This window comes from Paenibacillus abyssi (assembly GCF_014640295.1).
Lineage (GTDB): Bacteria > Bacillota > Bacilli > Paenibacillales > Paenibacillaceae > Paenibacillus_D > Paenibacillus_D abyssi.
Window position 1 is genome coordinate 57,672 of the sequence record NZ_BMGR01000017.1, and the last position, 57,671, is coordinate 115,342.

General features: G+C 47.8%; 57 protein-coding genes (2 of these 57 cut by a window edge). 11 read left to right on the forward strand and 46 right to left on the reverse strand.

The annotated features are described in order from the left end of the window. The 9 genes from tsaB to IEW11_RS21355 form a co-directional block, all read right to left on the reverse strand. A protein-coding gene (tsaB, locus tag IEW11_RS21315) for a tRNA (adenosine(37)-N6)-threonylcarbamoyltransferase complex dimerization subunit type 1 TsaB (protein WP_188533100.1) crosses the window boundary here: on the reverse strand, positions 1–602 show its 5' portion. Its footprint begins 226 nt before the window's first position; only the first 602 of its 828 coding nucleotides appear in the window; the start codon lies at positions 600–602; the stop codon falls past the left edge of the window. Continuing rightward, the gene (gene tsaE / locus IEW11_RS21320) at positions 592–1,092 is read right to left on the reverse strand and encodes a tRNA (adenosine(37)-N6)-threonylcarbamoyltransferase complex ATPase subunit type 1 TsaE (RefSeq protein WP_188533101.1); all 501 of its coding nucleotides are present in this window, start codon (positions 1,090–1,092) and stop codon (positions 592–594) included. Before tsaE ends, tsaB begins: the two co-directional genes overlap by 11 nt. A 12-nt stretch (positions 1,093–1,104) precedes the next feature. Next, positions 1,105–2,214, reverse strand: coding sequence for a thiamine-phosphate kinase (gene thiL / locus IEW11_RS21325; RefSeq protein ID WP_188533102.1), 1,110 nt, complete (start codon positions 2,212–2,214; stop codon positions 1,105–1,107). Then, on the reverse strand, positions 2,201–2,377 hold the full coding sequence (locus IEW11_RS21330; RefSeq protein ID WP_188533103.1) for a hypothetical protein: 177 nt from the start codon (positions 2,375–2,377) through the stop codon (positions 2,201–2,203). The genes thiL and IEW11_RS21330 overlap by 14 nt, the downstream gene beginning before the upstream one ends. After that, positions 2,377–3,246 carry a YitT family protein gene (locus IEW11_RS21335; RefSeq protein ID WP_188533104.1) on the reverse strand — a complete coding sequence of 290 codons (870 nt, stop codon included), beginning with the start codon at positions 3,244–3,246 and terminating at the stop codon, positions 2,377–2,379. The genes IEW11_RS21330 and IEW11_RS21335 overlap by 1 nt, the downstream gene beginning before the upstream one ends. 275 nt (positions 3,247–3,521) lie before the next feature. Further along, positions 3,522–5,882: a YcdB/YcdC domain-containing protein gene (locus IEW11_RS21340; protein ID WP_188533105.1), complete on the reverse strand. Its 2,361-nt coding sequence runs from the start codon at positions 5,880–5,882 to the stop codon at positions 3,522–3,524. A gap of 299 nt (positions 5,883–6,181) precedes the next feature. Then, entirely contained in the window at positions 6,182–6,337 is a 156-nt protein-coding gene (locus IEW11_RS21345) for a hypothetical protein (protein WP_188533106.1), read from the reverse strand. A gap of 216 nt (positions 6,338–6,553) precedes the next feature. Next, positions 6,554–6,733: an H-type small acid-soluble spore protein gene (locus tag IEW11_RS21350; protein ID WP_188533107.1), complete on the reverse strand. Its 180-nt coding sequence runs from the start codon at positions 6,731–6,733 to the stop codon at positions 6,554–6,556. Positions 6,734–6,861: 128 nt separating this feature from the next. Beyond that, entirely contained in the window at positions 6,862–7,362 is a 501-nt protein-coding gene (locus IEW11_RS21355; protein ID WP_188533168.1) for a hypothetical protein, read from the reverse strand. Between the two features lie 129 nt (positions 7,363–7,491). Between IEW11_RS21355 and ku the strand changes: the two genes are divergently transcribed. Genes ku through ligD form a run of 3 tightly spaced genes read left to right on the forward strand, consistent with a single transcriptional unit; the run spans position 7,492 to position 10,197 of the window. After that, positions 7,492–8,340 carry a non-homologous end joining protein Ku gene (gene ku / locus IEW11_RS21360; protein ID WP_188533108.1) on the forward strand — a complete coding sequence of 283 codons (849 nt, stop codon included), beginning with the start codon at positions 7,492–7,494 and terminating at the stop codon, positions 8,338–8,340. 28 nt (positions 8,341–8,368) lie between these two features. Beyond that, positions 8,369–9,289, forward strand: coding sequence for an ATP-dependent DNA ligase (locus IEW11_RS21365; protein ID WP_229725545.1), 921 nt, complete (start codon positions 8,369–8,371; stop codon positions 9,287–9,289). 17 nt (positions 9,290–9,306) lie between these two features. Further along, a complete protein-coding gene (gene ligD / locus IEW11_RS21370; protein ID WP_188533110.1) occupies positions 9,307–10,197 on the forward strand; it encodes a non-homologous end-joining DNA ligase in 891 nt (296 codons plus the stop codon). 120 nt (positions 10,198–10,317) lie between these two features. Here ligD and cls read toward each other — a convergent pair whose 3' ends face one another. Next, positions 10,318–11,745 (reverse strand): cardiolipin synthase, encoded by a 1,428-nt coding sequence (cls, locus tag IEW11_RS21375; protein ID WP_188533111.1) that lies wholly within the window; start codon positions 11,743–11,745, stop codon positions 10,318–10,320. A gap of 222 nt (positions 11,746–11,967) precedes the next feature. Between cls and IEW11_RS21380 the strand changes: the two genes are divergently transcribed. Continuing rightward, positions 11,968–12,912: a M23 family metallopeptidase gene (locus tag IEW11_RS21380; RefSeq protein ID WP_188533112.1), complete on the forward strand. Its 945-nt coding sequence runs from the start codon at positions 11,968–11,970 to the stop codon at positions 12,910–12,912. Between the two features lie 4 nt (positions 12,913–12,916). Then, positions 12,917–13,342 (forward strand): bactofilin family protein, encoded by a 426-nt coding sequence (locus IEW11_RS21385; RefSeq protein ID WP_188533113.1) that lies wholly within the window; start codon positions 12,917–12,919, stop codon positions 13,340–13,342. 106 nt (positions 13,343–13,448) lie between these two features. Here the strand turns inward: IEW11_RS21385 and IEW11_RS21390 are convergent, their stop codons facing one another. The 29 genes from IEW11_RS21390 to IEW11_RS21530 form a co-directional block, all read right to left on the reverse strand. Continuing rightward, a complete protein-coding gene (locus IEW11_RS21390; RefSeq protein ID WP_188533114.1) occupies positions 13,449–14,231 on the reverse strand; it encodes an ABC transporter permease in 783 nt (260 codons plus the stop codon). Further along, positions 14,224–15,180: an ABC transporter ATP-binding protein gene (locus tag IEW11_RS21395; protein WP_229725539.1), complete on the reverse strand. Its 957-nt coding sequence runs from the start codon at positions 15,178–15,180 to the stop codon at positions 14,224–14,226. Before IEW11_RS21395 ends, IEW11_RS21390 begins: the two co-directional genes overlap by 8 nt. Positions 15,181–15,695: 515 nt before the next feature. Next, a complete protein-coding gene (locus IEW11_RS21400) occupies positions 15,696–15,971 on the reverse strand; it encodes a hypothetical protein (RefSeq protein WP_188533115.1) in 276 nt (91 codons plus the stop codon). Between the two features lie 209 nt (positions 15,972–16,180). After that, complete coding sequence (locus tag IEW11_RS21405; protein ID WP_188533116.1) at positions 16,181–16,885, reverse strand: signal peptidase I; 705 nt, start codon at positions 16,883–16,885, stop codon at positions 16,181–16,183. Positions 16,886–16,973: 88 nt separating this feature from the next. Beyond that, the gene (locus IEW11_RS21410) at positions 16,974–17,588 is read right to left on the reverse strand and encodes a hypothetical protein (protein WP_229725541.1); all 615 of its coding nucleotides are present in this window, start codon (positions 17,586–17,588) and stop codon (positions 16,974–16,976) included. A gap of 27 nt (positions 17,589–17,615) precedes the next feature. Continuing rightward, the gene (locus IEW11_RS21415; protein ID WP_188533118.1) at positions 17,616–18,164 is read right to left on the reverse strand and encodes a hypothetical protein; all 549 of its coding nucleotides are present in this window, start codon (positions 18,162–18,164) and stop codon (positions 17,616–17,618) included. Positions 18,165–18,456: 292 nt separating this feature from the next. Further along, entirely contained in the window at positions 18,457–18,948 is a 492-nt protein-coding gene (locus tag IEW11_RS21420; RefSeq protein WP_188533119.1) for a hypothetical protein, read from the reverse strand. Between the two features lie 112 nt (positions 18,949–19,060). Next, the gene (locus tag IEW11_RS21425) at positions 19,061–19,681 is read right to left on the reverse strand and encodes a hypothetical protein (protein ID WP_188533120.1); all 621 of its coding nucleotides are present in this window, start codon (positions 19,679–19,681) and stop codon (positions 19,061–19,063) included. A gap of 154 nt (positions 19,682–19,835) precedes the next feature. After that, complete coding sequence (locus IEW11_RS21430; protein WP_188533121.1) at positions 19,836–20,849, reverse strand: hypothetical protein; 1,014 nt, start codon at positions 20,847–20,849, stop codon at positions 19,836–19,838. Next, a complete protein-coding gene (locus IEW11_RS21435) occupies positions 20,846–21,361 on the reverse strand; it encodes a VanZ family protein (RefSeq protein ID WP_188533122.1) in 516 nt (171 codons plus the stop codon). Before IEW11_RS21435 ends, IEW11_RS21430 begins: the two co-directional genes overlap by 4 nt. 79 nt (positions 21,362–21,440) lie before the next feature. After that, positions 21,441–23,543, reverse strand: a complete 2,103-nt coding sequence (locus IEW11_RS21440; RefSeq protein WP_188533123.1) for an S-layer homology domain-containing protein — start codon at positions 23,541–23,543, stop codon at positions 21,441–21,443. Positions 23,544–23,676: 133 nt separating this feature from the next. Continuing rightward, positions 23,677–25,014 (reverse strand): UDP-glucose dehydrogenase family protein, encoded by a 1,338-nt coding sequence (locus IEW11_RS21445; RefSeq protein WP_188533124.1) that lies wholly within the window; start codon positions 25,012–25,014, stop codon positions 23,677–23,679. A gap of 6 nt (positions 25,015–25,020) precedes the next feature. Next, the gene (locus tag IEW11_RS21450) at positions 25,021–26,175 is read right to left on the reverse strand and encodes a glycosyltransferase (protein WP_188533125.1); all 1,155 of its coding nucleotides are present in this window, start codon (positions 26,173–26,175) and stop codon (positions 25,021–25,023) included. Beyond that, complete coding sequence (locus IEW11_RS21455; RefSeq protein ID WP_188533126.1) at positions 26,160–27,530, reverse strand: sugar phosphate nucleotidyltransferase; 1,371 nt, start codon at positions 27,528–27,530, stop codon at positions 26,160–26,162. The genes IEW11_RS21450 and IEW11_RS21455 overlap by 16 nt, the downstream gene beginning before the upstream one ends. 26 nt (positions 27,531–27,556) lie before the next feature. Further along, positions 27,557–28,792 carry a glycosyltransferase family 4 protein gene (locus tag IEW11_RS21460; RefSeq protein ID WP_188533127.1) on the reverse strand — a complete coding sequence of 412 codons (1,236 nt, stop codon included), beginning with the start codon at positions 28,790–28,792 and terminating at the stop codon, positions 27,557–27,559. Then, the gene (locus tag IEW11_RS21465) at positions 28,789–29,355 is read right to left on the reverse strand and encodes a WcaF family extracellular polysaccharide biosynthesis acetyltransferase (RefSeq protein WP_188533128.1); all 567 of its coding nucleotides are present in this window, start codon (positions 29,353–29,355) and stop codon (positions 28,789–28,791) included. The genes IEW11_RS21460 and IEW11_RS21465 overlap by 4 nt, the downstream gene beginning before the upstream one ends. A 13-nt stretch (positions 29,356–29,368) precedes the next feature. Then, entirely contained in the window at positions 29,369–30,007 is a 639-nt protein-coding gene (locus IEW11_RS21470) for a CatB-related O-acetyltransferase (RefSeq protein ID WP_188533129.1), read from the reverse strand. Then, positions 30,004–30,945 carry a sugar transferase gene (locus IEW11_RS21475; protein ID WP_188533130.1) on the reverse strand — a complete coding sequence of 314 codons (942 nt, stop codon included), beginning with the start codon at positions 30,943–30,945 and terminating at the stop codon, positions 30,004–30,006. Before IEW11_RS21475 ends, IEW11_RS21470 begins: the two co-directional genes overlap by 4 nt. A gap of 120 nt (positions 30,946–31,065) precedes the next feature. Further along, complete coding sequence (locus IEW11_RS21480; RefSeq protein ID WP_188533131.1) at positions 31,066–32,013, reverse strand: hypothetical protein; 948 nt, start codon at positions 32,011–32,013, stop codon at positions 31,066–31,068. Positions 32,014–32,082: 69 nt separating this feature from the next. Further along, positions 32,083–33,513 carry an oligosaccharide flippase family protein gene (locus IEW11_RS21485; RefSeq protein ID WP_188533132.1) on the reverse strand — a complete coding sequence of 477 codons (1,431 nt, stop codon included), beginning with the start codon at positions 33,511–33,513 and terminating at the stop codon, positions 32,083–32,085. Beyond that, positions 33,500–34,774 (reverse strand): O-antigen ligase family protein, encoded by a 1,275-nt coding sequence (locus IEW11_RS21490; protein ID WP_188533133.1) that lies wholly within the window; start codon positions 34,772–34,774, stop codon positions 33,500–33,502. The genes IEW11_RS21485 and IEW11_RS21490 overlap by 14 nt, the downstream gene beginning before the upstream one ends. A gap of 148 nt (positions 34,775–34,922) precedes the next feature. Beyond that, positions 34,923–35,918 carry a GDP-mannose 4,6-dehydratase gene (gene gmd, locus IEW11_RS21495; protein ID WP_188533134.1) on the reverse strand — a complete coding sequence of 332 codons (996 nt, stop codon included), beginning with the start codon at positions 35,916–35,918 and terminating at the stop codon, positions 34,923–34,925. A 24-nt stretch (positions 35,919–35,942) separates the two neighbouring features. Next, entirely contained in the window at positions 35,943–36,881 is a 939-nt protein-coding gene (locus IEW11_RS21500) for a GDP-L-fucose synthase family protein (protein ID WP_188533135.1), read from the reverse strand. A 22-nt stretch (positions 36,882–36,903) separates the two neighbouring features. Next, on the reverse strand, positions 36,904–37,599 hold the full coding sequence (locus IEW11_RS21505; protein ID WP_373289362.1) for a sugar transferase: 696 nt from the start codon (positions 37,597–37,599) through the stop codon (positions 36,904–36,906). Positions 37,600–37,609: 10 nt separating this feature from the next. Beyond that, positions 37,610–38,497, reverse strand: coding sequence for a UTP--glucose-1-phosphate uridylyltransferase GalU (gene galU / locus IEW11_RS21510; protein WP_188533165.1), 888 nt, complete (start codon positions 38,495–38,497; stop codon positions 37,610–37,612). Positions 38,498–38,709: 212 nt separating this feature from the next. Beyond that, the gene (locus IEW11_RS21515) at positions 38,710–39,399 is read right to left on the reverse strand and encodes a CpsD/CapB family tyrosine-protein kinase (protein WP_188533136.1); all 690 of its coding nucleotides are present in this window, start codon (positions 39,397–39,399) and stop codon (positions 38,710–38,712) included. Beyond that, positions 39,380–40,123 carry a YveK family protein gene (locus IEW11_RS21520; protein WP_188533137.1) on the reverse strand — a complete coding sequence of 248 codons (744 nt, stop codon included), beginning with the start codon at positions 40,121–40,123 and terminating at the stop codon, positions 39,380–39,382. The genes IEW11_RS21515 and IEW11_RS21520 overlap by 20 nt, the downstream gene beginning before the upstream one ends. A gap of 34 nt (positions 40,124–40,157) precedes the next feature. Further along, a complete protein-coding gene (locus IEW11_RS21525) occupies positions 40,158–40,919 on the reverse strand; it encodes a tyrosine-protein phosphatase (RefSeq protein ID WP_188533138.1) in 762 nt (253 codons plus the stop codon). Between the two features lie 21 nt (positions 40,920–40,940). Then, on the reverse strand, positions 40,941–41,357 hold the full coding sequence (locus IEW11_RS21530; RefSeq protein ID WP_188533139.1) for a PilZ domain-containing protein: 417 nt from the start codon (positions 41,355–41,357) through the stop codon (positions 40,941–40,943). 252 nt (positions 41,358–41,609) lie between these two features. On the opposite strand from IEW11_RS21530, the gene IEW11_RS21535 reads away from it, so the two are divergent. After that, on the forward strand, positions 41,610–41,984 hold the full coding sequence (locus IEW11_RS21535; protein ID WP_188533140.1) for a helix-turn-helix domain-containing protein: 375 nt from the start codon (positions 41,610–41,612) through the stop codon (positions 41,982–41,984). Between the two features lie 468 nt (positions 41,985–42,452). On the opposite strand, the gene gltB is transcribed toward IEW11_RS21535, so the two are convergent. After that, positions 42,453–47,060, reverse strand: coding sequence for a glutamate synthase large subunit (gene gltB / locus IEW11_RS21540; RefSeq protein WP_188533141.1), 4,608 nt, complete (start codon positions 47,058–47,060; stop codon positions 42,453–42,455). 355 nt (positions 47,061–47,415) lie between these two features. Between gltB and IEW11_RS21545 the strand changes: the two genes are divergently transcribed. Then, entirely contained in the window at positions 47,416–48,738 is a 1,323-nt protein-coding gene (locus IEW11_RS21545; RefSeq protein WP_188533142.1) for an SGNH/GDSL hydrolase family protein, read from the forward strand. A gap of 167 nt (positions 48,739–48,905) precedes the next feature. Here the strand turns inward: IEW11_RS21545 and kapB are convergent, their stop codons facing one another. Next, complete coding sequence (gene kapB, locus IEW11_RS21550; protein ID WP_188533143.1) at positions 48,906–49,295, reverse strand: kinase-associated lipoprotein KapB; 390 nt, start codon at positions 49,293–49,295, stop codon at positions 48,906–48,908. Positions 49,296–49,466: 171 nt separating this feature from the next. Here kapB and IEW11_RS21555 point away from each other — a divergent pair, with 171 nt between their 5' ends. Beyond that, positions 49,467–50,582 (forward strand): MGDG synthase family glycosyltransferase, encoded by a 1,116-nt coding sequence (locus IEW11_RS21555; protein WP_188533144.1) that lies wholly within the window; start codon positions 49,467–49,469, stop codon positions 50,580–50,582. A gap of 132 nt (positions 50,583–50,714) precedes the next feature. Here the strand turns inward: IEW11_RS21555 and IEW11_RS21560 are convergent, their stop codons facing one another. After that, on the reverse strand, positions 50,715–51,617 hold the full coding sequence (locus IEW11_RS21560; protein WP_188533166.1) for a cation diffusion facilitator family transporter: 903 nt from the start codon (positions 51,615–51,617) through the stop codon (positions 50,715–50,717). A gap of 300 nt (positions 51,618–51,917) precedes the next feature. Between IEW11_RS21560 and greA the strand changes: the two genes are divergently transcribed. Further along, positions 51,918–52,397, forward strand: coding sequence for a transcription elongation factor GreA (gene greA, locus IEW11_RS21565; protein ID WP_188533145.1), 480 nt, complete (start codon positions 51,918–51,920; stop codon positions 52,395–52,397). 60 nt (positions 52,398–52,457) lie between these two features. Here greA and IEW11_RS21570 read toward each other — a convergent pair whose 3' ends face one another. Together IEW11_RS21570 and IEW11_RS21575 are read right to left on the reverse strand one after the other, a co-directional pair. Next, positions 52,458–52,928, reverse strand: coding sequence for a zinc ribbon domain-containing protein (locus IEW11_RS21570; protein ID WP_188533146.1), 471 nt, complete (start codon positions 52,926–52,928; stop codon positions 52,458–52,460). 197 nt (positions 52,929–53,125) lie between these two features. Beyond that, positions 53,126–54,751, reverse strand: a complete 1,626-nt coding sequence (locus tag IEW11_RS21575) for an ABC-F family ATP-binding cassette domain-containing protein (protein ID WP_188533147.1) — start codon at positions 54,749–54,751, stop codon at positions 53,126–53,128. A gap of 197 nt (positions 54,752–54,948) precedes the next feature. Between IEW11_RS21575 and IEW11_RS21580 the strand changes: the two genes are divergently transcribed. Together IEW11_RS21580 and IEW11_RS21585 are read left to right on the forward strand one after the other, a co-directional pair. After that, positions 54,949–55,404, forward strand: a complete 456-nt coding sequence (locus tag IEW11_RS21580) for a MarR family winged helix-turn-helix transcriptional regulator (RefSeq protein ID WP_188533148.1) — start codon at positions 54,949–54,951, stop codon at positions 55,402–55,404. A 135-nt stretch (positions 55,405–55,539) separates the two neighbouring features. After that, on the forward strand, positions 55,540–56,106 hold the full coding sequence (locus IEW11_RS21585) for an FAD-dependent oxidoreductase (RefSeq protein ID WP_188533149.1): 567 nt from the start codon (positions 55,540–55,542) through the stop codon (positions 56,104–56,106). Positions 56,107–56,157: 51 nt separating this feature from the next. On the opposite strand, the gene IEW11_RS21590 is transcribed toward IEW11_RS21585, so the two are convergent. Both IEW11_RS21590 and IEW11_RS21595 read right to left on the reverse strand, forming a co-directional pair. After that, positions 56,158–57,222 (reverse strand): Gfo/Idh/MocA family protein, encoded by a 1,065-nt coding sequence (locus IEW11_RS21590; protein ID WP_188533150.1) that lies wholly within the window; start codon positions 57,220–57,222, stop codon positions 56,158–56,160. Between the two features lie 118 nt (positions 57,223–57,340). Next, on the reverse strand, positions 57,341–57,671 hold the 3' end of the coding sequence (locus IEW11_RS21595) for an MBL fold metallo-hydrolase (RefSeq protein ID WP_188533151.1). It continues 743 nt past the right edge of the window; only the last 331 of its 1,074 coding nucleotides appear in the window; the start codon falls outside the window, past its right edge; its stop codon occupies positions 57,341–57,343.

Genomic DNA, 57,671 nt, shown 5'->3' on the forward strand with positions numbered 1-57,671 from the left:
ACGATTCGCCCGGGCATCTCTGAAGCGGCATCCGACGTGACGGCTGATCGTTCCATCAGCTCATCGACCCAATCATGCATGAGGCGAATGCCGTCCTCGGCCTGCCTTGTCCATGTGCCGTCGGCTGTGACCAGGAAGGCGGCAGTGTAGACCTGGCCCCGGCGCGCATCCATGACGGGAATAATCCACTGGGAGCCGAAGGCAGTCCCTGCCTGATCCGCTCCTTCTTCCTTGCAGAGCTTTTGCCATGCGCCGTAAGCCAGCCCTTCCAGGCTCGACACGCCGATGAGCGGTTTGTTCCATACCCATGCCAGCGTCTTCGCAGCGGTAACGGCAATTCTCATGCCGGTATACGAGCCCGGACCTTGCCCGACGGCAATCGCATCCAGCGAATCCTGCGTTACATTCGCTTGCGCAAGCAGCTCTTTCAGCTTCGGGATAATATGCACCGAATGATTCCGCTCGGCCAGCGACTGTACCTCTCCGAGCAGCTTGTCTCCCCGGATCAGCGCGGCCGCCATGGCCGCGGTTGAAGTATCGAGCGAGAGCACAAGCTTGCTGTCATCGTAAGCGAGCCCCCCGCTGCCTGGATTATGATTCATCCGTTATCGCTCCCATCTGCTCCAATTGCCGGCACCAAGCCGCGTAAGGCTGTCCGATTCCGGTCCATGTCATACGGCGTTCTTCGCCCCCGCAATGCTCAATGTAGAGCTCCAGCCGATGCGGCGGCAGCAGCGGCTCGATCAAGCTCGCCCACTCCACGATCGTAACGCCCTCTCCGAAAAAATAATCGTCTAACCCCAGCTCATCCGCCTCCGGCATCGAGACCCGATAGACATCCATATGATAAAAAGGCAGCTTAGTGCCTTCATATTCCTTGATAATCGTAAAAGTCGGGCTGTTCACCACGCCAGCTACGCCTATCGCCGCGGCGAACGCTTGCGAGAAGCGCGTTTTGCCCGCGCCCAAATCGCCGTCAAGCGCAAGCACGGTTCCCGGCTGCGAACGCTCCGCGATCCATGCGGCCAGCGCAATGGTCTCCTGCTCGCTTTTTACCGTTATTACTGTTTCGTGCCTATCCGAAGTCGACATGATTCCCACCTATTATTCAAAATGATTGTACCCCCGCTTGGGTACTGCGGTCCGCTTCTTGCCTGTTCCTTCGCTAAGCCAGACGCCCGGCTCGCCTTCCTCCACCTCGCCGATCCGGTAGAAAGGAATGCCCTGTCCGTTCAGCTCGCTCTTTGCCGCATCCGCATCATGCTTGTCCATCGTCCCGATCAGCACATAGTCCTCGCCGCCGTACAGCATCCACTCCAGCGGATCGACTCCAACACTTGCAGCATAAGAAGCAAGGCTGCCGCTGCGGGGCAGCCAGTCCTCGCGCAGCACGATCGATACGCCCGATGCTTCGGCCAGCTCCCAGGCCTCGCTCGCAGCACCGTCGCTCACATCGTTAAGCGAGCGGCATGTCCCGCGCGACAACAGCAGGCGGCCGGCCCGCACCGAAGGCTGCGGCCGCCGATGCGCGCGCACCAGCGGCGCTGCCCCGGCCGCTTCCGCCGCTTCCGCCGCTTCCGCCGCTGCCGCGGCCGGCACGTCCGGGCTCCCGCTCCGCCCGGACAACCCATGACCGCTCGCGCCGCTGTCCGCCGCGAGCAAATAATGCAGGCCCGCCGCAGACATCCCCAGCGGGCCCGTCACAAACACGGCGTCGCCCGCCCGCGCACCCGAGCGGCGCACCGCCCTGTCGGCCTCGACGGTACCCGTCACCGTCACGGCCACAACCAGATGCTGCGGCGACGATGTCGTATCGCCGCCCACCACCGCGACGCCGTACTGCTCGGCGCACGCGTACAGCCCATCATAGAACCGCGACATCCGCTGCGGTTCAAAGGACCGCGGCACGCTCACCGACACGAGCGCGTGCTGCGGGAGGCCGCCCATCGCCGCGATATCGCTCACGTTGGCGGCGAGCGCCTTATAGCCGACATCTTCCTCCGTCATTGTCGTCCAATTGAAATGCACCGTCTCCACCATCGTGTCGACGGCGAGCAGCCACTGCCATGCGCCGCTTCCGGCAGCCGCTTCCGGCAGCTCTACGACCGCCGTATCGTCGCCGATGCCGAGCACCACACCGCGCGAACGCTGCCACTGCTCAGGCTGCCGTCCCTTCGTCCACTTGTGTATGCTTGCAAATTCATCCAGCTTCAATCGCCCCCAGCCGTCCGTTCTTTGGTTTGTCCTTATTATATCGGTCCCCGCTAACTCCCGCAACCAAGCCAAAAACGGCCGTCCGCTGAGGAAGGCCGCTGTGAAATACTACATTTACGCAGACTGCTGCTCCCCGCGCCACCCATTCGAGTGATGTCCGCATCAGTGAATATCCTTCTTCTTAAAGCGGCCTCCGCGCACGTCATGGATGTTGCCGATCGCCAGAAATGCAGCCGTGTCCAGCTCCTGCACAATCGACTTGAGCTTCGCTTCCTCCAGCCGGTTAATGACACAGAAGATGACTTTTTTCGTATCGCCGGTAAAGGCGCCCTCCCCATTCAGAAACGTAACGCCCCGCCCAAGACGGTCCATGATCGCCGTTCCGATCTCCTTGGCTTCCTCGCTGATGATCCAGACCGACTTCGACTCATCGAAGCCTTCGATCGTCACGTCAATCATCTTAAAGGCGATATAATAGGTAATCAGCGAATACATCGCACGGTCCCAAGTAAAGACAAAACCCGCCGAAGTCATGATGAAGAAATTGAAGAACATAACGATTTCACCTACAGAGAACGGTGATTTTTTATTGATCAGTATAGCCACAATCTCCGTACCGTCCAACGAACCGCCAAACCGGATCACCATCCCGACGCCGATCCCCAGCAGGACCCCTCCGAATACCGTCACCAAAAAAAGATTGTTCGTGATCGGCGGCACCGGATGCAGCAGGATCGTGCCGATCGACATAATCGTAACGCCGTATAACGTCGACATGGCAAAGGTTTTTCCGATCTGCTTGTAACCGAGGAAGAGAAACGGAATATTCAGCACAAATAGAAAAATACCCAGCGGCAGCCCTGTCAGATGGGCGACAATAATCGAGATGCCGACAATACCGCCGTCAATGATCTGGTTGGGGACAAGAAAAATTTCCAGTGCGACAGACATCAATACTGCGCCCATCGTAATAAACAAAATCCGTTTCAGCAATTCCAGCTTTGTTAACCTGAGATGCTGCGCCCGCCCCATACGCTTTGAACTCCCTCCTCCAGCTATCTATTGCTATTTTACTTGAAAGGGAGAATTCCTCATAGCTCTTTCTTATGTTCCGTGCCCGGTAAGCCAAGCCGACCCGGCATTCATTGCTGCACTTCAAAGCTTTCAAGCCTATCGCCCCCTTAATCGCCCTCCTTCTACTATGCGTCTTTCTTATATGCGCCATTCCAAAATTCCCTAATCACCGGATAAAAAAGAACCGGGCATTCGCCCGGTCCTGCCAGCCATCTGTTATCAATTGTACTGCTTTATCTCATCAAAGGCGTATCCGTCTTGCCCTGCAGCGTCACAAGACGCATGATGATAACGGCCGCTTGCGCTTTCGTGACCGCCGCATCCGGCGAGAATCGTCCGTTCGACGGCGTAAGCAGGCCTAACTTCGTTACAACAGCCGCTGCGCCGATGTTATCGATCTCCTTCGCATCCTTGAGGCTGCCGATCTCAAGATCGCTGTCCATGTAACGGGCCAGTTTGCTGTAGTTGAGCATTTTTGTCAGCAGCACGGCCAGCTGCTGGCGCGTTAACGTCTGCTCCGGCCCCAGATTTTTCTCGGGAGCGCGCTCCAACCATCCATGCGCCACGAATCGCTGGACAGAAGCGGCAAATTCGCTGTCTCGGGGCACATCGGCAAATGGCGGTTCATTACCCTGGTCATAATAGCTGAGATTGCTTCCGTATAAAGCGGTGCCCATCATATTGAGCCAATCCCCTAACCGCAAGGCTTCATTGGGACCCAGCAGTCCGTCCGCATCCGGCTTCAGCACACCGTGCTCGAGCAGCGTAGTCAGCTCTTCATTTGCCCAGTGCCCTTCAATATCCGATGCAGCTATCGTCTCTTCAGCCGTTTCCGTCGGATTTCCATAGAGGGGCAGCAGCTTGCCGCTCACCGCATCCACCATCGCATAACCCCGGGTGCCCTTCACTACAGGGGCATATACAAGCTTCATATCCGGCTCTTTAAAAATATTGTCCATGTAGTAGCCGCCAATCATGACATATTGCAATTCCACGTCAAGCGCATCGGAATAGGTGCGCTCAGCTTCCTCTACGGTGACTTCAGCTTTCAGACCATCTAACTGACCGGCCAGCTTTTCGGTATTATAAACGCTGCTGTTATAGCCGTATAACTTGCCATCTCCGTCCAGTGTGATGGATGCGCTGCCATTGAGAATCGGATGATCGCCGTAGAACATTTGGAACTGGTAGCGGAATTTTGCTTCGCTGTTTTCAGCCCCTTCGATTGCGCCAGGCAGGTCGACGAGTTTTAACTCCTGTGCCGCATTCGGATACAAGGAACGGATCAGCCCCAAAGCCTTCGCTTTCGCCTGCTGCTCCGTAATCGTGGCTTCCTTTACTTCCGGCTGCGAATATCCGGGGCCATAAGCAAAAGAATGCCTATTCAAGCCTAGCAAACGTCCTGTATCGGCATCGACCTCTGCGCTGATTTGCTCGTTGAAGCCGTAAGGGCTTGAGATGTCTTTGCTCCAGTAGAAATTCCAGACTTGCACGTCCTGCTGTCTCCAATAGCTCGATAGCGAGCTGTTGCGGAGGGTATAGTCTTCAGGCAGCTCAAACTGTTTGGTTACAACTGCCACGGCCTGCTCGGACGTCAGTGTTGCGCCCTGATGCGCAGTGAACCCGGGTCCGCCGGCCGGGATGTCTTCATAGGACCGTTCCGTTGGGGCGTCCGCACCCATATAGTCCATAAATTTGCCGGTATGGCCATCCAACATGTTCATGCCAATAATGCCGGGAACGTAAGCGAGTCTCCATTTGGCCGTTGAGGAGTTATAGGGATACATCGCGTCATCAGGCACATAATGTAAGGTTAAGCCAAGGCCGCTTTTAAACTTCTCTTCCGCCTCGGCCGCTGTCAGTGACGTTCTAGGTGAAGGGTACTGGCCTTGATAGCGAGAATGGTTGTACATGGTGATATCGCCGTTGCCATCCACAGTCAAGTAGAGGGATTCCGATTGTGATTTAATACCGTTAATAAGGACGTTATATTGAAAATAATACTGCACCGGCCCAAATAATTGCTGCGGGTACATCCCGTACATGGATCCATCCGCCGGGAACAATTCCGCTTGATCGATCGAGGAGGAAGCCTTGGCAATAAAATCCTTTGCGATTTGTTCGGCCTCTTCCTTGGATACTTTCGGAGGATAATAGGATTGGTTGTCAAAGCCGGGAACACCATAAGGCTGGTGATAGGAAAGCACATCGCCCGTCATCGCGTCCACACTGGTGCTAAAACCGTAAGAGCCGTTCTCCGTTCTGAATTCCCAATGCAGATTCCACACCGCTTCTTCGCGCGGAGGAAATACGTTCGAATGGCCGAACTCTACCTGCCTGAGCTCTGCGCCATCCAGCATCGGAAATAAATCGCGCATCCGCTTTTCCGCTTCTTCTTTCGTCACTTTCGCCTGGCTTGGATCGAGCTTTCCCTGCTGTGAGCTTGAGATCGCACTTGACTCAACTGCTGCAGCACTTCCGCTGTTTGTTGCCGCGAATACGCCGGAAAGCGGCGCCTGCAGCAAACTCAAGCTAAGCGTGCCTACTACCGCCATTTTCACGGCCATCCGTGTGTTGCGCTTCTTCTTCCTCAACAACAATCCACCCTTTCAACTACTATTTTTTCCAAATTAATACACCTATAATAAAACGAATTACAGCTGGAAAGGTTTCATTTTATTGGAAAAAAGTTTATAATAAGAGAGTCGTATTATGTTGAAAGGGTGATGACCGTGGGAAAACGGGCCACAAAGAAGCCATCGATGAAGATACGTGTTCAATGGACACGCAAGCCGCACACACAGATTGTACGGAATAAGAAAGCGGAACAGCGCCGAACGTTATGCCGGAAGGGCAGAGACGACGGCGCTGTTATTCATTTACGGGACCTATATTATTTCACACTGGTTTTTACTGCGCCGCCGGCAGCTTCTTCTTCAGCATCATAATCTTTGTTGGCTGCTGCCGAAGGATCGTAAGAGCCCCCCAAGCAACCGTTCAATACCAGCATCGCAGCGATCAGCACGAACGCCAGGCGTTTTTTGAACATTGCTTAACCTCACCCCAAGCACTTTGAATGTTTTCTTGGCACTTAGGCTTCCCCGCTCCACGCCGCATAATACAGCTATGATGGGCCTGTATAGCGGGCTGTAGCCCACGATTCACTCCTCTCACGCCCGCTCGCATCATTTAGTTGGCCGCAGCTCACGATTTCTGCCGGGCATGCGCAAAGGGCCTGCGCTCCATGGCGCAGGCCCTTGCTCGATTAGCCCTCTTGCAGGCGGTCAACCGGGACCGTTTGCTTGTGGTTTGGGTTATCCTCCAGATGTACCGCAGCCATTCCGTTCGTTGTGTCCACCTTTTCAATCCAGACGGACTGGCCTTCCAGATGCACCGGGATGGTGTCCTCCGATTGAACAATTTGCTGCGCTCGCATCGCATCCATATTTCCAGGCTCCTTATCTGTTTCCTATTCCGTTTCCAATTCGGTTTCCTTTTCCATTTCTATTTCCATTTCCATTTCCATTTCTATTTCCATTTCCATTTCTATTTCCATTTCCATTTACTTATCCGTTATCTTCCTTCACCCTGCTCGTTGTCCATCGTATCGGTTGTGGACTCATCGATCAGCCCGTTGTGTATTGTTACTTGTCCGCCGCCCAGTCCTTCATTGACCATCCGGTCGATATCCATAAAATAGTCGTCGCGCCCTTCATGCACAGTATCTTCCATTAACCCGGTACCCCCGGCGGATTGCTGTTCTTGCTGCTGCTGCGATTGCAACACTTGACCAGATTGCTGCTGTACTTGTTGCTGCGATTGCAGCACTTGTCCGGATTGCTGTTCTTGCTGCTGCTGCGATTGCAACACTTGACCAGATTGCTGCTGTACTTGTTGCTGCGATTGCAGCACTTGTCCGGATTGCTGTTCTTGCTGCTGCGATTGCTCTACTTGTCCGGATTGCTGCGCTAGTTCCGTTTGGGCTTGTTCGGGTTTCGGCGTTTGCAACATGGGCCGGGCTTGCCCTGATTGCGGCGATCCGGGCGTGTGCGGTGAATGCCCATTTTCAGACATCGTTACCCCTCCTCGTATGTGGAGCAGTCCTTTCCAAGACTCCTCGCGGAAAATATACCCCTCCCGATTGTTTTTCATACATTTCGGGCAGGCTGGATAGTACACGATTAAAAAAGGAGGAACGAACACATGCATACAGTATGGAAAGGCGCCATCAGCTTCGGCCTGGTTCACGTGCCGGTCAAGATGTTCTCGGCCACAGAGGACAAGGATATCTCGATGCGGATGATTCACAAAGTCTGCGGCGGCCCGATCGCATATGTGAGGCAGTGCAAAAACTGTGAGGTCGATGTGGATTGGGATGATATCGCCAAGGGCTACGAGTATGAAAAAGGCCGATTTGTGCTTTTTGACAAGGAAGAACTGGATTCGCTGACCACGGACGCCACGAAGACGATTCAAATTGTGGATTTTGTCGATTTGAAGGAGATTGACCCGATTTATTTTCAGAAGACCTATTACCTGTCTCCCGACCAAGCCGGCGGCAACGCCTATAACCTGCTGCTCGAGGCCATGCGCAATTCCGGGCGGATCGGCATCGCCAAGATCTCCATCCGCTCCAAGAGCAGTCTCGCCGCTATCCGTGTCATCGATAATTGTCTGGCTATGGAGACGATCTTCTATCCGGATGAGATTCGTCCGATCGTGCAGGTTCCGGGCCTTCCCGAAGCCGTGAATGTGAACGAGAAAGAATTAACGATGGCGCAGATGCTCATCGAGCAGTTGTCCACACCGTTTGAGCCGGGAAAATATACCGATGACTATCGCACGCGGCTGATGGATCTGATCGGCAAAAAAATCGCCGGCGAAGAGATTCATGTGGCGCCGGAGCAGCAGCGTACCAATGTCGTCGACCTGATGGCGGCGCTGCAGGCCAGCCTCGAAGCGGTCAAGGTCACGCCTACCGAGCCTGCGCCGGCGCCAACCCCAAGCAAGCCCAAGGCCCGGGCGAAGAAGGTAAAGGAGACCGTATCGTAGCATGGAGGTAAAGCTGCCGGAGGAACCGATGGCCCCGATCTCCGATCCCCTGCTGCCCAAGGGACCGGAGTGGGGCTTCCAGATCAAATGGGACGGGGTCCGGATCCTGGCGCGCATCCGCCGGACCGGCGAGGTCGAACTGTACTCAAGGAAGCTGCTGCTCAAGAACAGCGTGTATCCCGAAATAACACGATTATTGTCAGCCAAAGCTGCAGAGCTTGGCGATTGCCTGCTGGACGGCGAGATTGTGTATTGGGATGGGGAGCGGCCTAACTTTCAAAAGGTGCTGCAGCGGGAGAGAATGCGGGGAACAGCATCTGCGGCGGGAGCAGATCAGGAAGGCCGCATCGTCTATGTGCTGTTCGACCTGCTGTCCGAGCATGGCATCGATCTTCGCCGCCTGCCCTACCAGGAGCGCCATGAACGGTTAGCGGGCAAATTCGCATCAAAGGAGCCTGAGCTGTTCGTCACCGATTTGTTCCATGACGGGGACACCCTCTGGCAATGGGTCGCGGAACGGCAGTGGGAAGGGGTGGTCAGCAAGCGCCTGTCCAGCCCCTACCGCGAAGGCAAGAAGCACCGGGACTGGCTGAAGAAGAAAACAGCGCTGATCATCGAGGTGGAGATCGTCGGCCTGAAGCTGCGTGAGGGAAAGGTCGCAAGCCTGGTGATGGCGCTCGAAGGCGCGTATTTCGGATCGGTATCGCTCGGTCTGGATGAAGCGATGAAAAGGCTGCTGCACCAGCAAGTCATCAGCTCAGCCCATTCAGGCAGCGAAGCTGCAGGGGTCTCCCCCTTCCCCGCTCTGCCGAAGGATCTGCGCGGCGAGACGATCGTCTGGCTGAAAGTCCCGCTCCCGTGCCGCGTCACCGGACTTGAGATGACTTCCGCCGGCTTGCTCCGGCATCCGAAGCTGGTCAGCTTCGGCCATTCCGGCCATACCCAATGAGAGGAGCGTTCCTTACGATGGCAACTGCAGTAAAAGGTTCAATCATCGTCGAAGGCCATGAGCTGACCGTGTCCAATCCGGAGAAGCTGCTGTGGCCGGAGATGGGCATTACGAAGCTGGTTTACCTGCAGCGGCTCGCCGCTCTGGCGCCCTGGCTGATCAAGCACTGCCAGGGACGTTATCTGACGACGATCCGGTATCCGAACGGCATCCACGGCAAATCCTTTTACCAGAAAAACTGCCCGCAGCCTCAGCCTTCCTTCGTCCGTACGGCGGCGCAAGGCGATATTCAATATGTGCATCTGGACTCGCTGCCCGCGCTGCTATGGCTCGGGAATCTGGCCTGCCTGGAATTCCACGCGTCCTTCGACCGGATCGGCGAGCCGGAGCGGCCGACCGAATGGATCCTCGACCTCGACCCCTCCCGGGAAGAGGAGCCGCGCATTATGGAGGCCGCCGGCCATGTCGGCGCCCTGCTGTCCTCGCTTGGCATCGCGGCGGTTCCGAAGACGTCGGGAGCGACCGGCGTACAGATCATTGTGCCGCTGCAGCCCGATCTGACGTTCGATGAGCTGCGCCGCCTCGGCCAATTCGTGGGCGAATACCTGGTACAGGCCCACCCCGGCCTATTTACTATCGAGCGGTTGAAGAAACATCGCGGCGACCTCATTTATGTCGATTACCTGCAGCACTATCAAGGGAAGACACTGTCCGCTCCTTACACGCCGCGGGCCAGGGCAGCCGCATCCGTATCCACGCCGCTGGAATGGGAGGAAGTAAGACGGGATGTGAAGCCTGCCGATTTTCACCTGCTCAACATTTGCGACCGGCTCGAAGCAACCGGCGATCTGATCGACCGCGTTGCACCGCAAAATCTCCGTCCCATCGTACAGTTCATCACCCGCTAAAAGCAGCTGTTCCTGTTCACTTTCCCATCCTGCGCTCCATCTCCCGCTTCAGCGGCAGAACCTCCGTCCTTCGCTCTGCCATCCGCTTGAGCTGCCGGCCCCGCCGCGCCAGCTCTCCCGCTAGAGCAGCGGGGCCAGCATGCGTGCCGCGACCTCGCTCGCTTTTTGCCAGCGCGGACGCTCCCCGAACTCGGAGAGCTTCAGCTCGTAACACCCGGCGATATCGTTCATGAACTCCGCCTCCAGCTTATCCATCGTATCTTTGTCGAACAGCAGCGCATTCAGCTCAAAATTACTGAAAAAGCTCCGCATGTCCATATTGGCTGTTCCGACCGACGCCAGCAGCTTATCCACGATCAGTACCTTGGAGTGGATGAAGCCTTTGCGGTAACGGTATACTCTGATGCCGGACGCAAGCAGATCCTCTACATAAGAAAGCGACGCGAACATCACCAGCTTGGAGTCCGATACCTCCGGAATGATGATCCGCACATCAACGCCGCTGAGCGCAGCCGTACGAAGGCCCATCAGAATACTGCTGTCCGGGATGAAGTACGGCGTCGTAATATAAATGCGGGACTTGGCCACTGCGATCGCATTGAACATACATTCCAGGATCGCATCGGCACTGCTGTCCGGTCCGCTCGATACGATCTGCACCTGTTCATCTGACCGGCAATGATGCTCCGGCAGGAAAGCCGGATCGCTAAGCCGCTCCCTTGAGGTAAACCACCAGTCCCGCATAAACACATCCTGCAGCGAATACACCGCATCCCCGGTAATCTGCAGATGCGTATCCCGCCAGTAGCCCAGCTTTTTATCCTTGCCCAAATATTCATCCCCAATGTTGATGCCCCCGACAAAACCGACCAAGCCGTCAATCACGACGATCTTCCGATGATTGCGGTAATTGATCCGTTTCTCGAAGAAGGCGTTGCGCGGCGGCAAAAAGCACTGCAGCATGACCCCCGCATCCGCCAGCTCGCCGATATAGGAGGCACTCAGATCATAGCTGCCTACCCCGTCATAGATGAGGCGAACCTGCACGCCGGCGCGCGCTTTATCGATGAGCGCCTCCTTGAACCTCCTCCCGATCTCATCATCCCTCACTGTGTAATACTCCAGGTGAATGTGATGTTTCGCTTGGCCGATCGCAGCCAGGATCGCCTCGTAGGTCTGCTCGCCGTCATTGAGAATGTCCGTCTTGTTGCAGCCTGTAATCGGAAAGTAGGGAAATTGCTGCAGCAAATGAAATAACCGCTCCTGCTGCACAAACTCCCCTCCGCCCAGCTCCGACGCCCTGTGAATCAGCTTGCTGCGCCGCAGCGCCTGCAGCCTTACCTCCTCCGCGATGATGCCCCGCTTGCGCACCGTCCGGCGCCGCTGAAACGACTTGGCGAGAAAATAGTACATGACAAAGCCGATCACCGGAAACACGAACAGGATCAGCAGCCAGGCTACAGCCTTGGAGGGGTGACGGAATTCCGCGATGAGAATCGTTGCAATCTGAAAGATAAAGATAAGGAGAGCGATGATGATCCAGATCATATGTAACTCCTTTCGTAACCTGAACGTATAGCTAGCTTTCACGTATGCCTGCGCCGCTATACCCCGATTGTACATATTTACCATGAACGGCGCCAAATGACACGCTTAATCAGACCGCAGCGGGCGGCAATCTATTTTTTTGTAGGCATGTTTTACTAACCGAAAGAATAAATAAGCTATAGAACGTTCTAATCCGAAGACCGGCCGGAAGGAGAAATCCTATTGAAACGTAGACGAAAGCATGGATGGTCGCTGCTCGTGATGCGGGGAGCGGATCATTCGGTCAAGCAGTTCCGTGTGTCCAGACGATCGGTTGTTGCCGCGCCTGCGGTGGCCGTACTTGCCGTAACCGGCTGCATCGCCGGACTTCAGATGCGCTCAGCGTCTCTCATTAATGAGCTGGAAGTTCAGCTGGCCGGGCAAGCCGCTGCTCACACCTATACCGTTGAAGCCAAGGAAAATGCCATCGTCTCGTTGCAGCAGGAACTGACGCGAATATCGCGGCAAGCGGAGGAAATGCAGACGAAGCTGAGGGAATTGAATGAGCTCGAGGACAAGCTGAAGCAGTTTATCGATACGTATGGCGAGGTTGTGGGTCCACCGGACGCCTCCGCCTCTCCGACGCCGGCTGAACGGGAGCTGCTTCGATTGGCTCAGGACGGCGGAGTCAACTTCACCCAGATGAGCTTGTTGGTTGATTCAATGGAAGATTCGATGGCGGTATCGATCCGCCAAGCGAAAGCCCGTCAGGCCGAACTGGACGCTAAACCGACGGAATGGCCGACCGTTTCGCTTAAGCTAACCTCCAGCTTCGGGTACCGCAAGGATCCATTTACCGGGAGGGCCGCCTTCCATGCCGGCGTCGATATTGCCGGGAGTACAGGCGACCCCGTCTTTTCAGCCGCGGACGGCACCGTTCTGGAGACCGGTTATGACCGAAGCAAGGGAAATTATGTCGTGATCGGACATCGCAACCAATTGAAAACATCTTACTATCATTTAGAGGCCATCGGGGTCAAAGCGAATGAATCGGTCGTCCAGGGAGAGAAGATTGGACTGCTTGGTTCAACGGGAAGAAGCACGGGACCCCATTTGCATTTTCAGATTATGCAGAGCGACGAGCCGATCAATCCACTAAAATATCTCAGGCTGGTGAAGGAGGACTGAACCGATGTTCAAGGATAAAATGAGGTCGATAACGACAGACACGCTGATCGGACAGGGCACGGTGGCGGAGGGGAAAATCATCTGCGATGCCGGCATCCGGATCGAAGGCGAATACCGGGGCGACATCGAATGCACGAGCGACGTGATCATCGGCGAATGCGGGATGGCCAGGTCGAACATTACCGCACAAGATATCACAATTGCAGGCATCGTATATGGCGACATTACGGCTCGCGGCCGGTTGACCATCACAGCCAGCGGACAGCTGCACGGCGTGCTTCACGCGCAGTCCCTCATTATTCATGAGGGCGGAACCTTCAGCGGACAATCCCAGATGGATAAACACCAGCCTGCCAAGAACCGCCCGCTTGCCGCTGACACACAGGAATCCAAGGATGAGGCCGGCAAGAAAGCCAGACAAGCCGTCTGATGTGACAAGGGGCTGTCCCACAAGGGTAATGAAAGAACCGCCCCAAAAAAATAAGGAGCTTCCCCTCAGTCATCAGCGATGACTTATGGGACAGCTCCTTTCGATGTTAGGAAGCGACGTCGCGCTTATTGAATAGATACCAGGTGATTGCGATGAAGACGACGTAGTGCCCGGCCAGAACAGACAGCGAGAAGCCGAGCGACATCCCTTCGATCATCGGTCCGCCATTGCCAAGATATTGGCTTAAGCTAAGGTTGAGAAACAGCAAATATTTAATCCATCCGTAATCTAAGAACGCCAGCAGCCCCGTGATCATATTGCCCCCGAGCAGCAAGAACAGCGATAAGCCAATCGCCAGACCGCCGCTGCGGAACACCGTTGAGATCAGGAAGGAAAGCGTCACGACAACGATCAGGCTGATGAGCTCGAACAGATGCATCAGTGTGTAATATTGCAAAGGTGCCATATCTTGTCCCATGCGGACATCGCCCTCATAACCGAATATAATCAGGTTGACGAGGAAGTTCCATGCAAATAACAAGATCATAAAGAACAGTGCAAACATAATTAACGCCAAATACTTGGAGAGCAGAATCTTCGAGCGGCTCCACGGACGGATCAGCAGCAGCTTGATCGTGCCGGATGTGAACTCCCCCGCTACACTCTCCGCGGAGATCACGACGGTAAATATCGTAATCAGCAATATCGCGACCGTCGCGCACACCTCAAACGGCATCCACATTGTGAGCGTATTGTCTGTGTTAAAGCTAAAGAATAGAATCGAGATCCCAAGCGTCAGCACGAGCAGGATGCCAAGCATAATCCAGGTGCGGGGACGACGGTAGATCTTCATGTTCTCGTTGTTCACCAGCTGCCAGAAATCAAACAATCCGCTCGCCTCCCGTCATTTCAAGGAACTGGTCTTCCAGCGACTTCGTCTGAACACGAATGCCGTAGACTTTAATCTGCGCTGCGACAAGGCGGGCATTCAGTGCGGCTACCTGTTCACGGTCCGCCTGCAGCGAGAACAAATTCCCCTCGCGTACAACCTCCATGTCTGACAGCAGCTTCATTGCCGCATCAGGGCGATCCACCTCGAAATAAACCTTCGAGGTCGCAGTTTCATTCGACGCCTGCTGTATCGGACGGACATCGATCAGCCTGCCGTTCTGAATAATCGCAACCCGGTCGCACATCAGCTCCATCTCGGAGAGCAGATGGCTCGATACGAATACCGTAATCCCCTCTTGCCTCGCCAGCTGGCGCAAGTAATCGCGCAGCTCCCGGATGCCTGCGGGATCAAGCCCGTTGGTCGGTTCATCGAGGATCAGCAGCGAAGGCTTATGCATGATCGCCTGTGCGACGCCAAGCCGCTGCCTCATCCCAAGCGAATAGGTCTTGACCTTGTCATGAATTCTCGCCTTCAGGCCCACCAGCTCTACGACCTCGTCGATCCGTTGGCGCGAGATGCCTGGAATCATCCGGGCAAAGTGAAGCAGATTCTGATAACCGGTTAGATATTTATACATTTCCGGATTTTCTACAATCGCGCCGACATGGCGAATCGCTTGCTCATATTCCGTTCGGATGTTATGTCCTCGGATAATGATCTCGCCTTCCGTCAATTTCATCAGGCCGACCATCATCCGGATCGTCGTTGTTTTACCTGCACCGTTAGGCCCAAGGAATCCAAACACTTCGCCTGTCGGTACATCCAAGGTTAAATGATCGATAATCGTACGTTTACCGATGCGTTTGGTCACGCCTTGAAGTCTCACCACCGTGTGGTCTGCCGCCATGCTGCTCCTTGTATCCGGTGAAGCCGTACTCTCCGACATTGGTCTCCCCCTAACTTTCAATTGCCTCCTATTATAGCCGAGAAAGGAAATCATTGAAAGTTGCTTTACCAAAATTTAAGGTCAGAAAACAGTGAATATTGCCCTATGTAGCCGGTTGGGACGAATGGACCGGAGGAGGATCTTGCGGCTTGGCCTGGAGAACCGAACTGCACGGCTCACAGCATCCCAGAGAATGAATAACACGGTAAAAGCCGGTCTGAAACAACAGATGTGCGTCCTCTGCTTCCTCCATTTTTCCACACCCGACACAATAATACTGATTGGACATGCGCATTGCCCATCTCTCCTTTATTATGAAATCTAGTATATTTTATGTATTAATTTCGGATAATATGTTGCATCTCTTATTTTCTATGTCTATTGTTTTTATGACAATTATCGACAAGCGAACAGCAAAATATACGGTTAGAAGCGCACGCAAAAATAAAGGCCTGATCCTAAGGGGATACCCCTTCATGGATCAGACCTTCATATATACGATTAGAAAACGATAGTTACGTCATCACGGCATATTGTTTGTTCATATTCCCGCTGTCCAGCTTTTCTCCGATTGCCTCCCCGCTTCCCGGCGAATAAGAGCCATGGCGCAATTGTTCATTGATCGGTGGGCTTGGTAAACGATCACTCTCCGCCTTTTTTTCACTACAGCTTACACAGCATCCAATAGGATGAATAACACGGAAGAAGCCTGTTCGGAATAAAAGCTTTGCTTGATTCGCCTGTTCCAACCTACCGCACCCAACACAATAATACTGATCGGACATTTGCATGATTTCACCGCTCCTTTGAGGTCAACCCACTTTACCTGCCTGCTTACTGGGAATTCGGGAACTGCTACAAATTGTATCTATAAGTTAAATTTATGACAAATATCGAATTTTGTCAAGTATTTAGGTAGTATTTAGGTAGATATTTGTCGTAAATGCGTTTTTATCTCGTTCAAAAGGCCGAATTATTCCAGATAAAACCATTTATGCTGTTATTTATCATGCTTCGCGAATTCGCCGGATTGACTGTCTTGAGATATCATCTCGATTAATTTTTCCGTTAATTGCCGCTGCTGCTGCAATTCTTTCTGTAAGCTTAACATTTGCTCCGTGTGTCCTTGTTCCAGCTCGTTAATCCGCCTGATCGCCTCCCCGATGAATAGCATGGAGATCCCCCGCTTGAGGCCTGTCCCCGCCTGCTCGATCTTGCCTGACAGAACATAAAGCAGATAAATAGCGAAGCTGGAGATGACGAAGTAGAACCCTTGCTTGCTGTGAAGAAAGAGGATGGGGTAGCCCAGATTAGGAATGGAGTGATTGACCGCACCTTGAATATGTTCCGGCAGCACGGTGAAAGGGTCCTCTGCGGGGTTATTGTCGCCTTTGATCCGGTAGGTTGTCGTGGAATCATTGCGATCCACCCTCACGATCCGGTGAACGATCAAAGATGGATAATTGTAACGCTCCTGAACCAGCCCGGGAACCTCGACGACAACAATATCGCCTTCACCCAGCTGCCGGACGTCCGCCTTCTCTACGAGAATCAGCGTCCCGATATGCAATACGGGCTCCATACTGCGGCTGGGAACAGCGGCAAAAGGAGGCGTGGCAAACTGAAAGTACAGAACAATCGCCACCATAGCGGCAAAGAACATAAAGGTAACGGCTCTGCCAATATATCCTGTCATTTTCTTCATGATCCCAACCTCCTATCAGCCTGTCCCGCATCCATCAGAAGAAAAGAGGCGGCCCGGCAAGTATACCTTGCACAAGCCGCCGTCACATTTATCGAACGATGCAATGGAACCGGAGCGTCTGCAGCTGATCCTGTTGGCCTGGCGGGATATTCCCGCCTCCGCCCCAACCGCCGGGAAATCCACCCCAACCGCCGCCTGGAACCGTAATGCTGGCTAATACGTACAGCCTTTCTACTCCCGTAACCGTGGGCCTTAATATAACGTCCCCCGACACTTCGCTCATCATCGCTGTCGTTGCCTCGTCTTTGCTCACCTTTACCCCATTTTCCAGCTCATGCGAGCCCTGGCTGTCCTCGTACCATACCGCCACTTCAATAAAGGAGTTCCTGTTCCGCAAGACATTTCCGATCTCGAGCGGATCAACCAGCAATAAATTGATGAATACCTGATCACTGTAGGCTGCAGATGCCAGATCAATCTGAAAGAGATTCACGCCTTCGACTCTTTGGCTTCTGCCCCAATTCAAGGTAAACTCAGCGCCTACCGGTGTTACGGTTGCAAGGGCCCCATCAGGCAAGCTGCTTTCGGTGACAATAGGAAGTTCCAGATTCAACGTGATCGCGGCCCATACGGTTAGATTGGCTGTTAAAAACAATCCAACTAGAATCATTAACAGCAGCTTCAGCTTCTTTCTCACATCCATGCACCAGTCCTTTCAGGGACCTCGTCATTAACGGAGATCGATTGTGAATTGAGGGGCTAATGCGCCTGCTGTCGTGCTAAGACAATAGAAGGAGCCGCCTTTGAGTGCAATTTTATATTTACCATCCGCCGCACCACTTAATTGAAGAGTAACATAACCATTCGTAAGCGATAAAAGCTCCGCACTATCAGGAACCTCTGTCAGTACGCCATCGACAACTTTATACACCCCTACATTTAGATTCAAGTAACTGTAGGATTTAGACAGGGCTGGCGAATTGGCCAGATAAAGCGTAGCAAAAACATCAGTGTTACTTTTTACATCAATGTCAAATAAGTAACCATTCGTGAAAGCAGTTGTGCCGCCTGTCGTTGTCGTTCCTCCAGGAATGTCTCCAGCTCTATTTGCTGTTGGCGTCCATGTGGGCAGGGCTGTCGCTATCGTCGCTGTCATGGTATTGCCGCTTCCATTAACAACAATTGAGGTTCCCGTTGAGGCTGTTGAAGCAAAACTAATTGCAGTCGTTGCCATAATGACCAGCATGCCCAAAATAAACATCCACGTTCTTTTTTTCATGATTCATCCTCCAACAATCAATTTTCCGCACAATTGCGTTACATATTAGTGTATGTAGATCGATACAGGAAATGAACACTATCTGCACTACTTTCCTGCTAATAATTGAATCCGATATCCTAATACACCTCCTAAGCCAGAGTTGGCACAGGCTCACTCCTCATCTGAAGTCATTGCCATCATATCTAATTATGCAGGCACTGGTGTCTTGGGCCTTTATACCTTTTATTATCTGATTCTAGCGATCTACTTTTAAATTTTATGATACAATCTGTATCATGTCAACTATTATTCATTCTTCCGAAAATATCCAAAGTAGTTTCCATTCTTCATCTTCTATGGCCGCGTAACAGGGCTGGACAAGCTTGAAATCACCGTACTGGCTTTTGTAGAATAACGTCACCGTGATTTGATAAACCTCCGGTAATTCTTCCGAGTCTGCCGTCATCCGCCAATTGTATATCCTCTCGGGTGTGCCCAATTCAAATTCGAACGATTCAACGCCGAAATGCTGCATAAAGATATGCGCGCGCTGCTGGATATAGTTCTCCTTCTCATAACGCGCCTTCATCTGAGTATGGAAAAGCTCCCATGAGCTGCCGAAGTCCCCTGCCTGCTCCAGGGAGTAGAATTGGTTCACCACAGCGGTCGCCTCATCAGCTTCGCCTGATGACAACCATTGGATATAATTGTGCCCGATCAACCAGATGATAAGGAATAGAAAAGCGATGAAAGTCAGTTGGGGGAGTATAGACGAAGATCTTCTTCTCTTTCTAAGCAGCATCAATCCGCCCTCCTTATCCGCACAGCTAGTTCAATCTATGTGGACAGGAGGGTGGATAGACCTTAATAAGGATTTAATTCGTATGGAACGGGAAAATTGGGAGAAGGAAGGTTTACACATAAGAACTGCTCAGTTTTTCAAACTCCCGTCTTATGTTCACCAAAAAACTCCATATTTTTTTCAAATACACATCACACGCGGTAAGGGCATCAATAGACCCGTCAGGTTGAAAGCCATCAGGATGCCCAACAAAAACCCAGCGGAATTGAAATTCATACCGCTCTGAATTTTGGCCGATTTGGTGAGCCAGACTCCATTCTTTTTGCATAACGGAATAAACGCTCTCAAAAGGGTTACTCTCGTTTGCATGGTCAATCTCACCTGTATAATTCACATACCAGACCAAATTACCGCCTTTTTGCTGTTGTATGCCGATTTGTTGGCGATATACTACGTTTGGATAAGCTTCTGTTTCAAGGGAATTGCATAAGTCAACAAAATAATTTGTTTCATTTCCTGATAAGATATTCTTCTGCAAGTGCTCACAAAGGCCTTTCTTATTCAGTTCCTCAGCCTTTCTTTCAAGAAGCAGCACAAGTTTTCCAGCACTCGAGATAAATGCGCTTAAGTAAAAATAGAACAACTTAGGCTCCCTTTGATGGGCATTGAGCTGTTTTAAAAAAAACTCAGCCTCTTCATATTTAAGTCGAATAGATGACCATAATTGTTCCATAAAGCACCACCTTATACAGTTTGGAATTAAAATATATAGCAGTTAGTATTCATGTTGTCAGTTAATAATAATCTCACCATTGTTACAAATTGTATCATATTTCATGTATGATGTTAATATATGTTCTTGAAATTCTCTATTCTATTCGGATTAATCACCCATTCGCTTGAAGCTTCTCACTAATCCGACTCACCGCTTGAGCGCGAATGCTTTCCTTCGTTGCCTCGTATTGCTGCGCCCAGGTTGCGCTGATTGCAAATGACGCTCCCTGCTCCGCATACTCTGATTTGGCTCGAGCCAGTAAACTCTGGAACTGCCCGTCACATTGCGCTTCTGCTGCCGCGATCTGCTGTAAGAGCTGCTGCTGAGTGGAGCCGGCCTTTGCATTGTTATCCATTTGGTCAATACTCGATAGCACCTTATTCAGCATAGCTCCGGCATCTTGAATACAACTGGCCTTAATACGACTTAATTCCGCTTCGTACTTCTTCGCTAACTGTACGTTTCCCTCGGAGGCTGATGTATCCTGCTTTTCGGCAGCAGTTGTACTCTGCTCTAATGAAACATCGGAGTCTGTTCCCTCTGCTTTTTGGACTGCGGGTTGTGGTTCCATTTCCGTGTCTGCTTGCTTATCCTTATTTGCTTGCTCAATGATTCGTTGTCGTTGAGCGTCATCCTTAACACCGACCGCTTCAATCGGATAATTCGGATCGAGAATCACTAACCCTTTGCCGTAATCTGTAGTTATAGAACGAAGCGCTTCAATTTCCTCCGGTGTTAACTTTTCAAGCAGCAAGTCTCTAATCCGCTGCTTCTCTTCTGTGCTTAAATTATCCGTAGACTTCCCCATCAAATAATACATTTCTTTAAACGATAACTCCGAATTAAGCAGGATCGCGGCAGCATCCAACGCATCCTGGGATTCAACCGGCTTATCTGCGAGCTGGTCCGCTTTACCCACTGCACCTTCCAAGACGGAGGGTAGTTCCTCATCTTCGGAGGACTGACCTTCTGTTTGTTCGGTTTGCTCCGTCTTTGCAAGCTGACGATTCTTAATATCATCAAGATCTATCGATCGGATGTTCAAGTATAAGATGAATCCCGCGATCGATATAAGTAAGACTAGGCTGCCTAGCGAGATCCATATTATTTTCCATATTTTCTTCATGTTCTTTTTCCACTCCTTCGTAAGTAGATCATATAGATGGCGATCCCTAGCGTTGCTCCTGCCAGGTCAAGTATCACATCTGCAAGTCGAGCGGTACGCATCGGGGTGAAGTGTTGATGCCATTCATCGGCTGCGGCGAACACTCCCGAGATGATCCAAGCAATGATGTATGTCCTTGGCCCAGGAAGGAAACGGTATAGTACTCTGACAAGCAGAAATCCCAATATTCCAAAAAGCACAAAGTGCGCGGTTTTGCGCAGTAAAAATTCAATGAATCCTGCCTCTCCGCTTTTACGAACGCTTATTTCTTGTTTCCCATATGACACCTTCAACTCCGGCGCAATCCGTTCTACTGATCCTTCCGGAATCCATTCTTCTAGAAAGGGCTTTATATTCTGTTTCGTATAGGGCTGCGACGAGAACAGATAAATAAGCAACAATAATATAAATATAGGCAGACAATAAACGATAAATTGGCCGATTCGTTTCGAACGATGACTAGAAGGCTGCAAAATGGTGATTCCTCCGTTCCTCGATAACAAAAAAGAAGCCGAGTGGAAACTCGAGGTTTCCACTCGGCTAAATGATGGATTACTTGGCATTCATCGTACGATAGATGATAACAGCGGCTTCTGCACGTGTTGCGTTATCGTTAGGTTTAAACGAGCCGTTACTTCCGATGATTAATTGATGGAACGCTGCGAACGCCACACCCGACTCAAGAGTAGGATGAATGCTGTCTGCATCCTTGAAGACACTTAATGCCGCATCAAGATTGGCGACATCATCAAGATTGGTTGTGATTTGAAGTGCACGGGCAATCATCGTCGCCATCTCCGCACGGGTAATCGTTGCATTTGGAGCAAAGCGGGCAGCACTTCTTCCTTTAATAATCCCCTTCTCTACCGCTGCCGCAACATAAGGCGCGAACCAATCGGAGGAATTAACATCTGTGAAGCTTTCCTGTGCTTCATCGTTCTGCAGCTGAAGTGCAAGAACGAGCATCTTGGCAAATTCTGCACGGGTCACGGAGTCACTTGGAGCGAATATCCCCGCTGCTTTGCCCTCGATGATACCTTTCGAAGCAATAACTTGAATCTGACGGCCTGCCCAAGACTGGACTCTAGCCAAGTCACTAAAGTTAACTTTATTTTCAATAACAACATAAGTAGATAAATGGAACAGCAGTGTCGATACACCGATAATCGTTACGCCGTCGTCTCCAAATACTAAGCTGCCGCCTACATTATCCAGAATAACCGGTATGCCATTCACATAGCCAATCTGAACAGCAGTCAACAGATCCGGATCGGTGCCTTCAGGAATCGTAATAGGGAAGAAGACCTCCAGCGGCGGATTAAACGTGGTTACCGGAACTCCGTTATGCATGACCTGAATATCGAATTGTTGGGAAACGGCTAATTGGCCGATATCTCCTTCGACATCAATCTCTTCAACATTTTCAACCGTTATGGTGAGATCATCATCAAAGTCTGCAATCGGTACCGTAAGGCTTAACCCATTGGCTTTCACGGTCACTTCACCGAGTCCTGCAGCCTTTGCCTGTGCAATAGTGCTGCTATTAAACTCAGCGACTGCTGGACCCTCAACAGTGCCTAGATCCTGCTCGTTTATCGGCGGTTGTACAGGCGGAACTACTACCGAACCACCACCACCTCCTCCTCCAGGAGTTGAGGTGTCGGTTAAGGTAACACCACCTTCAAAAATGACTTTATCCATAATACTGGCTCGAATGATTGCAGAAGCTGTCGTCGCTCCAGATGGTATGGTTACCACTCCGGATGTAGATACTTGAGCTGTCCCCGATACACGTGTCCAGGTCAACACGCCGGAAGGGATGGTCTTTCCGTGCACTTTGATGGAATACGTGCGCTGGCGTCCAGCATTAGTGACTACGGATTCAGCAGTCGACTCCGAACGAAGGTAAGCAACGGTCATTGCAATTGTTGCAGGAACTTCGGTCGTAAGTTTATTTCTAAAGTTATCAAGTGTATCCGTAATGTCCTGACCCGTTATCCCCATTTTGGCGAATAGGCGGCTGACCATATAATCAGAGTCTGCCAGTATAGTTCCATATACCTGTTGAAGCAGGCTGTTCTGAGCATCTTTATCGATCAACAAGTTCAACAAATTGCTAGTCGACATAGCCATTACAGTGTCTATCAATGCACCCTGTACACCTTGTTTCGTCCCGCTTCCAAACATGAATTGCAAAATATCAACGACCATGAGATCTTCATTGTCACCGACTGCCTTGGCGATTGCTTGAAGAGCATCGCGATACTCCGCATTGGTTCGAATAGCCTCTAGATTCGCAAGCGTTGGATCATATTGCAAGCCGCCAATCGCAGTAAGAAGATTGAACAAATCCTCTTTGACCGAAATATTAACACCTTTTGCAGCAAGCTTATTCCAGATGGGATCGATAAGCGCACCATCGCTTGAATAGGTTACACTTTTAATCTGGTCACGAAGAGCGCGTACATCTGTTACACCTTGCGGGTCTAAATGCAGTGCATCGCGTATCTTATTCATTCTCGCCAGGAAATCTGAATTGATGAACCCGGCATCAGCCGCATAAGCAATCGTACTTGAACCACTAAACAATCCATTACTTAGCTGCAAGCCGCTGAGCGGGGTTGCCAACAGGGATGCAGCAAGGATGGTTGACAATACTTTTCCTCTCAATCTCACTTTCCATTCACCTCGATTATGATCTATTTGTACTTTGAACCTGTCTAGATTGAACCTGGTCTCTCCAAACCTCCCTTGGTCAGATTTATGTACCAAGATTCTGGATGCAAACTTAAAATGACAGAATTGGACTTTGCTCTCTTACTCCTTTGTTCATGCTTGGACGTCCTACGGAGTAATAGGCAAACTCTGTATCGGCCAGTTCTTGCTCGGTAAAGATATTCCGGCCGTCAATCAAGATGGGGGTCTTTAGCCAAGATTGGATGTCATGCAGCGAAATTTCTTGAAACTCCCTCCACTCTGTTAATACACAAAGTGCGTCTGCATCGTGTGCTGCCTCTTCGGCAACCTTGCAGTATTTCACATCAGGATGATCGAATATTTTCTTGAAATTAGCCGTGGCGATCGGGTCATAAGCTTTAACTTTCGCACCACGCTGCAACAGTGATGTAATAATCTCAAACGCTGGAGCGTCCCTTACATCATCCGTCTCGGGTTTAAATGCCAGCCCCCAGATTGCAATTGTTTTCCCACTAAGGTCTTCCAGGATGGATTCTAATTTGCGAATGACGTTATAACGCTGGTCGTTATTCACATCGACGACGGATTTTAATAATTTGAAGTCGTAATCCACATGGCCGGCGATCTGGATGAGTGCCTGAGTATCCTTGGGAAAGCATGACCCTCCATAACCTATTCCCGCCTTCAAAAAAGAAGAACCGATGCGCTTGTCGTAGCCCATCCCTTCGGCTACTCTCGTCACATCGGCCCCAACCTTTTCACAGATGTTGGCGATCTCGTTAATGAACGAGATTTTCGTCGCCAGAAAGGCATTAGAAGCATATTTGATCATTTCTGCACTGCGAACATCGGTAAATATGATATTATCGGTCAAAGGTCCATGTAATTTCACAAGCATGTCTTGTGCTAACTGACTTTCTGTTCCAATTACAATACGGTCCGGATTCAATGTATCTCGTATAGCTGAGCCTTCCCTGAGAAATTCCGGGACTGATGCGATATCGAATGATTCAGTAGTATAGCTTCGAATCAGGTTTCCGATCTTCTCATTCGTCCCTACAGGAACCGTGCTTTTGGTTACGATTACTTTATAGCTGTTGACCGCAGCAGCGACCTCTTTAGCAGCCTCCATAATATAACTTAAGTCAGCTTCGCCGTTAGGTAATGAAGGTGTGCCTACCGCCATTATTACAATATCAGCATCCTTTACTGCTGATGGCAGATCAGTTGTAAATTTCAAGCGTCCAGCACTGCTGTTTTTCTCTATCAATTCCTTGAGCCCCGGCTCATAGATTGGTACTTCTCCTTGCTGGAGCATTTCCACTTTCTCTTTCAGCTTATCGACACATGTCACATGATTTCCCAAATCTGAAAAGCAAACCCCGGACACGAGTCCGACATAACCGGTTCCAATAACCGCTATATTCATACCTATCTACCACCCTGTTTTGATAACTTGCCTTTCAACGGTTAACTCCGCCGCAAATTCCACTATTTTTTGCAGATTTTCATTTCTTCTGTTAGCAGCCTGCTTTGTAGTGCGGGAATTTAAAGATTCAACTAACTCCCTTGTAATTGAGAGATGTTTTAACTGCTCCCATTCAATCTGTTTATAAGGATGGTTATCATTTAATGCTGCAACCGTATTATCGTCTTCAACAAAAGAATCCCTCTTTAACAATAGCAATGGTTTACCTAGACTAACTGCTTCACTAACTGTACCCCAACCAGGCTTAGATATGACGATGTCAGAAAGCGCCACATAATGCTGTGATTCTGTATAATGCTCGGGGATACGAATAACATTTTTATGATCTATATCCATATTGCTAGAAACAATAAATAGACAGGAATCATCTTCCCACATCTGCATCCCCTTTAAATCATCCACACCGATGCTCATCCCCAAAGCGAAAAAGACTACGATCTTTGAGCCATTCAAATTTAGCTGATAAGATAATTGCTCTAAATCTTTCTCGAGTGGTTCTCGGCAAAAAAAGCCTGCTCGTAAATGTCCATAACGTCCCCAGTACGGTTCATCAGCACCCGGAAGACTTACAAAATAGTCCATTTGTGAATAGGCTTCTTTAATTGGAGTGAGCAAATGCTCTTCCAGCATTTGTGTATAGGCTGTATACCAAGTGAAATTCGAAATACCAACAGACTTAATATTCACGGCATTTGCAGCTGCGAAAGGAATAGGAGAGATGTCGGAAATAACCAAACTTATATTCTCTTGCCTAAGGAATTTGCATTCCCGTTCAACAAGTTGAGGAAAGCCCTCAATGTACTTCAGATACTCCACTGTTAACCTGTCAATATCAGGCTGAATGGAGCCCTGTTTGAGAATATAACCCAGATCAGTGGAGACATTTCGATATTCAATTATTTCTTGATCGTACTCCTTTAATGACTCTTTAATGAAGGATAATGCTTTAGAACAACAAATGATAATACGCAACCTGTTCCCTGAAAATTGAAGCAAACTGCGTATCACCGCAATACTTCTAGCCGCATGCCCATATCCGTAATCAGATATATAATAGCTAACGGTTATCATTTCAGTTGCGCCCTTCATACTTTTAAACAATTTTGGGCGACTTCTTCCCATGTACTATAGAGTTCGACCACTTGGTTTACGTCTTCTTGAATACCACTTTGAACGACAATAACCTCTAATTCGGTAATTGCTCTTATGCCATGCATTGTTCTCATTGGAATATGAAGCACATTGCCCGCTTTTACTTTGATGAAATTACCGTTCTGAATAAACTCGCCCTCACCTTTAACAAACGTCCACACCTCTTCGCGGTTAGAATGCATCTGATAACTGATGTTCTTACCCTCTGTAATTCCAATACGTTTGGTTAACACACAGCGCCCATCTTCATATTTTTGATCATCTAGTATACGAACCCATCCCCACTGTCTTTCCTCGTACATCGGACCTTGATCATAATTAATAAAATCTTTGATTCTTGGACTAGCGCTCTTATCCGTCACCAGGATGCCATCTGGACTCACAGCTACAACTACATTGGAGAGACCTAAAATTGAAACAGGGATATCGATCTCATTGATTAGATGTGTATTATGACAGTCCTCACTGATCGTACCCTTGCCAATCTGTTGATTTTTCATTTCTTCTGTTAACGTGTTCCACGTTCCGAGGTCTTTCCAGTATCCCTCGTACGGCAGAACAGCAATTTTATTCGTTTTCTCAACTACTTCATAATCAAAGCTGATTTTCGGTAATGTGTGATACTGCTTTGCCAGTTCCTCATATTGAATAGGGAGACCTTTTTCTTCAAGAATCTGAATCATATATCCCAACTTGAAAGCAAAAACACCACAGTTCCATAGTGCATTCTGCTGTATTAGCTCCTCTGCTTGCTCTTCAGTCGGCTTTTCGCGGAAGTGGCTCACTCTTTGAAAATCAGAAGGACTTATTATCGACTCGGATGGGATGATATATCCGTATTTGGAGGATGGATAAGTTGGCTTAACCCCGATAAGCGCTAATTCTGAATCCGAAGAAAGAAGCACTTCCTCCAGTTGCTTGACTGCTCCGAAGAAATGATTTTCAACAAAGGGGTCCACCGGTAATATAGCCACAACCTCATTCAATCCAATTCCTTTAAAGGAATACAGGTAGGTTGCAGCTAATGCAATCGCTGGGAAAGTATCCCTTCGTTCAGGTTCGATGATTAGTGGGACATCTGATCCGATCTGGATTTGCATCATTTCAATCTGAGACTTACTAGTGGCGATAAAACTGGATTCACCTAATCCATTTGAAGTGATCTGACCCCAAACTCGTTGGACCATGGATACGAGTTCATTGTTGTCATTCTCGAGAACTTTAAGAAACTGCTTTGACCTCGCATCATTGGATAACGGCCACAGACGTTTACCTGAGCCTCCGGATAACAGTACCAGTTTCATATCCTATCCCTCCATTTTCTCTACATTCATATCGATAATAACAATTTCCGATATTTATCAAGGGACAGCTCTCTTCTTAAATGTTGCTCCAAATACTCTCTGCCGCGCATTCCGCATTCCATTAATTCACTTCGATCGAGGTTATATATATTTCTTAACTGATTTGTTATTTCATTATAATTTTGGGGCTCTGCAACTACTCCACATTGACTTTCCTCGATTAAACGATGAGCTTCACTGCCTTTTTCAAGCACACCCATAATCGCTTTCCCCGCGGCCATCACCCCATACACTTTACTTGGAACGGAGACCCCTTTAATACCCTTTTGGTTAACCACAAGATGTACGTCTGCTGCGTTTAAAGAATATTTCAAATCCTCTTTGGGTTGGTAAGGCAGAAAATGCACTTGAGATATTTGGTGCTGCTTAACATATCGCTGCATCTGAGCCTTAACTGCACCTTCTCCAATAAATACAAAAGCTATATCTTTATCATCTTTGAAATCTGTAGTTATTTTTATTAGGTTTTCCAAGTCATAATAAAGACCTAGGTTACCAGAGTACATAACAATAAATTTGTCTTTCCAGCCGTTTCTTTCAATAAATTCCGAGACTCGAGGATGCTCTTTTGATAAAGGAATAATGTCCTCTTCATTTGTCCAGTTATTTATCACTGTATTTTCTGTTATTTTCCGATTAGCGAAACGTTTTAGAAGCGTTTCTTGCATATCTTGGCCGACTGTAATTATATGATCAGCATATTTACAATTTAAGGTGTCAATCCACCTTGCAGTTCGAAAAATCAACTTGTTTTTCATATAACCAACAGCTTCGGCCTGCTCCGGATTAAAATCTTGAATATTATAAATATGCTTTGCTTTCTTCAGTACTTTTCCAACGGTTCCGATTAGGCCACCCAATATCGGAGGTTGGGAAATGGTATAGATAAGATCTACATTTTTCTGTTTTAAAACTAATAAATTAGCGTAAAAAAAATAGGTTGCTATATACTGCAGCCTACTCAGCTTGTTCTGTTTATCCACCTTAGGAAGCTGGATTCTTACTATTTTTATTTTTTCTAGCTGGTCATACTCAAACCTTTCAGAATCTGAACTTTTCTCTCCCGCATATCCGGGCTTTGCTGCGATAACAGTAATATTAAAGTCATATTGTAGATGTAAACAAAGTTCTGTTAACAATTGACCAGTTGAAGCATAATCAGGGTAAAAATAATTAATAACAAATACAATATTAGGCTTCATACCATAACCTCTTCCACAAATCTCTTCTTTAAAAATTTCGCAGGATAGCCAACATGAATTTCATTATAAGGAATATCTTTTGTCACTGTACTCCTCGCTCCAGCAACGCCCATTTCATTAACCGTGACTCCCGGATATACAAAAACATCACTAGCTATCCATGCACCATCTTTAATAACAATTGGATTTATTGATAGTGCAAATGAGGGGTCATCAATTTTGTGGCTACCTGTACATAAGTATGTATTTTGGGAAATGACACAATGGTTCCCTATGATAATTTCGTCCAGACTATAAAATTGCACGTTATCTCCAATCCAAGAATGATCCCCAATTTTTACTTTCCACGGATAAGTAAATTTCGCTGTCGCTCTGATAAGGACCCCCCTACCAATTTGCGCGCCAAATTTTTTTAGTAACCAACTACGCCAACGATACATATTGTGCAGTGAAAATCTGAAGAGGGTTCCCTGAATAAACCACCACAATAATATTACAATACCGCTTCTGCCTCTTGAGTATTCAGTTTGCTGATATAAGTCTAAACGAACTTTATTTACCAATTAATATATCTCCTTACAATTTGTTATTTAAACTCTTGATACTTTTTAAAAACAATTTTATATCCGAGAAGTTATTTTTATACTGTTCGATGACCTTAAGCGGTAAGTCCCACCACTTACTTTCGTTTATTTCATCTATAACCTCTTTTTCAAATCTATACTTTATGATTTTTGCAGGTACACCACCTACAATTGCATAATCTGGTACATCTTTTGTAACTACAGCTCCTGCTGCGATAATTGCTCCGTTTCCAATGGTTACCCCGTCCTGAATTACAGCATTTGCACCAATCCATACGTCATTTTTAATAACGACTTTATCGAATTCCTCGAACGTATGTGATTCTACGATCTTAATGTCAAAAATATTGGTTGGCGAATAAAAGATAGGTGATGTTGAAAAGCGATCTGTAGGATGCATTCCTAAACCAATTTTTACAGAGTGAGCAATAGAACAATACTTCCCTATATTTGCATTAATAATTTGTGTGTTATTTCCAACATATGAATACTCTTGTATTGTAGTATTCTTTATCTTACAAAATCTCGTAATGCAAACATTTGGTTCTAATTTACAATTATTATTAACAAGTATAAGTTTTAACAACCATTTTTTATTCCATTCCTTATTTTTTGAGGTGAAATTTATCATTTTATCACCTTATAATTCCTTCGAGATTCAAGTATGATTCCCGTTGACATATAAAGAATTGTTTTCAACCTCTCCTTAATACTTTTATTAATAAAGTATCTTCTGAATTCTTTAATTAGCTTTGTATGATAATTCATATTATCTTCTAAAATATACTTCTTCTTAACGTTATTACCAGCCACACTCTTTTTTTGATTAAAGCGATCGTATCTCACCTTGTGCACTCCCGTTCCGTCAAATCCTTTATTTTCAATCAGGGAGTCATAACTCCACACACACTTTCCATGATTGGAGTAAATATGAAAGTACCACCTAATTAACCATGAATTAACTTTTCGGTCTAATTGCAACTGCAGGAATGAAGAGAATGCCTCGCCTGGATAGTTGAACCTTTTAATTTCCTGTTTATTATTCAATAATTCCCTGTATTCATTGATTCCATTAAAATTACAGTTATTCCAATATTCAGCCCATGTCCCCCATCCCCATGAACATGGGTACGGGGTGATATAGACATCTGCATTTGTATATTTTTTAATTGGTAAACCAAAACCCGATACATGCATGACTTCCTTATTAGATCCATAATAGTTCAAAGATTCCCTCATAAATCTGATATAATTTTCATTAGGCACACAATCATCTTCTAACACAATAACGCTTTTATAACCTTTGGAAAATATTTTACTCACTCCATAAATAACAGAATCAGCCAATCCCTTATTAGTTACACTATATTCTGACTCTACCTGACACCACGTAATACTTTCGATAATCTCTCTTGTCTCTTCAACAAGTTTTCGATCTGAATCTGTTTTGGGACCATCAGAAAAGACATACAATTTTTGAATTTTGTTCTTCCTCAGTCCTTCTATGACTTTTTCTGTATGATCAGGGCGATTATAAATAAACAAAATAACAGCATTATTTGTTACCATTGCTCTCCCTCCACTATTTACTACGTTATATTTTTTGGCATATCATATCCTTATGCCTTTTCGATTAAGATGAAACTATTACTAAGGTAATCTTTCACTCTTTATACATTATCTAATTTGTCACCAATAACAGCCACCTTCAACGTTTTTATAGTTTTGGGGGATATCATTAGAACTAGGTCTAACCCAATCGTCATTATAAAAACTCGAAATTATTTTATGATCATCCCATCTTTTACCTTTTATACCAAATAAAATCTGAGTAGCTCCCCCCATATGAATGGCCTGTTTCCCCATGTTTTTAATAAATGAAGCTAATGGTAAACCATAAGCTCCTGCTCCTATAATAGCAACATCAAAATCCCTCTTTGCAATTTCGTCACACATATACCCATAAGCATCAAACCAACTATTATAATCTGTCTTATTGTTAGCTATAGATTGAACAGCTTGTATAGTTTGTAAATCAAAGTGAGGTAACACATTTGTATGAGTAAATAAGGACTCCCGCTTATATTGATATTGATGTTTGATTGTTTCGGCATAGGGATGAATGACAAGTACTTTTTTATCTACAAGGCTTTTACTCCATGGATCCGAATGATAATAAGGCTCCAGTGAAGTTAGACTTACTAAACTTGCATTAGAACAAAATTGCCTGCAAATCACATCTTCATTTGGATTGTACCAAACACCCATTACATCAACATTTTTAACATGTTCAAGAAACTCCTTTGAAAATCTGTCTAAAGACGAATCATCGGACGGAAAAAAACCAGATAATGTACATATTTTCTTCCTGATTCCTTCGTTCCAACCTCTATCTGAGTTGTTTTTATTTAGATACTCGGTTACGCATTCTAATTCAGTTGATCCAAGTCTCGCAACCATAAAGGGTGAATTGCTTTTCAACAGCTTTTCTATTAATTCATTTCCTTTCGAAGGCATTATTATTTCTTTTCCATAGTTACTCCTCAGTTTTCTTATTCTTTTTATTACTACCGCCTTGAAAACCCTGAGGATTGGTAATTTCATCAAGATCTTTTCCCTGATAAGATATTCAGACATAATGTCCTCCTAACAAATATGTTTTTTGATTTATTATAAACTGTTTGATATTGACTCATTTGCAGGATATTACATAGTTTCGAGTGAATCCGTTGGTCTTCGTTTCATGAACTTTTGTCCTAGATAAAATACTCCAAACATCAAAAAAACCAGACTTAAAAAAAAGCCTAGAATAGATGGTGTGACTTTATTAATCGTGAGCATCAGCGCTATTATCCCTGTAGTTACAATTACCATTACATAATTTTCTTTAACTGAATTAATAACATATTTAATCTTATTTTCAAAAGAATAGTTAAGTAGTAGTAGACCTAATAAATACGAAATGATATTTCCTAATATTAAACCATTAATATTAAGTGGATGAACTAATATAAAGCATAATGATACGAATACAATCAACTGTATATAGGATACTATTGTTACTTTTTTCGGCTTACCAATTGCCCTGTTATATACAACTGATACATATGTTATGGCCGACAAGCTAGAACTTATTATCATAAGTTTTATTATATTGTTCATCTCTTCCCATCCAATTCCAAAAACAATCAGAATTATTTGTTTCGCATAGATAATAACGAAGCTTGAGATTACAACTGAAAAACCAATCATTAATAACATAACATTTGAGTAAAATTTTTTTAGATTTCGGTCGTTATTATTATTTCTATACATTTGAGAAAATTGTGGGAATAAGTATTGACCTGCGGCAAATGATATATCTGCAATTGCCATTTGAGTAACTTTTTGACCCATTTGATATAAACCTAATATTTTAGTACCTAAAAATGTTGATGCAATTATTTTATCAAATTGATTCACAAAAAATGAGGAAATGCTATTACCCCAAATCCATCTGCCATAAACCAATAAATCTTTTATTAAATAGAACCTAAAATCAAACTTGATAGTCCAACCAAAAACTACATGAGTTAAAATACTCTTAATTAATTCAGCAATTAACAAAGAAGCGATCGCAAAGATAGGATCTTTAAAAATTGCAATCAGGATGATTGATCCTACTAAATCAATCAGGCCAGTTAAACCGTATATAATGGAAATTACTTTAAAGTTTTTATCCCTTACCGCATAATAAAAGTTTGAACTACTTACGTTTTTAATTAAGGGAACAAAAGCGGCGAGAAACAAAATATATTTTGCGTCCGGTTCATTAAATAAAATAACTACATAGTTATTTAGTATTAATAATATAACTGTAATTATGAAACCTCTTATAAATTGTAATGTCCAAATAACTCTAATATGCTCAACTCTATTTTTATTTTGAACAATTGCTTGCATTAGACCCATTTCTGTTAATGCCTCAGTTAATGTTAGACTTATTAATGCTATCGTTATCAAGCCAACATCTACAGGATCTAGTAACCTTGCAATTAGTAAAAATTTAATCCCTAATAATCCTCTTAATGCAAATTGCTGAATAAATACCCATAAAGGATGACTCTTATTATATAAGACGTTTTTAATTTTGTTCATAAAAAATCCTTTTAGTTATTTTAATCTGTGGATCGATTCGACCCACAGCTTTAAGTGTTACTTCATTATTTTTTGCAAGTCCATTATTGGAATTAAACTCGATATAAAAACCTAATATTAGCCAGTACATGAAATAGCTAGTACCTGGACCAAACGGAGCATACGGTTCTGCAAAGGACATTACAAATCCAGCTATAGTTACTGATAATAATAAAACATTTGATTTAATACTTCTGTAATAATACTTATACAAAGTTATTAGTAGAATAAGAAATAGAATAAAATATGTTAATCCTCCATAAATCAAAAGTCTGAGCCAAATGTTATGCAACCCAACTGGGGAGGAAGGATCTTCTGAAATAACTTGACTTTGATAAAAGCCACCGAATATAGGATTTTCAATAAAAATATTTAGACTGCTTTGCAAACTTGATATCCTACCACTTGTTAAATTATCTATAAAACTATCTTTGCCTGAATACTGGATATAATCTAGTCTAAAAGCATCACCTACTATTTGATTTACTTTCTCTGAGTTATAAGCAAAAAGAACTATTAATAAAGCTACGAAGAAAAACAGTTGTGAGATTCCGTATGACGTTTTTAACTTGCTTTTTATTAAAACAAAAATTAATAATAATGCTGCAAGAAAAAGGGCGATTAAATTTGTTCTTGACTGAATAATTACGAGATTGATGGTACACATCAAAAATAAAATTAAGTAAATGCTATTTTTTGATATATATATATACCTATACAATAAATATATCGCGGACATTAATAATAAAGGAGAAAACTGATTTTTTCTTACGAAGAAATATACCCCAATATTTTCAATAGCTACAGCATAATTCCCATTATATGATTGGAGAATAATGATAAAAGACGTTGTAATATTTATAATACAAAAAACCAATAACAAACTGATCTTTTTATTCTTTGCTAAATTCATAGAATTGATAATAAAAAATAGTAATATTCCTATTATGTAAGATCTAATATCGCCGAAGTTAACATCCGGAAGAAATATTTTTACTGTTAGAAGATAACTTAACATTACTAATAAGATCATCATTATAAATCTGTGTTTAAAGATGTTTTCGATGAAAGATTTATAATTTATTGCTAGTAAGAGAGCCATTGAACAGTAAAGTACTGGAGATAATATGCTATTAATTTCAAACAAAGGAATATAAGAAAAACTGATAATTGAGCCTAACACCAATATGATAACGTAGTTTACTTTCTCTCCAATAACCATAAGAAACCCCTTTATAATTTAATTCTATACATCAGGGTTAGACTGAATTTTTGATTAGTATAGAAAATTATTCACTAGCGCTGTAAAGTCCCTGAATCTTTTTCTAAGATAGAATAGAAACCGTCCAACGCTAGTGCTTTGTTTCCGATTATTTTAAAGCAATTAATCCACTTGGTCTCTCCATTTCAGACAATACTTTTTTAATATCACAATCTACCATCAGATGTATAAGTTTTTCAAATCCAACTTCCAATTTCCATCCTAATTTCTCTTTTGCTTTTGTACAATCCCCTAGAAGCAAATCTACTTCTGCTGGACGTACAAATTCTGGATCTATTACTACATAGTCTTTGTAATCTAAGCCAACGTATGAAAATGAAACTTCCAACAACTCTTTCACTGAGTGTATTTCACCTGTAGATATGACGTAGTCATCCGGTTCATCTTGTTGAAGCATAAGCCACATTGCCTTGACATAATCACCTGCGAATCCCCAGTCCCTTAGAGCATCCAAGTTGCCCATACGTAATTCCTTTTGAAGACCCAGCTTTATTCTGGCGACAGCATCTGTTACCTTTCTTGTTACAAATTCCACTCCGCGTCTAGGAGATTCATGATTAAATAAAATTCCAGAACAAGCAAACATATTAAAACTTTCACGATAGTTTACTGTAATCCAGTGCCCATATACTTTTGCCACTCCATAAGGACTTCGAGGGTAAAAAGGTGTCGTCTCTTTTTGTGGTGTTTCAACGACTTTACCAAACATCTCGCTGCTGGAAGCTTGATAAAATTTTGCATCTGGTTTTATAATCCGAACAGCTTCCAACATATTTGTCACCGATAATGCTGTTATTTGTCCAGTAACTAATGGTTGCGGCCATGAAGCAGCGACAAACGATTGTGCGGCCAAATTATAGACTTCGTCCGGGTTTGAAATTCTGACTGCTTCAATCAAGGAGGCTAAGTCCGTTAAATCACCCGAAATCCATTCAATTTGATCTTTGATATGTTCAACATTCTCATAATTAGGTGTACTTGTGCGTCTTCTAAGTCCATACACTTTGTAACCTTTTTCTAATAATAGTTCAGCTAGGTAGGAGCCATCTTGTCCGGTTACTCCAGTAATTAAAGCTCTTTTCATCTATTATTTCCTCCAATGTAACCTTTATTGTTTGATTAAGTATTCTTTCTGAAAAGACGAGTAAACAGACCGGAGTCCTTCTTCAAGAGAAATAGATGCTTGCCATCCCAAGCTATTTATTTTTGATACATCAACTAATTTTCTAGGTGTTCCATCTGGAATCGTAGAATTAAATATAACTTTACCATCATATCCAACAATTGACTGAATTAATTCGGCTAATTCTTTAATTGATATATCATTACCAACACCAACATTTACAATTTCATTATCTTCATAAGACTCCATTAAGAACAGACATGCTTCCGCTAAATCATTGGAGTGGAGGAATTCCCGTTTAGGTGTCCCAGTACCCCATATTTCAACTGAAGGAGAATTGTTTTCTTTTGCTTCATGGAACTTCCTGATCAGTGCTGGCAGTACATGAGATGTTTTCAGATCAAAATTGTCATTAGGACCGTACATATTAGTAGGCATTACCGATATAAATTTCGTTCCGTATTGACGGTTATAAGATTGGCACATGTTAATGCCGGCAATCTTAGCAATTGCATACGGTTCATTCGTTGGTTCTAACTCTCCAGTCAGAAGATATTCTTCTTTGAGAGGCTGCGGTGCGAACTTAGGATAAATACAAGTAGATCCAAGGAATAATAATTTCTCAACATTCGTTTGATACGCTGCATCAATCACATTCGTCTGAATAAGAAGATTATCTCTAATAAAGTCGGCCGGATAATCATTGTTTGCGGCAATTCCACCAACTTTGGCCGCAGCTAAAAATACATAATCAATGCTTTGGTCCTTAAAGAATGCAAGAACATCTTCCCTGTTCCTAAGATCAAGCTCTGAACTGGTGCGAACTACCAAGTTATTGAATCCCTTTTCTTGCAGTGCCCTTAAAATTGCTGAACCAACTAAGCCTTTATGTCCTGCAACATAGACTTTTGAATTTTTGTCCATATATTCAACTCCTATCGCTTAACTAGAATGCATCTTTAGAACCAGCAAGAACTTTTATTGTTTTGAAAATTATCTTGGTATCGAATAGGAGCCCCCGCTGCTCAATATATTTTAGATCCAATTCAACCATTTCCCTAAAGCTCAACTCATTCCGACCGCTAACCTGCCACAATCCTGTACACCCTGGCGTAACGGTTAATCTAAGCTTGTCGTAACTGCTGTACTCGTCGACTTCCCTTGGTAAAGGAGGTCTTGGGCCTACAAGCGACATATCACCACGGATTACATTCCAAAGCTGCGGTAATTCATCTATACTCGTCTTTCTAATAAACTTACCTACCTTTGTAATTCTCGGGTCTTCCTTCATCTTAAACATGGCACCGCTAATTTCATTTTTATCTAAAAGCTTTTCTAGCAGTTCCTCCGCATTTGAAACCATTGAGCGGAATTTATACATTTTAAATACTCTTTCATTCTTACCTACCCGTGTTTGATAAAAGAATACCGGTCCTTTAGGATCTTCAAGCTTTATTAATAAGGCGACTAGTAAAAACACAGGAAGTAGTAAAACCATACCAATGAATGCACCGGTTATATCCAGGGTCCGTTTAGCCATTAGATATAGTCGCATGGATTTCTTTCTTTCAAGATCATAGCTTGTATATATTAGAGCTCCGTCTAATACAGCTTTACCTTTTCCTTGGGGAGTTGGGGGCACCGAATTCACCTCATATCATCTTATTTAAATGTTCTCGTTCAAGAATCTCTTCTAATGCACTCAGTAAAGGAGTCCTGAGTTCATTATTTTGAAGTGCAAAATCTATTGTAGTCGTGATAAATCCGAGCTTTTCCCCAACATCATAACGAGTCCCGGCAAAATCATAAGCATATACGCCCTGTGTTTCATTCAAGCATTGAATCGCATCTGTCAGTTGAATTTCTCCGCCTGCGCCCTTCTCCTGTCTTTCCAGGAATTCAAAAATCTCCGGTGTTAATATGTAACGGCCCATAATGGCTAAGTTAGACGGCGCCATGCCGAGCTTCGGTTTCTCAACAAATCGATTCACTCGATACAACTTGTCTTTTGAATCTACCGGATCTACAATTCCATACCGTTCCGTTTGTTCATAAGATACCGTCTGCACACCAATGACTGATCGCTCTGTCAATTCATATTGATTAATCAGCTGTTTCGTGCAAGGTACCTCTGCAACGACGATATCGTCACCAAGCAATACTGCAAACGGCTCATCACCGATGAAATTACGCGCACACCATACTGCATGACCCAGACCTTTTGCGTCCTTTTGCCTTATGTAATGAATATCTACGTTGGAGGACTTTTGCACTTGTTCCAGCAGCTCGAATTTCCCTTTTTCCATCAAGTTTTGCTCTAGCTCAAAGGCATTATCAAAATGATCTTCGATCGCCCGTTTCCCTTTTCCGGTCACGATAATGATGTCCTCTATACCTGATGCAATAGCTTCTTCCACGATGTATTGGATAGTGGGTTTGTCAACGATCGGAAGCATTTCCTTGGGCATTGCTTTGGTCGCTGGCAAAAACCGTGTGCCGAGTCCTGCTGCCGGAATGATAGCTTTTCTTACTTTTTTCATCCAAATCACCCTATCCTCTATTCTTTTTATAAAAACACGAGTTATGCCGCTTACCATTAAGCGGCATAACTCACACTTTTATGAATGGGCATCTAACCCTTCCTCACATCACACCCTTGACAATCATGTCTAAGGTCGATTGACCCACAGTGTGACCGAGTGCCTACAGTGATAAAGGTACAGTAGACATTACCTATAGGGATATGCTTCCCTTATTCCTTGGCTCCATAATAATAGTAGTAATAGGCTTCGCCGTCTTTGCGATTCATATTATTCAGCACCACACCAAGAATCCGTGCATTGACATGCTCCAGGTTAGCCTTTGCTTTCTTGATCAACTCTTTCTTCACCTTGCCTGCCAGTACGACCATCACTACACCATCACAAAGCGCACTTACAATGAGACCGTCCGTTACAGCCAGGACAGGCGGTGTATCAAACAAGATCACATCGAAATGCTCTTTTAGTTCATTCAGCAGCTCACTCATCTTATTCGAAGCAAGCATCTCGGATGGGTTAGGAGGAATCGGACCCGATGTAATGATGTACAGATGTTCAACATTCGTCTCTTTCATTACTTCCTGCAGGCTGTATTGATTAGACAATATACTCGTCAGGCCGACCCGGTTACTCTGGGAGAAGACATGATGCAGGGACGGCTTACGCAGATCTGCGTCAATTATTAACACTCGCTTCCCTTCCTGCGCATAAGCAACGGCCAGATTGCTGATCGTCGTTGTCTTGCCTTCGCCTGTCTGTGCAGAAGCAACCATCATCACCTGCATCTGTGTATCTACCGATGAAAATTGAATATTGGTTCGAAGCGTACGGTATGCTTCAGAGATCGGAGACTTTGGATTTATGAATGTAATCAAGTTATTTTCACTGGTTGATCGTTGCATATTTGCTCTCACCTACCTTTTTCTGAGATACCGTTTCTTTATGTTTTGGCGTCAAATCTTCCTTGTTCATCTTCGTTACGAGTGCCAGCATTGGTATGCCCAGTGCTTCTTCCAGCTCAGCCTCGGATTTGATCGTATCGTCCAGGTAATCCAGCAGAAATACTAGACCTAACGCCATCATCAATGCCACAACAAAGCCGATTAGGATATTCATAATTGGGCTGATATTGATCGGATTAGCGGTATCATTCACATTCGCCTCATTCAAAATCGTAACGTTGTCGATTTTCATAATCGTAGGAATTTGTTCCTTGAATACATTGGATACCGCGTTCACGATATTCGCTGCCTTTTCATAGGATGCATCTGTATAGGAAAGATTCATAACCTGTGAATTATTCGCAGAGCTTACCGTTATATTGCTGGCCAACTGCTCCCTGGTTAACTCAAATTCAGGATGCTGCTCGATCACTTTATCCATAATAGCTGCGGATTGGATGATCTCTTTGTAGGAGTTAATCAGCATCACATTAGTCTGTACGGCGCCAACCGTCAGCTCATTATTTTGTACCGTTTGATTCACGATTAACTTCGCATTCGCCTCATAGATTGGGGTCGTAAAGTAGAAGCTTTTAACCGCAGTTCCCAGGCATGCTATAAGGACAATGGCGGCGATCAGCCATAGCTTCTTTTGAATGATTTTCATATACTGTTTCAGTTCCAATGTCAGTTCCTCCAATAATGTGTTAATAGTATGTTTACCACCAGAAGAGCGCTCTTCGCTTCACCAGTTCCGGCTCCTCAACCAGGATGACTTCGTCTCTTAGCACTCTGCTGGCGTTATTATCGTAGTAGTCCGCATATTGGGGACCCAATAAACGATGAACGGCCTTGTAGGCTTCCTTCAGCGCGAAGGATCTGCGGTAGGGGTTATGCGCATCGGAAGCGATGAAATGAATCAGCCTGCTCTTACAGAAATGCAGGGATGTCTTCTGGGCTTGCTTGCCGAACAGGCCGATCAGGGAATGGGCTGTTAATTGACAAAGAACGCCACGTCCGATCAACTCGGCCAGCTTCTCCGGATGGGCAGCCAATTCGACGTTACGCTCCGGATGGGCAATGATCGGTGTCATGCCGTCAACTAGAATCTCATGTAATACCTCATCAAGGATCTCCGGGATCTGATGATCAGGCAGTTCTAACAGTATGTACCGGCTGTCGTTCAGCGAGCCGATGCGGCCTTGATACAGCTCTTCGGCGAATCTGTGGTGCACGCGTATCTCCTGGCCGGCCTTCACTTGCAGTTGAATATGGTGTTTCTTAATCTCGTGATTGAGCTTTTCTACCATCTCGTTAACGGTAGTCATCGGTGTATCATATCTTCCATTCAGATGATGCGGTGTTGCGATAACAGATCGGATGCCTTGATCGGCCGCAATCCTGGCCATTTCCAGCGCCTCTTCCATCGATTCAGCCCCGTCATCCAAGCCGGGAAGGATATGGGTATGAATATCAATCATCTCGAACACCTACTGGAAAGGTTAATGAAATGCACTCATCGTTCTATAGAGCTTATGAATTTTGGATTGTGTCGGACTTTGCTGGAGAAGCAAATGATTGAGGGCGTAGAGTAGGCTGCATCTGGAACTTGGGGTCTTCGTCATCATCATGCCATAACAATACAAGTTGTCTTCCCTCATCCTCCATCTCACCTGGCCGGATAATTCAAGCTTGAGATGCGGAATGTCGAGCTCGAGCTGCAGCATGTAGCGGCTGTTCACCGGAAAATCCAGAATGGTCAGAAAGCTCAATCCATTGGGGCTTAGATCCTTGATCAGCACTCGGCATGGCTTGGTCTTGACCGGTTCATTTCTAATTGCGATAATTCTGAGGTCGGCCATTAATCCGTGTGTCATTTGAAGTCGAACATGCTGTCGTTTATCACCTTTCAAGCACATCCTCTTGTTCATCCTTCACGTCCATTCACGGGTTTCCGACAAGTTTGAATAATTGATCTTCTTTCTGGAAATACTTATAATAACTTTGATACAATTTGTATCTTTATTACAATAGTTACTTTACGATACAGAACGTAACATTGTCAATAGTTTTTTCATATAACTTTTCATGATTGCGACGTTTTGTTGCAACGAATGCAATTGCCGCTTTTACGTATTAATATGAGTTTATATGGGGTTAGGGGGGAATTTATGGACATAGGAAGCCACATCGCCGAACTGAGGGAAGAACGTGGTTGGACGCAAGAGCATTTAGCCTCATTATTAGGTATTTCAAGAGCTGCTTTATCTCATTATGAGAAAAACCGAAGAGAACCTGATTATGATACGCTGACGAAATTTGCGGATTTGTTTAAGGTTTCTATAGATTACCTGGTAGGACGGACAAATCGCCCCACGGTTACGCTCGATGATCCCGTTAGAGAATTTGTCGATCAATTGGAGCTATCCGATGCAGAGATTCTGGAGAAGTTCAGCTTAACCATTGATGGGCAGAAGCTAACGCCGGAAGAAGCACGCAGGTTTATTGCTTTCGTGAGAGCGGAGAGGAATATTGAAACCAAGTAGATCAGAATAACACCCCCATTAACGGGGGTCGTTTTTACGAGATAACAAGGCAGACAAGTCTTGAGGCAATTTATCTTTTTCTATTCCTAGCTGCTCCATTAACGACCGGGCATCCAACACGACGGATGGCTTTGAATTCAATTCACTCTTGTTCTTGTCACTTGTGCACATATCGGACCAATTCAATCCTCTCTATCTTTCTTAGCATCATTGTAACGAATTTTCGCTACAGATTGTGTCATTTGATAGGTGCAGTTCTTGGCTTGTTCATACCTTTTTTGTCGAAAGCAATCAAATCAGTTAAAGATTGGTTAAAAAGTATACATATACCCCCATAAATCGTTGTACAGCATTTTTTCGTTATGAGAGCGCATGCAACCATGAAGACAATATTCATGTAACGAAAAAGGCAGTGCCCACAGGTAGATGATCTGCCTGTGGGCACTGCCTTTTATTTAACCTGTATGATTAATTACCGCCTACGCGCGCCAAATCTCTCATGTTCGCTTCGAAAGCGGCGAGAAGCGCTTCTTCCCCTTGCAGGCCGGAATCTTCCATCTTCTTGATCTGCTGCAGCATCCGTTTGTAGTCTTTCGGAATGACCTTCACAAACTTCGCCAGCGAGCCTTCCCAATCGGATAGCACTTGCTTGCCCGGCTCACTTCCGGTGTATTCGACATGGCGCTCGATCATCGTCCGCAGCGCAGCAATGTCTGCCTCTTCCTCAAGACGCTCGAGAGCGACCATCTCCAGGTTGCAGTTCGAATAGAAATCACCGTTCACATCGTAGACATACGCGATGCCGCCGGACATTCCCGCTGCGAAGTTACGGCCTGTGCCGCCCAGTATCACTACCCGGCCGCCGGTCATATATTCACAGCCGTGATCGCCCACACCTTCGACAACGACCGATACGCCGCTGTTCCGAACCGCGAAGCGCTCACCTGCAATACCGCGGATGTAAGCTTCTCCGCCCGTCGCGCCGTAGAATGCCGTATTACCGATAATGACATTGTCTTCTGCAGCAAAGCCTGCTTTCGGTGAAGGCGCGATAATGATCTTACCGCCGGACAATCCTTTACCTACATAGTCATTCGAATCTCCCTCGACGGAGAGTGTAATTCCTTTCGGTACAAATGCCCCGAAGCTCTGGCCGGCCGTTCCGACAAAGTGGAACCAGATCGTATCCTCAGGCAGGCCTTTGGCTCCGTAACGAGTCGTTACCTCGCTGCCAAGGATCGTACCGACTACACGGTTGGTGTTGCCGATCTGCAGCGTTGCGCGGACCTTCTCGCCATTCTCAAGCGCCGGCTTCGCAAGCGGCAGCAGCTCCTGCATATCGAGCGACAGCTCAAGGCCATGGTTCTGCTGTTGTACGTTATAACGAGCGGCATCTGCCGGCACTTCCGGTTGATGCAGAAGCGGCGTCAAGTCGATGCCTTTCACTTTGTAATGATGGATTAGTTCTTTCGTTTCCAGTCTGTCTACGCGTCCCACCATCTCTTCAATGGTGCGGAAGCCAAGCTCTGCCATAATCTCACGCAGCTCTTGCGCCACGAACAGCATGTAGTTCACAACATGGCCAGGATCACCCATGAATTTCTTGCGAAGCTCCGGATTCTGCGTAGCTACACCTACAGGACAGGTATCAAGCTGGCATACGCGCATCATGACACAGCCAAGCACAACTAACGGAGCCGTAGAGAAACCGAACTCTTCCGCACCGAGCAGCGCGGCGATCGCGAGATCGCGTCCGTTCATCATTTTGCCGTCGCATTCTACAACGACGCGGTCGCGCAGATTGTTCAGCATGAGCGTCTGGTGGGTCTCAGCCAAGCCAAGCTCCCAAGGCAATCCGGCATGGCGCATCGATGCCATCGGAGATGCGCCTGTACCGCCGTCATAACCGCTGATCAGAATGACGTCCGCACGGCCCTTAGCTACCCCGGCAGCGATCGTGCCTACGCCGACTTCGGATACGAGCTTGACGTTAATGCGGGCGCGCGGGTTAGCGTTCTTCAGATCGTGGATCAACTCTGCCAGATCCTCGATCGAATAGATATCATGATGCGGCGGAGGCGAGATCAGTCCAACGCCAGGCGTGGATCCGCGTACTTCCGCAACCCATGGATAAACCTTACGGCCAGGCAGCTGTCCGCCTTCGCCCGGCTTCGCGCCTTGGGCCATCTTGATCTGGATCTCATCCGCGTTAACCAAGTAGTTGCTCGTTACGCCGAAACGGCCGGAAGCAACCTGCTTGATCGCACTGCGGCGTGAATCGCCGTTCGCATCCGGAGTGAAACGCGCCGGATCCTCTCCGCCTTCACCGGTGTTCGACTTACCGCCGATGCGGTTCATCGCGATCGCCAGGCTCTCGTGCGCTTCTTTGCTGATCGAACCATAGGACATCGCGCCGGTTTTGAACCGTTTGACGATCGACTGGGCAGACTCTACTTCGTCTATTGGTACAGGACCGCTCTCTTTCTTGAAGCTAAGCAGCGATCTCAGGGTCAGGAATTTCTTGTCCTCGCCTTGTACCAGATCGGAATATTTCTTGTAAAGATTATAGTCATTCGCACGGCAAGCCATTTGTAGCGTATGAATCGTCTGCGGGCTGAACAGATGGTCTTCGCCGTCTTTACGCCATTGGTATTCACCGCCGGAATCCAGTTCCATCTCGGTGCCTTCTTTGCCTTCGAAAGCGCGTTTATGCGCTTTGAGCGCTTCTTCCGCGATCACATCCAGGCCAATGCCGCCGATCCGGGAAGGCGTCCAAGTGAAGAACTCTTCGATGAGCTCTTCTTTCAAGCCGACCGCTTCGAAGATCTGTGCGCCGCGGTATGATTGGATCGTGGAGATCCCCATCTTCGACAAAATTTTCGTGACGCCTTTTGTTGCGGCTTTAATATAGTTCTTGACCGCTTTCTCATGCGAGATGCCTTTGAGCATGCCTTGGCGGATCATATCATCGAGTGTTTCAAATGCAAGGTACGGATTGACTGCACTCACGCCGTAGCCGAGCAGCAGCGCGTAATGATGCACTTCGCGCGGTTCGCCGGATTCAAGCAGGATGCTCACTTTGGTCCGTGTGCCTTGACGAATTAAATGATGGTGCAGCGAGGATACGGCCAACAGCGATGGAATCGCCGCATTCTCTTCATCGATGCCGCGGTCAGACAGAATAAGAATATTATGTCCTTTGGCAATGACGCGATCCGCTGCTTCGCACATTTCTTTGATCGCTGCGCGCAATCCCGCTTCGCCTTGTGCCGCCGGGAAGAAGATTGGCAGCGTGATCGACTTGAAGCCCGGGCGGCGCACATGGCGCAGCTTTCCGAACTCCTCGTTCGAAAGCACCGGCGTTGCCAATCGGATATGGCGGCAGCTCTCCGGCTCAGGGTTCAGCAGATTGCGCTCCGGTCCGATCGTCGTGCCGGTTGCCGTGATGATCTCCTCGCGAATCGCATCAATCGGCGGGTTCGTAACTTGCGCGAACAGCTGTTTGAAGTAGTTGAACAAACGCTGCGGACGCTCGGACAATACGGCTAGCGGAGCATCATAGCCCATGGAGCCGATCGGCTCTACGCCGCTGCCTGCCATTGGCTCAAGCACTTTGCGCAAATCTTCGAACGTATAACCGAATGCTTGCTGGCGGCGCTGTACCGTTGCGTGATTCGGCTCTGGAAGCTCAGGCGCTTCCGGCAAATCGTCAAGCCCGATCAGATGCTCATCCAGCCATTCACGGTAAGGATGCTCGGAAGCAATCTTCGTTTTTACCTCTTCATCCGAGATGATGCGGCCTTCTTTGGTGTCGACAAGCAGGATGCGGCCTGGACGAAGACGGTCTTTGTATACAATATTTTCAGGGTCAACCGGAACAGTCCCGGCTTCGGAACCGAGAATAATGGTGTCGTCCTTGGTTACATAGTAGCGGGCCGGACGCAATCCGTTCCGGTCCAGCAATGCGCCGATCTGCGATCCGTCCGTAAACGCCATCGCCGCCGGTCCATCCCAAGGCTCCATCAGTGTGCTGTGGTATTCATAGAATGCTTTCTTGTCGTCGCTCATGCCTTCATGGTTGGACCAAGGCTCAGGCACCATCATCATGGCAGCATGCGGCAGCGAACGGCCTGCAAGATAGAGGAATTCGAGTGTGTTGTCAAACATAGCGGTATCCGAGCCGTCCGGATTAATAATCGGCTTGATCTTCTCCATGTCCTCGCCGAACAGTGCGGTTTCGCACAGCGTCTGGCGGGCATGCATCCAGTTCACGTTGCCGCGCAGCGTGTTGATCTCTCCGTTGTGGATCAGGTAACGGTATGGATGCGCGCGTTCCCAGCTTGGGAACGTGTTCGTGCTGAAACGGGAGTGAACAAGCGCAATCGCCGTCTCCAGTCCTTCATCATTCAGTTCCGTATAGAAGGAGCGAACCTGCTCCGTTGTTAACATGCCTTTGTAGACAATCTTCTTGCTCGACAAGCTGGAGAAATAGAACATGTCTCCGCCTTCGACTTTGCCGGAATAACGAATCGCATGCTCCGCACGCTTGCGGATGACATACAGCTTGCGCTCGAATGGAAGCTCCCCTTCAAGCGACGCGTTCCTTCCGATAAACACTTGACGAACATATGGCTTAGCCGCTCTTGCGGACTCGCCGAGCTTCTCGTCGTTCGTCGGTACCGTACGCCAGCCCAGCAGGGTCTGGCCTTCTTCTTGAATCATCTGCTCCAGGATCTTCTCCTGCTCCGCGCGCACTTGCTCGTCCTGCGGCAAGAACAGCATGCCGACGGCATAGTCGCCTTCCTGCGGAAGCTCGATCTCCAGCTTGCGCAATTCACGCACAAAGAACGTATGTGGAATCTGCAGGAGAATCCCCGCTCCGTCACCTGTATTTGGTTCGCTGCCTTGGCCGCCGCGATGCTCCATATTCTCGAGCACGGTCAGCGCTTGGCGGACGATAGTGTGTGATTTGATTCCTTTGATATTCGCAACAAAACCCATACCGCAGGCGTCTTTCTCAAACTGCGGATCGTACAGGCCTTGCTTCGGTGGCAATCCCAAACGATTCTCTTTCATTTTGTGCAACCTTTCTATCAAAAAATTTTTGTTGAACCGAGCAGCAATGTTTTTCCAGAATCAAGAAAAAGCTTCAATTCCGACCTGGTTTATCATAGAATGGAACTGCAGGGGACACTGTGTGGAGGGAATAAAAAAAGACGCGGTCCCGGGCAAACGTCGCTTGCCGTTCGCTGTCGATTCAGGAAAACGGCTAGGAAGCGCATTTTCATTATTATATCATTTTAACATCACCCCAAAACGATATCAATTTAATATTTTTATGGTTGTGATAATTAATCTTTTACCGGTATCGCAGCTATTTAAATATGAAGCATTAATGCAATTCCTATTTTACCAAAAGGATGTGATCGTATTGAATAGCAAGTTAAGGAAAACGGCTCCCAAGGCCGCAGCGCTGTTCTTAACCGCGGCACTGGTTACCGCTTCGCTGCCGGCCGCTGCCGCAAATCCGTTTCTGCCGCGGGCCGCTGCGGCAGTTCAGACCGCACAAGCAGAAGCTGGGCAGCACGGGACATTCCGGATCGTAGGCATCGGCGACTCCATCACCGCCGGGTATGAATACGGCGCTGCCGTCGACACGGTGCCTTACGGATATGTAGAGCGCGTATTCGAGCAAGCGTTGTTCAGAGGGCGCGCGGAATATGCGAATTACGGGATACTCGGCCTGAAAGTGGAAGGACTGCAGCAATGGCTGGCGGCTGCGGAGCAGAATGACTCGATCACGGCATCCGAGGCGCAGGAGGGGCTGAATAATTACCTGTTTGCTGAACAGACGATCGCCAAGACGGCCCAGCTCCGCAGCGATCTGCAGCAAGCCGACCTCGTCGTGATGACGATTGGCGGCAATAATTTCTCGGGGCTATTCGAGCAGCTAAGCGGCGGCCGCGCCGCATCGGATGCATGGCTTGTCGCGGCATTGGAGCAATATGACGTTGGTCTCACCGCATCCATCCGTTCCATCGCAGCCTTGAATCCGAACGCTCGGATCGTCATCTCCGATCTGTATTCGCCGGTGCCGGATCACAAAGTAACCTTGGGCGTGCTCGGTATTACACAGGATGACCGCACCTACCTTCTTGAAGCGGCACGGATGCTAAGAGAGCGGCTCCAGGCGATCGTCGCACGGTTCAAGCAAGAGGGCGTGCGAATCGACGGCGCTTACTCGGCGGAACTGTTCGAAGGCAAGGAAAGACAGTATACCACGATCGGACTGGGCGATCTTCATCCGACGCAAAACGGCTATTCGGTCATGGGAGACGCGTTCGCCGAGGCGATCTGGGGCGATGTCCGCACCGTAGCGCCCAGACCGAAGGATGTCGGCATCTCCGTCGTTGTCGACGGCAAAGAAATCATCAATGATAACAAGCCCGTACTGAGAGCGAACCGCACCTATCTGGCATTCCGGGATATCGCCGATGCGATGGGCGCGACGACAAAGTGGGATAACAAGACGAAGACCGTCACCATCACTTATGGAAGTAATGAAGTCGCGCTGACGATCGGGGCGTCTGCAATGCGCGTGAACGGGAATCCGATTGCGATCGATACGCCGGCATTCCTGCACAAGGCAGGCAAGGAACAGAAGACATATGTGCCGCTCGCGGTGCTCGCTGACGGCCTGGGCTTTCAGGTGGAATACCGCGGGAAATTGAAGACCGCATTCATCAATAAATAATACGCATAGGCTGTCTTGGCAATAAGCGCGCCGGCTTGCGAGCCCGCCCGCTATAACGGAATAGGACGAAGCCGGGGCACAGCGCCCTGCTTCGTCCTATTTTTTTGCCCTTGGCCGTGTTCGTTTTATCCCGATCATGCATGCACACTTTGGGACAGTCTCTTCGCTTATTTATATTCCTTCTGCAGCTGCTCCAGCTGCGTCAGTCCCCGCTCCGCCCAGCGCTTCAGCTTATCCAGCATCGCCATCTCGCGGTGCAGCGCATGCTGCAGCGACTCCCGGTAATCCGGCACTTCTCCGGCGTAAGGCTCCAGATCACGCAGCGGCGCGAGCGCCTTCTCCGTATAGCTGAGCGCCCGCCGCTCATGGAACATCGGCACGTCCGGATCGTACGGATTATGCAGGTCTCCCTGCTCCGGATGTTTGATGACGGCCAGCACCTTTACGACCGCCCGCGGTCCGCTCATTTCCATCATTTCACCGATGTAGACCCCTGATTTGTATGTCATCTTGACCAGTTCGCCAGCCTGAATTACATTTTCCGGATGATTTTGCATCCAATTACCCCTCCAGTTCGTCTAAAGAATGGTTTCCAGCCAATGTTCATCTATCATGTTTGCCCAACTTTTAGGATAAATTAAGGTTATATGGCTGCGCAACCCTTATTTCTGATCTTGTATAAGGCGCATTCAAGTCGTAATATGGTATTAGGAAAAGTAGGTGAGACGATGCGTAAGAAAAGAGTGCTTCTGCTCTCTGAAGGGTTCGGCTCCGGACATACCCAAGCCGCTTATGCGCTGGCCGTGGGCTTAAGGCAGCTCTCGCCCGGCATTCAAACCCGTGTAATCGAGCTGGGAAAATTTCTGAATCCGGTTGTCGGTCCTTGGATTATGTCGGCATACCGCAAGACGGTCAGCAAGCAGCCCAAGCTTGTCGGCATGATGTATCGCACACAATATCATAAATCACTCAACCGGTTCGCGCAGCTGGCGCTTCACCGGATTTTTTACACGCAGACTTCCCAAGTCATCTCGCAGCTTAAGCCTGACCTGATCATCTGCACCCACCCGGTGCCCAATGCGGTTGTGGCCAGGCTCAAGCGGCTCGGACTTGATGTTCCATTATACACGCTCATTACGGACTACGATGCACACGGGACATGGATCAGTCCGGAAGTAAATAAATATTTGGTCTCCACACCGGTCGTGAAGAAGAAGCTGCTGGCACACGGCATTCCTTCCAGCCGCATCGAAGTTACCGGCATTCCGGTACATCCGGACTTCTGGACAACGCATGACAAGTCGGAGATTCAATTGCAGTTCAACCTGAAGCAGATGCCTACCGTGATGATCATGGGCGGCGGCTGGGGACTGCTCGGCGATGATAATCTGTTCGAATACATGACGCGCTGGCGTGACAGCGTACAGATGATCTTCTGCACCGGCAGCAATGAGAAGGCCCGTGAAAGCATGCTCGCCAATCCGAAGTTTCAGCATCCGAACATTAAGGTGCTAGGCTACACCAATGAGGTCAGCAAGCTGATGGATGTGTCCGATCTCCTCATTACCAAGCCCGGTGGCATGACCTGCACGGAAGGACTGAGCAAGGGCATTCCGATGCTCTTCTACGAGCCGATTCCGGGACAGGAAGAAGAGAATATGGACTACTTCATCAGCAACGGCTTCGGAGAAATGCTGCTTACGGAAGAAACGGTCGACAAATGGTTCTCCCTTATTCAGGAGCCCTATGCCGCCACCCAATTCCGCCGCGCGCTGCTCTCCAAACGGAATCAACAATATAATCCTACCCAATGTTCGCGGGCTGTACTCCAGATGATGCCATAAATGCAAAAGCCAAACTGAAAAAAGGTCGAGTAGAGGGCTATACTTGCTCTCTTACTCGACCTTTTTGGTTCCTCGCCTGCTGCCGGGAATCGGCCGGAAGTCTGTGGCTTTTGCGGTGCTGTTATCATTGGATTATACAGAAGGTGTAGTCGGCGGCTTCTGCTCCTGTTCCATATAAGGCTCGACATGGACATGGACATTCAAAATATTATGCTTGCGCTGCATCCTGCGTTCGATCTGGTCGCTGATCCTGTGGCTCTCGACCAGCGATAGCTCAGGATCCACCTGCACGATGACATCGATCAGCACATTGCTTCCGTGCACCCTGGCCTTGATATCCGTAATGGACCGGACGCCCTTGGTCCGCTCAATGGAGGTGCGCAGCGACAATAGTTCACTGGAGTCGAAGCCGTCCGTCAATGCATGCGTCGAGCTGTAGAATATTTCCCAAGCCGTCTTGCAGATGATCAGGCCGACAGCAATCGCCGCTACCGGATCCAGCCATGGCAGCCCGAGCTGCGCACCGATAATCCCGACCGCGGCACCGGTACTGACCAGCGCATCGGACAAATTGTCTTTGGAGGCCGCCATCAGCGCCTGGTTATTGATCCGCTTCGCAAGGCGGCTGTTATAGAGATACACCCCGTACATACATACCGCTGCGGCAAGCGCTACCCAGGCAGAAGGCAGTCCCGGCACCACTTGTTCCCCGGCGAATAATGACTTCACCGCACCGATCAGCACCTGTATGCCGACCGTCGCCATGATGAACGAGGCGACCAGTGCGGCAATCGTCTCCGCTCTGAAATGGCCGTAAGGATGATCCTGATCCGGCGGCTTCTGGGATATCCGCAGGCCGATCAGCACCGCCACGGAAGCAATAATGTCCGTCATGTTGTTAAAGCCATCCGCGACAAGCGCTTCTGACAGAAAATAGTAACCTGCGCCGAGTTTTGCCGCAGACAGGATTAAGTAGGCTGTGATGCTTACCCAAGCCCCTTTCTCCCCTTGTTTGATCTCTTGATACTGATTCAGCGTAGGCACCTCCGAATATCCTTTGTTTCCACTAACGTATGATACCCGATCGAACCTGTGTGGGTCTAGAGAAACAGTGTTGACCAAGGTCGGGCTTTTATGCATGGCTGCAACATGTTTGGCACGTCTCAACAGCATGTCCCACGAAGCTTCAAGGCTTCCGCAGTACTGCAGGCAAACAATGTATCGAAGGTGAAGGGCATATTTAGCATACCCAGCTGGCGGAGGATGAAACAGACCTTATAATTCATCCCCGGATAAGGTACAATGGTACGAGGATAGTCAGATGGGGGTTATAACATGAGTAAAGAGGAAATGATTCTAACGCGAGAGGGCCTGGCAAAATTAGAGGATGAGCTTCGCGAGCTTAAAACCGTCAAGCGTAAGGAATTAGCCGAGCGGCTGAAAGTAGCGATTAGTTATGGTGATCTCAAAGAAAACAGCGAGTATCATTCTGCAAAGGATGATCAGGCATTTATGGAAACCAGGATCCTGACGCTTGAGCGCATGTTGAAAACCGCCCGGGTTGTTGACGAGGGAAGCATGAACTTGAATCAAGTCAGCGTAGGTTCTGTGGTGATCCTGAATGATATCGAATTCGCTGAGAAGATCGAATATCAGATTGTCGGTCCGGCCGAAGCAAATGTAGCGGATAGCAAAATCTCATACGAAAGCCCGCTCGGGAAAGAGCTCCTGGGCAAAAAAGTCGGCGCCATCATCAACGTGAACGCTCCGGTAGGCGTCCTGCAGTATGAGCTGCTTGAAATTAAGATGGGCTAACGCGGCATGATAACAACAAGAAACCCTCCCGTTCACGATGAACAGGAGGGTTTCTTGTTGTTAATGCTTTGCAAGGTCTTCGCCGCATTGGATGCAATATTTGGCATTGATGTCGTTCTCGGTCTTGCAGCCGGAGCAGATGACGCGGATCTCGCCGGTCGTATCCTCCTGCCTGGGCTCGTCGGGGAATCGCTTCCCGCAATCCGGGCAAAACTTCACTTCGGCAGCAACCACTTTACCGCAGCCGCATGTCTTCTCCGCCTTTAAAGACTTGATCTTCTCTTCGATGGCCTCAATCTCCTGCTGCATTGAAGCAAGCGCCTCGCAGTAGTCCATCACCTCTGTCTCGGATTGCGACACATCGCCTTCGGCATAGGCGCGGAATACGGCCTGGCCGATCTTCGTCTGAATGCGTTCCATCTCTTTTTCCCTGGAGGAAATTTGCGCCTTCAGCTTGGTTGTTTCTACGGTTTGCTGCGCTTTTTTGGCGGCATCTGACGCGCCTTGTTTCATCTTCTCGAAAAATGACATCGTATTCTCTCCTTTGATCCTTATCTTATTCGCCAGCATTAGGGATGAACTTCATGCTTTCGACATCATTCAGGTATTAATATTTATTTCATACGCTGCAAGCTGTCGAAAGTTTCGGGAAGCTTTACTCTCAAAAAAAAGGCAGCCTTCCCGCCTTGGGAAGGCTGCCGCATCCGTTATCGCTTCGCGCTTGACCATTAATCCTGTTCAGGATACATTTTGGCGCGGAGCGCTTTGATCTCAGCGCTTTCGAGATACTCGTCATAGGACATGATCCGGTCAATCACGCCATTCGGTGTAATCTCCACAATCCGGTTCGCGATCGTCTGGATGAACTGATGGTCATGCGAGGTGAACAGCATCGTGCCGTCAAAGTCGATCAGCCCGTTGTTGAGCGCGGTGATCGATTCCAGGTCCAAGTGGTTGGTCGGCTCATCGAGCATAAGCACGTTGGCGCCGGACAGCATCATCTTGGACAGCATGCAGCGGACCTTCTCGCCCCCGGAGAGCACGCTCGCTTTCTTCAGCGCTTCATCGCCGGAGAACAGCATACGGCCGAGGAAGCCGCGGATGAATGATTCATCCTGATCCTTGGAATACTGGCGAAGCCAGTCCACGAGCGACATTTCTACGCCGTCGAAGTAGGCCGAGTTGTCCTTTGGAAAGTATGCTTGCGTCGTCGTGACGCCCCATTGATAGGTGCCTGCATCCGGCTCCAGCTCACCGGAGAGCACCTGGAACAGTACCGTCTTCGGCAGGGAGTTCGGGCCGACGAGCGCGATTTTGTCGCCTTTGTTCACCGTCAGGGTGAGATTGTCGAAGAGCTTCACTCCGTCAATCGTCTTCGTCAGGCCTTCTGTGAGCAGCAGCTGCTTGCCTGCTTCACGCTCCGGCTTGAAGTTGATGAACGGATATTTGCGGTTGGACGGGCGAATGTCGTCCAGCGAGATTTTATCAAGCAATTTCTTACGGGAAGTCGCCTGCTTCGCCTTGGACTTGTTGGCGCTGAAGCGCTGGATGAACGCCTGCAGCTCCTTAATCTTGTCTTCTTTCTTCTTGTTCTGGTCACGCATCAGTGAAAGCGCCAATTGGCTGGACTCGTACCAGAAATCATAGTTACCGACATACAGCTGGATTTTGCCGAAATCAATATCCGCAATATGCGTACAAACCGTATTCAGGAAGTGACGGTCATGGGATACGACGATAACAGTGCCTTCGTAACCGGCCAGGAAGTTCTCCAGCCACTCAATAGACGGCAGGTCCAAATGGTTGGTAGGCTCATCGAGCAGCAGGATCTGCGGGTTGCCGAACAATGCTTGCGCGAGCAATACGCGGACCTTCTGATTGCCGTCCAGCTCTTTCATCTGTTTGTCATGCAGCTCTGTCGGGATACCAAGGCCGTTCAGCATCGAAGCCGCTTCGGATTCGGCCTCCCAGCCGTTCATCTCCGCGAATTCCGCTTCGAGCTCGCCGGCGCGCATGCCATCCTCATCGGTGAAGTCCGCTTTCGCGTACAGCGCATCCTTCTCTTTCATCACGTCATAGAGCTGTTTGTAGCCCATAATAACCGTGTCGAGCACCTTGTGCTCATCGTATTCGAAATGATTCTGCTTCAGCACGGCCAGCCGCTCGCCCGGAGTAATATGAACTTCCCCGTTCGTCTGCTCGACTTCGCCGGATAAAATTTTCAGGAATGTTGATTTACCTGCGCCGTTCGCGCCGATCAAACCGTAACAATTGCCTGGCGTAAACTTGATATTCACATCTTCAAATAGCGCGCGCTTCCCATAACGGAGCGTGACGCCGCTTGTGCTAATCATTGAATAGATCCCGTCCTTCTTCTACAATATTTCATTCATATCCTATGATTATAACATAAAACCGTGAAACAATGGGCAGCGGGCTGTCATTTATTCGTGATTTGCCGTGCATACTAAATTTGACATTCAACGTATTTTTAACTAAAATTAGTCTCATCGAATAGTTGTTATAGCAACCTTATCCGGAGGGGACATTTTTGAAATTAGCTTTCGAGGATTATATCAGTATTTTCATTCATCAGACAGACTTGACCCTCACCAGCTATGTGAAAAGCAGATTGGCGCCATTCAACCTGGCCCCGGAGCAAAATCTGATCATGATGCTGCTTTGGCAGAAGGATGGCCTGACTCAGAATGAAATCGCCGAGAAGCTGAACAAGGACAAGACGAATATTGCCCGCATGATCTTTAATCTGGAGCAAAAGGGATTTATTCGAAGAGCCTCCCGGGAGCATGACCGCCGCTCGCTGCAGGTCTTTCTCACAGAGGAGGGCAAGGAGCTGGGCAACCGCGTCGCTGCGGTCGCCGAGGAATTCAACGCGCAGATCTGCGAAGGCATCACCGAGCAGGAATTCGCGCAAGTCAGGCGCATCCTCTCCAAGATGTGTGCGAATCTCGAGACGGGCATCGCGGACCGCAGCAGCCATACGTGAGCGGCAGGACTGCAGTCCTTGCTGCGCCATACAGTTGCTATAACAACTACACACACAGGCATATGAAGTTATTCAGAGAGCGGCAATACTACCATTGGGCTTTACACATTTAACATACAGAAGGAGCTGTTTACGATGTACGATATCACGATTATTGGAGCCGGCCCTGCCGGAGCAAGCGCTGCATTATTTGCCGCAAAAGCCGGGAAGAAGACATTGCTTATCGATAGCGACAAAAGCATGACCAAGCGCGCATGGATCGAAAATCACTATGGCCTTATGGAGACCACCGGTCCTGATCTTATCGAAACAGGCAAGAAACAAGCCGCCAAATTCGGTGCGGAAATCGTCCATGCAGCCGTTACGAATGTAGTAAGCGCTGAAAACGGACTGAAGATCGAGGCTGAAGGCGGCCAAAGCTTCGAAACCAAACATATCATTCTCGCCACTGGCGCATTGACGGATCTGGCGGAAGCGATCGGCGTAGGCACGAAGCCTGGAACCGAGCCCCGCATCAAAACGATCATCGATGTTGACGCTGCCGGCAAGACAAGCATCGACGGGATCTGGGCGGCTGGCACAGCAGCCGGCGTCAGTGTGCACACGATCATCACAGCCGGGGACGGCGCCAAGGTTGCGATCAACATCATCTCCGAGCTGAACGGAGAGCGTTACGTCGACCACGATATGCTGAAAGTGTAACTATAGAAGAAGCCGCAATCTCCGGCGTGGAGACTGCGGCTCTTTTTTAGGTTACCACTCGATCTTCACTTCGTTGCCGCTGCGGGACGACTCATAGATCGCATCGAGAATCCGGTTGTTCGTATACCCCGACAATGCGGAAGTCATCGGCTCTTTATGCTCGCGGATGCATTCCACGAAATGGCGGCTCATCAAGGTCCGCTCGTCCTCTCCGCCAAGGTGGTGAATGTCTGTCTCGATGATCTGGTCGAACGCATGCGTGACGAGCGTCCCCTTATCGCCAATGATCGATGCGCCGGCTTCCGTACCCATCAGATGGATGAACGGATCTTGGCTCAAGCCTGCGGAATGGGCTGCCCAGCTCACTTCCAGCGAGAGAGTCGAACCGTTATCCATCTTGATCAGCGCAGTCGCCAGATCCTCGACGTCATAATATCCGTCCCAATTCGGCGTGCCCCATGTGCCGATGCCCTTGCGCTTCGGCCCAAACTCCGCATAGGTGGAGCCAAATACCGCAACCGGCTTCGGATTGCCCATCAGATGCAGCGTCAAATCCAGCATATGTACGCCGATATCGATCAGCGGGCCTCCGCCTGCCTGATCCTTGCGCGTAAACCACGAGCCCCAGCCGGGAATCCCTTTCTTGCGGAACCAACCGGTCTTCGCATTGTAGATCCGGCCGAGCTCGCCCCGCTCGATATGCTGCTTTAACGCGCGGCTCAAGCCCAACCACCGCATCTGATGTGACATCATCAGCACTTTGCCGGCTGCTTCCTTGGCTTCCACAATCGTGCGGGCCGTTGCCGAGTCGATCGACATCGGCTTCTCCAGCAGCACGTGTTTGCCCTGCCGCAGCGCTTCGATCGCCAAAGGCGCATGGAATTGGTTCGGTACCCCGATTACAACAGCGTCAATATCTTTATCCTCAAGCAACGCTTGCGGATTTTCATGGACAACGGCAATTTCATGCTCCCGCGCGCGCTGCTCGGCCAGCGGCAGATAAGTATCGGTGACTGCGGCGAGAAAAACATCCGGGATTCGTTTGAAGGTGTTCATATGGACATTGCCGATAGCGCCTGCCCCGATGATGCCAAGACGAATTGGTTGTGGTGACATGTACAATACCTCCTGTAGTCTTTATTACCGTTAAGTATACGCGTCCCACAGGAATATGGCTATGTTCTCGATTGCTGTCTCCTTGTACGTTTTTGCTTTTCTTCCGCTCCGGGATCCGTTATTTGCCGGACAATCGCCAAGTCTCGCCGTGGGGCAGAACCACGATTCGCTCCTGCTCGAGCTTATGCGTCTCCCGTCCCTTCTCGAGCCGGTCCAGCGCTTCGCGGGGGGTATCGTCCGCCAGTTTAAAGGATCCGTAATGCATCGGCACAAACCAGCCCGCTCCGGTATCGATAAACGCCTGCAGCGCCTGCTCCGGCGACACATGCTGCGGTCCCATGAACCACTCCGGATCATAAGCGCCGATCGGCATTAACGCCACATCGATTGGAAAACGGCGGCCGATCTCCTTAAAGCCCTGAAAATAACCGCTGTCACCTGCAAAATAA

Bases quoted from the DNA above. Each gene is read 5' to 3' on its own strand.
- IEW11_RS21585 (WP_188533149.1), top strand. From the start codon at position 55,540: ATGTACGATATCACGATTATTGGAGCCGGCCCTGCCGGAGCAAGCGCT.
- IEW11_RS21570 (WP_188533146.1), bottom strand. From the start codon at position 52,928: ATGTCATTTTTCGAGAAGATGAAACAAGGCGCGTCAGATGCCGCCAAA.
- IEW11_RS21535 (WP_188533140.1), top strand. From the start codon at position 41,610: ATGGACATAGGAAGCCACATCGCCGAACTGAGGGAAGAACGTGGTTGG.
- IEW11_RS21330 (WP_188533103.1), bottom strand. From the start codon at position 2,377: ATGCGGACATCACTCGAATGGGTGGCGCGGGGAGCAGCAGTCTGCGTA.
- IEW11_RS21445 (WP_188533124.1), bottom strand. From the start codon at position 25,014: ATGAATATAGCGGTTATTGGAACCGGTTATGTCGGACTCGTGTCCGGG.
- IEW11_RS21430 (WP_188533121.1), bottom strand. From the start codon at position 20,849: ATGAAGAAAATATGGAAAATAATATGGATCTCGCTAGGCAGCCTAGTC.
- IEW11_RS21420 (WP_188533119.1), bottom strand. From the start codon at position 18,948: ATGCTGCTTAGAAAGAGAAGAAGATCTTCGTCTATACTCCCCCAACTG.
- IEW11_RS21365 (WP_229725545.1), top strand. From the start codon at position 8,369: ATGGCCCCGATCTCCGATCCCCTGCTGCCCAAGGGACCGGAGTGGGGC.
- kapB (WP_188533143.1), bottom strand. From the start codon at position 49,295: ATGCAAAATCATCCGGAAAATGTAATTCAGGCTGGCGAACTGGTCAAG.
- IEW11_RS21400 (WP_188533115.1), bottom strand. From the start codon at position 15,971: ATGCAAATGTCCGATCAGTATTATTGTGTTGGGTGCGGTAGGTTGGAA.
- IEW11_RS21385 (WP_188533113.1), top strand. From the start codon at position 12,917: ATGTTCAAGGATAAAATGAGGTCGATAACGACAGACACGCTGATCGGA.
- IEW11_RS21345 (WP_188533106.1), bottom strand. From the start codon at position 6,337: ATGTTCAAAAAACGCCTGGCGTTCGTGCTGATCGCTGCGATGCTGGTA.
- IEW11_RS21575 (WP_188533147.1), bottom strand. From the start codon at position 54,751: ATGATTAGCACAAGCGGCGTCACGCTCCGTTATGGGAAGCGCGCGCTA.
- IEW11_RS21515 (WP_188533136.1), bottom strand. From the start codon at position 39,399: ATGCAACGATCAACCAGTGAAAATAACTTGATTACATTCATAAATCCA.
- IEW11_RS21555 (WP_188533144.1), top strand. From the start codon at position 49,467: ATGCGTAAGAAAAGAGTGCTTCTGCTCTCTGAAGGGTTCGGCTCCGGA.
- cls (WP_188533111.1), bottom strand. From the start codon at position 11,745: ATGATCTGGATCATCATCGCTCTCCTTATCTTTATCTTTCAGATTGCA.
- IEW11_RS21530 (WP_188533139.1), bottom strand. From the start codon at position 41,357: ATGTGCTTGAAAGGTGATAAACGACAGCATGTTCGACTTCAAATGACA.
- IEW11_RS21350 (WP_188533107.1), bottom strand. From the start codon at position 6,733: ATGGATGCGATGCGAGCGCAGCAAATTGTTCAATCGGAGGACACCATC.
- IEW11_RS21455 (WP_188533126.1), bottom strand. From the start codon at position 27,530: ATGAAACTGGTACTGTTATCCGGAGGCTCAGGTAAACGTCTGTGGCCG.
- IEW11_RS21590 (WP_188533150.1), bottom strand. From the start codon at position 57,222: ATGTCACCACAACCAATTCGTCTTGGCATCATCGGGGCAGGCGCTATC.
- galU (WP_188533165.1), bottom strand. From the start codon at position 38,497: ATGAAAAAAGTAAGAAAAGCTATCATTCCGGCAGCAGGACTCGGCACA.
- IEW11_RS21395 (WP_229725539.1), bottom strand. From the start codon at position 15,180: ATGTCGGAGAGTACGGCTTCACCGGATACAAGGAGCAGCATGGCGGCA.
- ligD (WP_188533110.1), top strand. From the start codon at position 9,307: ATGGCAACTGCAGTAAAAGGTTCAATCATCGTCGAAGGCCATGAGCTG.
- IEW11_RS21355 (WP_188533168.1), bottom strand. From the start codon at position 7,362: ATGTCTGAAAATGGGCATTCACCGCACACGCCCGGATCGCCGCAATCA.
- IEW11_RS21405 (WP_188533116.1), bottom strand. From the start codon at position 16,885: ATGAAGAAAATGACAGGATATATTGGCAGAGCCGTTACCTTTATGTTC.
- IEW11_RS21525 (WP_188533138.1), bottom strand. From the start codon at position 40,919: ATGATTGATATTCATACCCATATCCTTCCCGGCTTGGATGACGGGGCT.
- IEW11_RS21475 (WP_188533130.1), bottom strand. From the start codon at position 30,945: ATGGTAACAAATAATGCTGTTATTTTGTTTATTTATAATCGCCCTGAT.
- IEW11_RS21500 (WP_188533135.1), bottom strand. From the start codon at position 36,881: ATGGACAAAAATTCAAAAGTCTATGTTGCAGGACATAAAGGCTTAGTT.
- ku (WP_188533108.1), top strand. From the start codon at position 7,492: ATGCATACAGTATGGAAAGGCGCCATCAGCTTCGGCCTGGTTCACGTG.
- gmd (WP_188533134.1), bottom strand. From the start codon at position 35,918: ATGAAAAGAGCTTTAATTACTGGAGTAACCGGACAAGATGGCTCCTAC.
- greA (WP_188533145.1), top strand. From the start codon at position 51,918: ATGAGTAAAGAGGAAATGATTCTAACGCGAGAGGGCCTGGCAAAATTA.
- IEW11_RS21485 (WP_188533132.1), bottom strand. From the start codon at position 33,513: ATGAACAAAATTAAAAACGTCTTATATAATAAGAGTCATCCTTTATGG.
- IEW11_RS21460 (WP_188533127.1), bottom strand. From the start codon at position 28,792: ATGAAGCCTAATATTGTATTTGTTATTAATTATTTTTACCCTGATTAT.
- IEW11_RS21470 (WP_188533129.1), bottom strand. From the start codon at position 30,007: ATGATAAATTTCACCTCAAAAAATAAGGAATGGAATAAAAAATGGTTG.
- IEW11_RS21480 (WP_188533131.1), bottom strand. From the start codon at position 32,013: ATGTCTGAATATCTTATCAGGGAAAAGATCTTGATGAAATTACCAATC.
- IEW11_RS21425 (WP_188533120.1), bottom strand. From the start codon at position 19,681: ATGGAACAATTATGGTCATCTATTCGACTTAAATATGAAGAGGCTGAG.
- IEW11_RS21490 (WP_188533133.1), bottom strand. From the start codon at position 34,774: ATGGTTATTGGAGAGAAAGTAAACTACGTTATCATATTGGTGTTAGGC.
- tsaE (WP_188533101.1), bottom strand. From the start codon at position 1,092: ATGTCGACTTCGGATAGGCACGAAACAGTAATAACGGTAAAAAGCGAG.
- IEW11_RS21410 (WP_229725541.1), bottom strand. From the start codon at position 17,588: ATGGATGTGAGAAAGAAGCTGAAGCTGCTGTTAATGATTCTAGTTGGA.
- IEW11_RS21335 (WP_188533104.1), bottom strand. From the start codon at position 3,246: ATGGGGCGGGCGCAGCATCTCAGGTTAACAAAGCTGGAATTGCTGAAA.
- gltB (WP_188533141.1), bottom strand. From the start codon at position 47,060: ATGAAAGAGAATCGTTTGGGATTGCCACCGAAGCAAGGCCTGTACGAT.
- IEW11_RS21415 (WP_188533118.1), bottom strand. From the start codon at position 18,164: ATGAAAAAAAGAACGTGGATGTTTATTTTGGGCATGCTGGTCATTATG.